This window comes from Cryobacterium sp. N22 (genome assembly GCF_002929555.1).
Taxonomy (GTDB): domain Bacteria; phylum Actinomycetota; class Actinomycetes; order Actinomycetales; family Microbacteriaceae; genus Cryobacterium.
Genome location: NZ_PJJP01000039.1, coordinates 172,131 through 229,104, shown reverse-complemented (window position 1 = coordinate 229,104; position 56,974 = coordinate 172,131). Strand labels below are relative to the sequence as shown.

The 56,974-nt window shown below is 67.4% G+C and carries 52 protein-coding genes and 7 tRNA genes (1 of these 59 running past the window's edge); 46 read left to right on the top strand and 13 right to left on the bottom strand.

The annotated features are described in order from the left end of the window. A protein-coding gene (locus tag CXY76_RS16500; RefSeq protein ID WP_104166448.1) for a S9 family peptidase crosses the window boundary here: on the top strand, positions 1 to 573 show its final stretch. Its footprint begins 663 nt before the window's first position; only the last 573 of its 1,236 coding nucleotides appear in the window; its start codon lies beyond the left edge, outside the window; its stop codon occupies positions 571 to 573. Here the strand turns inward: CXY76_RS16500 and CXY76_RS16495 are convergent. Both CXY76_RS16495 and CXY76_RS16490 read right to left on the bottom strand, forming a co-directional pair. After that, entirely contained in the window at positions 570 to 1,016 is a 447-nt protein-coding gene (locus CXY76_RS16495) for a SufE family protein (RefSeq protein WP_104166446.1), read from the bottom strand. The genes CXY76_RS16500 and CXY76_RS16495 overlap by 4 nt on opposite strands. Next, positions 1,013 to 1,915 (bottom strand): sulfurtransferase, encoded by a 903-nt coding sequence (locus tag CXY76_RS16490; protein WP_104166444.1) that lies wholly within the window; start codon positions 1,913 to 1,915, stop codon positions 1,013 to 1,015. The genes CXY76_RS16495 and CXY76_RS16490 overlap by 4 nt, the downstream gene beginning before the upstream one ends. 164 nt (positions 1,916 to 2,079) lie before the next feature. Here CXY76_RS16490 and zapE point away from each other — a divergent pair, with 164 nt between their 5' ends. The 7 genes from zapE to CXY76_RS16455 all read left to right on the top strand — a co-directional run bounded on the left by zapE (position 2,080) and on the right by CXY76_RS16455 (position 10,597). Continuing rightward, positions 2,080 to 3,126: a cell division protein ZapE gene (gene zapE / locus CXY76_RS16485; RefSeq protein ID WP_104166442.1), complete on the top strand. Its 1,047-nt coding sequence runs from the start codon at positions 2,080 to 2,082 to the stop codon at positions 3,124 to 3,126. Positions 3,127 to 3,309: 183 nt separating this feature from the next. Then, positions 3,310 to 4,530: an ammonium transporter gene (locus CXY76_RS16480; protein ID WP_104166440.1), complete on the top strand. Its 1,221-nt coding sequence runs from the start codon at positions 3,310 to 3,312 to the stop codon at positions 4,528 to 4,530. A 52-nt stretch (positions 4,531 to 4,582) separates the two neighbouring features. After that, positions 4,583 to 5,089, top strand: coding sequence for a type II toxin-antitoxin system PemK/MazF family toxin (locus tag CXY76_RS16475; RefSeq protein WP_104166438.1), 507 nt, complete (start codon positions 4,583 to 4,585; stop codon positions 5,087 to 5,089). Positions 5,090 to 5,459: 370 nt separating this feature from the next. After that, positions 5,460 to 8,087 (top strand): LuxR C-terminal-related transcriptional regulator, encoded by a 2,628-nt coding sequence (locus CXY76_RS16470; protein WP_158253926.1) that lies wholly within the window; start codon positions 5,460 to 5,462, stop codon positions 8,085 to 8,087. Between the two features lie 115 nt (positions 8,088 to 8,202). Next, a complete protein-coding gene (locus tag CXY76_RS16465; RefSeq protein ID WP_104166434.1) occupies positions 8,203 to 8,625 on the top strand; it encodes a DUF6325 family protein in 423 nt (140 codons plus the stop codon). Positions 8,626 to 8,702: 77 nt separating this feature from the next. Further along, a complete protein-coding gene (locus CXY76_RS19295) occupies positions 8,703 to 9,029 on the top strand; it encodes an SHOCT domain-containing protein (protein ID WP_146073475.1) in 327 nt (108 codons plus the stop codon). A 122-nt stretch (positions 9,030 to 9,151) separates the two neighbouring features. Then, on the top strand, positions 9,152 to 10,597 hold the full coding sequence (locus CXY76_RS16455; protein ID WP_104166430.1) for a flotillin family protein: 1,446 nt from the start codon (positions 9,152 to 9,154) through the stop codon (positions 10,595 to 10,597). A 116-nt stretch (positions 10,598 to 10,713) separates the two neighbouring features. Here the strand turns inward: CXY76_RS16455 and CXY76_RS16450 are convergent, their stop codons facing one another. The 4 genes from CXY76_RS16450 to CXY76_RS16435 all read right to left on the bottom strand — a co-directional run bounded on the left by CXY76_RS16450 (position 10,714) and on the right by CXY76_RS16435 (position 14,584). Beyond that, positions 10,714 to 11,358, bottom strand: a complete 645-nt coding sequence (locus CXY76_RS16450) for a bifunctional 2-polyprenyl-6-hydroxyphenol methylase/3-demethylubiquinol 3-O-methyltransferase UbiG (RefSeq protein WP_104166428.1) — start codon at positions 11,356 to 11,358, stop codon at positions 10,714 to 10,716. Then, positions 11,355 to 12,551, bottom strand: coding sequence for an NAD(P)/FAD-dependent oxidoreductase (locus tag CXY76_RS16445; protein ID WP_104166426.1), 1,197 nt, complete (start codon positions 12,549 to 12,551; stop codon positions 11,355 to 11,357). Before CXY76_RS16445 ends, CXY76_RS16450 begins: the two co-directional genes overlap by 4 nt. Before the next feature lie 97 nt (positions 12,552 to 12,648). Beyond that, positions 12,649 to 14,193, bottom strand: a complete 1,545-nt coding sequence (locus tag CXY76_RS16440; protein WP_104166424.1) for an HNH endonuclease signature motif containing protein — start codon at positions 14,191 to 14,193, stop codon at positions 12,649 to 12,651. Positions 14,194 to 14,293: 100 nt separating this feature from the next. Then, positions 14,294 to 14,584 carry an antibiotic biosynthesis monooxygenase gene (locus CXY76_RS16435; RefSeq protein WP_104166422.1) on the bottom strand — a complete coding sequence of 97 codons (291 nt, stop codon included), beginning with the start codon at positions 14,582 to 14,584 and terminating at the stop codon, positions 14,294 to 14,296. Positions 14,585 to 14,638: 54 nt separating this feature from the next. On the opposite strand from CXY76_RS16435, the gene CXY76_RS16430 reads away from it, so the two are divergent. Beyond that, complete coding sequence (locus tag CXY76_RS16430; RefSeq protein ID WP_104166420.1) at positions 14,639 to 15,586, top strand: fructose-bisphosphatase class II family protein; 948 nt, start codon at positions 14,639 to 14,641, stop codon at positions 15,584 to 15,586. A gap of 96 nt (positions 15,587 to 15,682) precedes the next feature. Here the strand turns inward: CXY76_RS16430 and CXY76_RS16425 are convergent. Beyond that, positions 15,683 to 15,758 (bottom strand) — tRNA-Val (locus CXY76_RS16425). A 159-nt stretch (positions 15,759 to 15,917) separates the two neighbouring features. Between CXY76_RS16425 and CXY76_RS16420 the strand changes: the two genes are divergently transcribed. The 19 genes from CXY76_RS16420 (at position 15,918) to CXY76_RS16330 (ending at position 30,722) form a co-directional block, all read left to right on the top strand. Next, a tRNA-Gly gene (locus CXY76_RS16420) sits at positions 15,918 to 15,989 on the top strand. A gap of 76 nt (positions 15,990 to 16,065) precedes the next feature. Beyond that, a tRNA-Cys gene (locus CXY76_RS16415) sits at positions 16,066 to 16,139 on the top strand. 33 nt (positions 16,140 to 16,172) lie between these two features. Beyond that, positions 16,173 to 16,244, top strand: a tRNA-Val gene (locus tag CXY76_RS16410). 219 nt (positions 16,245 to 16,463) lie between these two features. Continuing rightward, positions 16,464 to 16,535 (top strand) — tRNA-Gly (locus CXY76_RS16405). 57 nt (positions 16,536 to 16,592) lie between these two features. Continuing rightward, positions 16,593 to 16,666: transfer RNA gene (locus CXY76_RS16400), tRNA-Cys, on the top strand. A gap of 25 nt (positions 16,667 to 16,691) precedes the next feature. Continuing rightward, positions 16,692 to 16,766 (top strand) — tRNA-Val (locus CXY76_RS16395). Positions 16,767 to 16,915: 149 nt separating this feature from the next. Continuing rightward, entirely contained in the window at positions 16,916 to 18,937 is a 2,022-nt protein-coding gene (gene thrS, locus CXY76_RS16390) for a threonine--tRNA ligase (protein WP_199190340.1), read from the top strand. A gap of 2 nt (positions 18,938 to 18,939) precedes the next feature. Further along, complete coding sequence (locus tag CXY76_RS16385) at positions 18,940 to 19,575, top strand: HIT domain-containing protein (RefSeq protein ID WP_104166416.1); 636 nt, start codon at positions 18,940 to 18,942, stop codon at positions 19,573 to 19,575. Between the two features lie 116 nt (positions 19,576 to 19,691). Beyond that, positions 19,692 to 20,612, top strand: a complete 921-nt coding sequence (pdxS, locus tag CXY76_RS16380) for a pyridoxal 5'-phosphate synthase lyase subunit PdxS (RefSeq protein WP_104166414.1) — start codon at positions 19,692 to 19,694, stop codon at positions 20,610 to 20,612. A gap of 10 nt (positions 20,613 to 20,622) precedes the next feature. After that, entirely contained in the window at positions 20,623 to 21,216 is a 594-nt protein-coding gene (pdxT, locus tag CXY76_RS16375) for a pyridoxal 5'-phosphate synthase glutaminase subunit PdxT (RefSeq protein WP_104166412.1), read from the top strand. Positions 21,217 to 21,256: 40 nt separating this feature from the next. Further along, complete coding sequence (locus tag CXY76_RS16370; RefSeq protein WP_104166410.1) at positions 21,257 to 21,796, top strand: DUF1697 domain-containing protein; 540 nt, start codon at positions 21,257 to 21,259, stop codon at positions 21,794 to 21,796. Positions 21,797 to 21,902: 106 nt separating this feature from the next. Then, entirely contained in the window at positions 21,903 to 22,667 is a 765-nt protein-coding gene (locus CXY76_RS16365) for a YebC/PmpR family DNA-binding transcriptional regulator (RefSeq protein WP_104166408.1), read from the top strand. A gap of 7 nt (positions 22,668 to 22,674) precedes the next feature. After that, on the top strand, positions 22,675 to 23,328 hold the full coding sequence (gene ruvC / locus CXY76_RS16360; protein ID WP_104166406.1) for a crossover junction endodeoxyribonuclease RuvC: 654 nt from the start codon (positions 22,675 to 22,677) through the stop codon (positions 23,326 to 23,328). Beyond that, positions 23,325 to 23,972, top strand: a complete 648-nt coding sequence (gene ruvA / locus CXY76_RS16355; RefSeq protein WP_104166404.1) for a Holliday junction branch migration protein RuvA — start codon at positions 23,325 to 23,327, stop codon at positions 23,970 to 23,972. Before ruvC ends, ruvA begins: the two co-directional genes overlap by 4 nt. Continuing rightward, positions 23,972 to 25,006, top strand: a complete 1,035-nt coding sequence (gene ruvB / locus CXY76_RS16350; protein WP_104166402.1) for a Holliday junction branch migration DNA helicase RuvB — start codon at positions 23,972 to 23,974, stop codon at positions 25,004 to 25,006. Before ruvA ends, ruvB begins: the two co-directional genes overlap by 1 nt. Positions 25,007 to 25,129: 123 nt before the next feature. Beyond that, positions 25,130 to 25,531: a preprotein translocase subunit YajC gene (gene yajC / locus CXY76_RS16345; RefSeq protein WP_233199959.1), complete on the top strand. Its 402-nt coding sequence runs from the start codon at positions 25,130 to 25,132 to the stop codon at positions 25,529 to 25,531. Between the two features lie 65 nt (positions 25,532 to 25,596). Then, on the top strand, positions 25,597 to 27,339 hold the full coding sequence (secD, locus tag CXY76_RS16340) for a protein translocase subunit SecD (RefSeq protein ID WP_104166398.1): 1,743 nt from the start codon (positions 25,597 to 25,599) through the stop codon (positions 27,337 to 27,339). Further along, on the top strand, positions 27,339 to 28,373 hold the full coding sequence (gene secF, locus CXY76_RS16335) for a protein translocase subunit SecF (RefSeq protein ID WP_104166396.1): 1,035 nt from the start codon (positions 27,339 to 27,341) through the stop codon (positions 28,371 to 28,373). The genes secD and secF overlap by 1 nt, the downstream gene beginning before the upstream one ends. A gap of 96 nt (positions 28,374 to 28,469) precedes the next feature. After that, positions 28,470 to 30,722 carry a bifunctional (p)ppGpp synthetase/guanosine-3',5'-bis(diphosphate) 3'-pyrophosphohydrolase gene (locus CXY76_RS16330; protein ID WP_104166394.1) on the top strand — a complete coding sequence of 751 codons (2,253 nt, stop codon included), beginning with the start codon at positions 28,470 to 28,472 and terminating at the stop codon, positions 30,720 to 30,722. 3 nt (positions 30,723 to 30,725) lie between these two features. Here CXY76_RS16330 and CXY76_RS16325 read toward each other — a convergent pair whose 3' ends face one another. From CXY76_RS16325 to CXY76_RS16315, 3 genes are all read right to left on the bottom strand, one after another. Then, on the bottom strand, positions 30,726 to 31,295 hold the full coding sequence (locus CXY76_RS16325; protein ID WP_104166392.1) for a hypothetical protein: 570 nt from the start codon (positions 31,293 to 31,295) through the stop codon (positions 30,726 to 30,728). Positions 31,296 to 31,403: 108 nt separating this feature from the next. Continuing rightward, a complete protein-coding gene (locus tag CXY76_RS16320; RefSeq protein WP_104166390.1) occupies positions 31,404 to 32,636 on the bottom strand; it encodes a DUF349 domain-containing protein in 1,233 nt (410 codons plus the stop codon). 176 nt (positions 32,637 to 32,812) lie between these two features. After that, positions 32,813 to 33,613: a peptidylprolyl isomerase gene (locus CXY76_RS16315; protein ID WP_104166388.1), complete on the bottom strand. Its 801-nt coding sequence runs from the start codon at positions 33,611 to 33,613 to the stop codon at positions 32,813 to 32,815. Between the two features lie 132 nt (positions 33,614 to 33,745). Here CXY76_RS16315 and CXY76_RS16310 point away from each other — a divergent pair, with 132 nt between their 5' ends. The 13 genes from CXY76_RS16310 (at position 33,746) to CXY76_RS19455 (ending at position 48,454) form a co-directional block, all read left to right on the top strand. Beyond that, positions 33,746 to 35,083: a replication-associated recombination protein A gene (locus CXY76_RS16310; protein WP_104166386.1), complete on the top strand. Its 1,338-nt coding sequence runs from the start codon at positions 33,746 to 33,748 to the stop codon at positions 35,081 to 35,083. Positions 35,084 to 35,299: 216 nt separating this feature from the next. Next, positions 35,300 to 35,929, top strand: coding sequence for a 30S ribosomal protein S4 (gene rpsD, locus CXY76_RS16305; RefSeq protein ID WP_088456307.1), 630 nt, complete (start codon positions 35,300 to 35,302; stop codon positions 35,927 to 35,929). A 130-nt stretch (positions 35,930 to 36,059) separates the two neighbouring features. Further along, on the top strand, positions 36,060 to 36,425 hold the full coding sequence (locus tag CXY76_RS16300; RefSeq protein WP_104166384.1) for a DUF948 domain-containing protein: 366 nt from the start codon (positions 36,060 to 36,062) through the stop codon (positions 36,423 to 36,425). 102 nt (positions 36,426 to 36,527) lie between these two features. Continuing rightward, the gene (locus tag CXY76_RS16295; protein ID WP_088456305.1) at positions 36,528 to 36,749 is read left to right on the top strand and encodes a hypothetical protein; all 222 of its coding nucleotides are present in this window, start codon (positions 36,528 to 36,530) and stop codon (positions 36,747 to 36,749) included. Between the two features lie 64 nt (positions 36,750 to 36,813). Beyond that, positions 36,814 to 39,468 carry an alanine--tRNA ligase gene (alaS, locus tag CXY76_RS16290; RefSeq protein WP_104166382.1) on the top strand — a complete coding sequence of 885 codons (2,655 nt, stop codon included), beginning with the start codon at positions 36,814 to 36,816 and terminating at the stop codon, positions 39,466 to 39,468. A 3-nt stretch (positions 39,469 to 39,471) separates the two neighbouring features. Continuing rightward, positions 39,472 to 39,939, top strand: a complete 468-nt coding sequence (gene ruvX, locus CXY76_RS16285) for a Holliday junction resolvase RuvX (RefSeq protein ID WP_199190339.1) — start codon at positions 39,472 to 39,474, stop codon at positions 39,937 to 39,939. Positions 39,940 to 39,941: 2 nt separating this feature from the next. After that, positions 39,942 to 41,393, top strand: coding sequence for an endolytic transglycosylase MltG (gene mltG, locus CXY76_RS16280; protein WP_233199957.1), 1,452 nt, complete (start codon positions 39,942 to 39,944; stop codon positions 41,391 to 41,393). Continuing rightward, on the top strand, positions 41,386 to 42,336 hold the full coding sequence (locus CXY76_RS16275; RefSeq protein WP_104166380.1) for a shikimate dehydrogenase: 951 nt from the start codon (positions 41,386 to 41,388) through the stop codon (positions 42,334 to 42,336). Before mltG ends, CXY76_RS16275 begins: the two co-directional genes overlap by 8 nt. Before the next feature lie 5 nt (positions 42,337 to 42,341). Beyond that, on the top strand, positions 42,342 to 43,550 hold the full coding sequence (aroC, locus tag CXY76_RS16270; RefSeq protein ID WP_104166378.1) for a chorismate synthase: 1,209 nt from the start codon (positions 42,342 to 42,344) through the stop codon (positions 43,548 to 43,550). A 1-nt stretch (position 43,551) separates the two neighbouring features. Next, entirely contained in the window at positions 43,552 to 44,178 is a 627-nt protein-coding gene (locus tag CXY76_RS16265; protein WP_369826166.1) for a shikimate kinase, read from the top strand. Positions 44,179 to 44,183: 5 nt separating this feature from the next. Next, positions 44,184 to 45,272 carry a 3-dehydroquinate synthase gene (gene aroB / locus CXY76_RS16260; RefSeq protein ID WP_104167327.1) on the top strand — a complete coding sequence of 363 codons (1,089 nt, stop codon included), beginning with the start codon at positions 44,184 to 44,186 and terminating at the stop codon, positions 45,270 to 45,272. A gap of 156 nt (positions 45,273 to 45,428) precedes the next feature. Continuing rightward, positions 45,429 to 46,967, top strand: a complete 1,539-nt coding sequence (locus CXY76_RS16255; protein WP_233199955.1) for a M1 family metallopeptidase — start codon at positions 45,429 to 45,431, stop codon at positions 46,965 to 46,967. Between the two features lie 161 nt (positions 46,968 to 47,128). Next, positions 47,129 to 48,454, top strand: coding sequence for a transcriptional regulator (locus CXY76_RS19455; RefSeq protein WP_104166376.1), 1,326 nt, complete (start codon positions 47,129 to 47,131; stop codon positions 48,452 to 48,454). A 15-nt stretch (positions 48,455 to 48,469) separates the two neighbouring features. Here CXY76_RS19455 and CXY76_RS16245 read toward each other — a convergent pair whose 3' ends face one another. Further along, positions 48,470 to 49,144 (bottom strand): DUF6518 family protein, encoded by a 675-nt coding sequence (locus CXY76_RS16245; protein ID WP_104166374.1) that lies wholly within the window; start codon positions 49,142 to 49,144, stop codon positions 48,470 to 48,472. Positions 49,145 to 49,339: 195 nt separating this feature from the next. On the opposite strand from CXY76_RS16245, the gene CXY76_RS16240 reads away from it, so the two are divergent. Both CXY76_RS16240 and CXY76_RS16235 read left to right on the top strand, forming a co-directional pair. Beyond that, positions 49,340 to 50,863 (top strand): aldehyde dehydrogenase family protein, encoded by a 1,524-nt coding sequence (locus CXY76_RS16240; RefSeq protein WP_088456300.1) that lies wholly within the window; start codon positions 49,340 to 49,342, stop codon positions 50,861 to 50,863. Positions 50,864 to 50,962: 99 nt separating this feature from the next. Further along, positions 50,963 to 51,409 (top strand): DUF779 domain-containing protein, encoded by a 447-nt coding sequence (locus CXY76_RS16235; RefSeq protein WP_104166372.1) that lies wholly within the window; start codon positions 50,963 to 50,965, stop codon positions 51,407 to 51,409. Between the two features lie 56 nt (positions 51,410 to 51,465). Here CXY76_RS16235 and CXY76_RS16230 read toward each other — a convergent pair whose 3' ends face one another. Then, entirely contained in the window at positions 51,466 to 52,152 is a 687-nt protein-coding gene (locus CXY76_RS16230; RefSeq protein ID WP_104166370.1) for a hypothetical protein, read from the bottom strand. Between the two features lie 33 nt (positions 52,153 to 52,185). After that, positions 52,186 to 52,977: a GntR family transcriptional regulator gene (locus CXY76_RS16225; RefSeq protein WP_158253925.1), complete on the bottom strand. Its 792-nt coding sequence runs from the start codon at positions 52,975 to 52,977 to the stop codon at positions 52,186 to 52,188. Positions 52,978 to 53,108: 131 nt separating this feature from the next. Between CXY76_RS16225 and deoD the strand changes: the two genes are divergently transcribed. The 3 genes from deoD (at position 53,109) to murJ (ending at position 56,968) form a co-directional block, all read left to right on the top strand. Further along, complete coding sequence (deoD, locus tag CXY76_RS16220; protein WP_104166366.1) at positions 53,109 to 53,825, top strand: purine-nucleoside phosphorylase; 717 nt, start codon at positions 53,109 to 53,111, stop codon at positions 53,823 to 53,825. Then, positions 53,825 to 55,213, top strand: coding sequence for an MFS transporter (locus tag CXY76_RS16215; protein ID WP_104166364.1), 1,389 nt, complete (start codon positions 53,825 to 53,827; stop codon positions 55,211 to 55,213). The genes deoD and CXY76_RS16215 overlap by 1 nt, the downstream gene beginning before the upstream one ends. Positions 55,214 to 55,348: 135 nt before the next feature. After that, complete coding sequence (gene murJ / locus CXY76_RS16210; protein WP_104166362.1) at positions 55,349 to 56,968, top strand: murein biosynthesis integral membrane protein MurJ; 1,620 nt, start codon at positions 55,349 to 55,351, stop codon at positions 56,966 to 56,968. Positions 56,969 to 56,974 lie beyond the last annotated feature (6 nt).

Below are 56,974 nucleotides of genomic sequence, written 5' to 3'. Positions count from 1 at the left end.
GAGTGGCGTGACGTGGAGGCCGCCATCGACTTCGCCGTGGGCCACGGAGCCACCCAGATCGTGCTGATGGGCTGGTCGATGGGCGGCGCGATCGCCCTGCAAGCGGCGACCCGCGCGAGGCACGACGGCCGGCTCACCGGCATCGTGCTCGATTCGCCGGTGATCGACTGGGCGGATGTCGTGGCCTACCAGGCGCTCACCCTCCGTCTTCCGCGGGCGGTGGTGCGCGGCGCCCTGGTGGTGATGGGGCGCCCGTGGGGACGGATGGTGACGGGGCTGCATCTGCCCATCGACTTCCCCCGATTGGACTTCGTGTCCCGGGCGAACGACCTGAGTCTGCCGATTCTGATCCTGCACAGCGACGACGACGGCTACGTGCCGTCGGCGCCGTCTCGTGCCCTCGCCGAGCGGCGACCCGACATCGTCACCCTGGTGCCGTTCGAGGTGGCCAGGCACACCAAACTGTGGAACTACGATCCGGCCGCCTGGAACGCGGCCATCCTCGGCTGGCTCGGCACTCTCGGGTCGGCACACCCAGCCGTGACGGCGGCCGGGGACACCCAGAACAGCTAGCCCAGGGCGGCCTGTCGTTCGCGCAGCTGGCGCTTGGTGCGACCCAGCATGGCGGTCATGCCGCGCAGCCGTAGCGGTGAGACGGCCTGGGTGAGGCCGATCGACTGCGGGTAGTCATCCGGAACGGCCAGGACGTCTTCGACGCTGAGGCCGTCAAGGCCCTGGGCGAGGATCGAGGCGAAGCCCCGGGTGGTGGGCGACTCCGCCGGCGCCGTGGCGTACAGGTGCACGGAACGGTCGTCGTCAATCTCGACGAAGATGAACACCGGCGACTGGCATTCCACGACGCGTTCAAAGAGGTCGGGGTGGTCCCGGTACTTCTCAGGAAGCTCCGGGAGCTCGTTGGAGAACTCGAGCAACAGCATCAGGCGATCCGGCTGTTCGAGCGCCAGGAAGTCTTCGCGGATCTCGGCGAGCTGGCCGGGAAGGTCGACGGTGCTCATCGGGGCGCCGGGGCGGTGCCGGGTGCGGTGCCCTGCACGATCGGGACCCGCACCGCGCTGCCCCACTCGGTCCACGAGCCGTCGTAGTTTCGCACGTTCTCGAGTCCGAGCAGGTAGGTCAGCACGAACCAGGTGTGGCTGGACCGCTCGCCGATGCGGCAGTAGGCGATCACGGGGTCGTCGCCGGTGAGCCCGGCCTCATCGCGGTAGATGGTCTCGAGCTCGGCACGGTGCCGGAAGGTGGCGTCCTCGGCCGCGGCACGGGCCCACGGCACCGACACCGCCGAGGGGATGTGGCCGGCCCGCAGGGATCCCTCCTCGGGGTAGGCGGGCGCTGTGGTGCGTTCGCCGCTGTACTCCTCCGACGAGCGCACGTCGATGAGCGGTTGGCCGAAGTGGGCGAGAACGTCGTCCTTGAACGCGCGGATGGGGGCGTCTGCCCGCTCGACGACGGGGTACTCGGCCGGTTCCGCGGACTCGCGGTCTGTGGTCAGTTCGCGGCCCTCGGCGATCCACTTCGCGCGGCCGCCGTCGAGCAGGCGAACGTCGTCGTGGCCGAACAGTGTGAACACCCAGAGCGCGTATGCCGCCCACCAGTTGCTCTTGTCTCCGTAGATCACCACGGTGCTGTCGCGGCTGATGCCCTTGCGGCCCAGCAGGGCGGCGAAGCCGGCTCCGTCGATGTAGTCGCGTTCGACGGGGTCGTTGAGGTCGGTGTGCCAGTCGATCTTGACGGACCCGGGGATGTGGCCGGTCTCGTACAGGATCACATCTTCGTCGGACTCGACGACGACCAGGCCGGGGTCGCCGAGGTGGGCCTGCAACCAGTCGGTGCTGACCAGGCGTTCGGGATGCGCGTACGCCGCGAACGTGGCCGATGGATCTGTTTCGACTGTCATGGTTTCCTCCGGGAGGGCTCGTGAACCTGGACGACGGCGCGGCCCTGGTGTGCGTGCATTTAGGCTGGTGAACAACCTGCGCGCAGGTCTCCAAGGTACAAGGCAGAACCCCGCACCGAAATTCCACCAGGATGGCGGGGACAGACAGGAACCGGATGTCAAACATGGTCAGTGCGACCCGAAAGCTGCCCCTTCGACTCGTCGACAGGTCGCCAGACATCACCGGTGCGGAGATCGTCTCCGAACTCGTGCCGCCACCGCAATTCGAACACGCCTCGTTCGAGTCCTACCGGCCCGACCTCGACTATCCGTCCCAGCTCGAGGCCGTGGAACGGCTGAACGCCTTCGCAGCGTGGCGGGCCCGGCCGGGCGGGTTCTTCTCCCGTACCCGCAAGACCAAGGCCGAGTTTCCCGGCATCTACCTCGACGGCGGCTTCGGCGTGGGCAAGACCCACCTGCTGGCGGCGCTCTGGCACGGCGCACCCGGTCCCAAGTACTTCGGCACCTTCATCGAGTACACCGCGCTGGTCGGCGCCCTGGGGTACGCCGAGACCGTGACCCAGCTCTCCGGCGCGAAGCTCATCTGCATCGACGAGTTCGAGCTCGACGATCCGGGCGACACCATGCTGATGACGCGGCTGCTGGGCGAGCTGATCGCCTCAGGCACCCGGGTGGCCGCCACCTCCAACACCCCGCCGAACTCGCTCGGCGAAGGCCGGTTCGCGGCGGCTGACTTCCTGCGGGAGATCCAGGCCATGTCCGCGAACTTCGAGACCGTGCGCATCGACGGACTCGACTACCGCCGCCGGGACGCGTCCGGGCACGCCGAGGCCGTTCTGCCGGAGGAATTCGACCGCCTGAATGAGGCCCTCGTGGAGCGCGGCTCCACGGTGACCTGTGACGACTTCGGGGCTCTGATGCGGCATCTCAGCACCGTGCATCCGTCGAAGTACATCAAGATGATCGCCGACATCGACGTGATCGCCCTGCGCAACGTCTACCTGCTCACCGACCAGACCGATGCGCTGCGCCTCGTGGCCTTCATCGACCGGGTCTACGACGCCGAGATCCCGATCATCGCCAGCGGCCTGCCGCTGCATGACGTCTTCGACGCCGAGATGATGGAAGGCGGCTACCGCAAGAAGTACCAGCGTTCCCAATCCCGGATGGTGGCGCTGACCACCGGTGAGCTGCCGCCGCACGCCGAATGAGCGGCCCCCCACGAAACACGCTCTTAACGTTCTCGCCGATTGCGTAACCTACCCGAAACACGACGGTACGCCTCTTGAAACGTCTGGGTCGGAGACTGAGTGGCGTACCCGGGGACTGCCCAGCACACTCGACCTGCGGCTTCGAGGTACGCCCAGCTAACTCGAGAGGTGTGAGGACAATCTATGGACACGGGAAGCATTGCATGGGGGTTGACGGCCACCGCACTGGTGCTGTTCATGACTCCGGGAGTCGCGTTCTTCTACGGCGGCCTGGTCAAGGCCAAGAGTGTCGTCAGCATGATGATGATGAGCTTCGGCGCACTGGGACTGATCACGGTCCTCTGGATCCTGTACGGATTCAACATGAGCGCAGTCGACGGGCCGACCCAGTTCGCCGGTAACCCGTTCTCTGACTTCGGACTCGGTTCACTCGCCACCGGCGAGACCGGCAACCTCGATCTCCTCGGCGCCACTTACGGTGCGACCTTCGCGATCATCACCGTCGCCCTGATCTCCGGTGCCGTCGCCGACCGGGCCAAGTTCGGTTCCTGGATGATTTTTGCCGGAATCTGGGCCACCCTGGTCTACTTCCCCGTCGCAGCCTGGGTCTGGGGCGGCGGCTGGATCATGAGCCTCGGCGAGACCCTCGGCCTTCCCGGTGTCATCGACTACGCCGGCGGTACCGCCGTGCACATCAACGCCGGCGCCGCAGCCCTCGCGCTCGCCCTCGTCCTGGGCAAGCGCATCGGCTTCCAGAAGGGCATCACCAAGCCGCACAATGTGCCTCTGGTGCTCCTCGGTGCCTCCATTCTGTGGTTCGGCTGGTTCGGCTTCAACGCCGGTGCCGAGTGGCTGAACGGCCTCGCCAACGTCGGCCTGATCGTGGTCAACACCCTCGGCGCGACCGCCGCCGCCATCCTCGGCTGGCTGATCGTCGAGAAGATCAAGGACGGCAAGGCCACCTCGGTCGGCGCCGCATCCGGTGCTGTCGCCGGCCTCGTCGCCATCACGCCCGCCTGCGCGAACCTCGAACCCGGTTGGGCGCTGCTTCTCGGTGTCGTTGCCGGTGCCGTGTGCGCCATGGCCATCGAGATGAAGTTCAAGTTCGGCTTCGACGACTCGCTCGACGTCGTGGGCATCCACCTCGTCGGTGGCCTCATCGGCACCCTGTACCTGGGCTTCTTCGCGATCGGCACCGGCCTCTTCGTCGGTGGCGACCTCGGTCAGCTCACCGTCCAGGCCATCGCGGCCTTCGCGGTGCTCATCTACTCGTTCGTCGTCGCCTTCCTGCTGGGTCTTGCCATCGAGAAGACGATCGGCTTCCGCGTCAAGAACGAAGACGAAGTCGCCGGCATCGACACGTCGGTGCACGGAGAAGAGGGCTACGCCCTCGCCAACGTCTAGCGCTCAGAGAACAGGGCACTAAGGAAACAGGGCGGTGGGGTAGTGTTCGGGTGTGTTCCGCACCCGGCGCCTCCTCACCGCCCTTCGTTCTGCCCTTTTCGGCACCAGGACCGCCGGAGCGCCGCGCCCAGGAACCGCACCCGGCCAGTCAGGCCCCGACGCCACGGTCGAGCTGGATCCCGCGACGGTGCGATCTGCGGGTTGGGGCTACGCGCCCGAAGTCGACGGCGCACTGGACCCCGGGGAGATCGTCTGGACCTGGGTTCCCTACGAGGAACGGGACGGCAGGGGCAAGGACCGGCCGGTGGTCATCGTTGCGACGCTGGCCAACGGCACCATGCTGGCTGTGCAGCTGTCGAGCACCGACCGCTCCGGGAACGAGGACTACCTGCCGCTCGGCGAGGGTCCGTGGGATCCTGCCCGGCGGCCGAGCTGGGCGGGGCTGGCCCGGGTGTTCCAGGTTCGTCAGGGCGGCGTGCGCCGTGAAGGAGCCGTCGTGGATGCCGCACGGTACCGGCTGATCGAACGGGCCTTGCGGGCCCGGTACGGCTGGCGCTGAGCGCGCTCGCTGTTACACCGGGAAGTGGGGGCCGCCCCTTGACCAGGCCCGGCCACCGCGGCATTATCACCTCACTGGCGGTGACCCGAACACCGCGAGAACTCCGTCAAGGTCCCGGTCAGCCGGGGCCTTGACGGGGTAACCCGGTCACACCCAGCTGCGGCGCCAGTATCCCTGTCGGTGCGGCTGACGTTGTGGCGGACGTTGCGCGATGGATGCAAATCGAGGACGTTTCCCGATGGCCCCCCCACTCACTCCGGTCCCGCCTCTCACTCCGGCAACGGCGCTCGCTCCTGGAGCGCCGCTCACACCGGCAGTTCCGGTGGGGTCGGTCGCTTCAACGCCGCCCCCGCCCCCGCCCCTGGACCTCGTGACACCGGAGGCTTTCCCGCTTCCCGCCGGCCTCGCTTCCGAACCGGCGTGGTATCTGCACCGTCCACGGCTGGATGCCCTGCTCGAGCGGCTGACCGGGCCGGACGCCCGGGTCCTCGTGCTCTGGGACTCGGCGGGCTCGGGAAAGACCACGCTGATGGCGGGGTGGGCGCGGCGGCTCCGGGCTGAGAACCAGACCGTGCGGTGGTTCGGCGGCGCCGACCTCCGCAACGCCAGGGACCCCGACGAGATCCGGCAGCGACTGGTGGCGGGCGGAGACGGGACTGACGCCGGCGGACCGGAACCCGGGTTCGTGTTCGTGTTCGTCGACGACCTGCACCTGGCCGAGCGACCGTCGGCTTCGGACCGAACGAACCTTTCCGGCATCCTCGAGGCGCTGGTCGACATTCCGCCGGGCGTCCGCATCGTCGTGTCCGGCCGCCACCGGCCCGTGGCGGGCACGGCGCCGCTGGAAGCAGCCGGTGTTCTCATCGAGTGCGCCGTCGATACCCTGGCGTTCACACTCGAGGAGACCTTTGAGCTCGCTGCCCAGCACCACATCGACCTGTCCGCCGACGATGGCGCTGTCCTGCGGCGCCGTACCGGCGGCTGGGCGACGGGCCTTGCGCTTGCTCTGACCTGGCGAGAATCGGAGGGAGCCGCGCTGGACCTGAGGCTCTTCGATGGCGACAACCCGGCGGTGGCGGACTATCTCGCGGCAGAGGTGGTCACCGGCCTGGACTCCGGCGATGGGGAGGTCCTGTTGTCGTCGGCCCTGAGCGAGGTGGTGCCTCTCGATTTGGCGGTGGCCGTGACGGAGCGCGCCGATGCGGGCGATGTGCTCGAGCGGTTGACCCGCCACAACACGCTGATCGGACGGGAGCCGGCGGCGGCGGGCGGGGCCGGCTACCGCTACCACCCGATCCTGCTCGCCTACCTGCAGGGAGAGGGACGCCGGTTGGACGCCGGCGCGGCGACGGCCAGGCATCTCCTGGCCTGTCGGTGGTACGCGGACCGGGCCTGCGGGCCGGCAGCGGTGGAGCAGTCGCTTCTGGTGCATGATCCTGAGCTCGTCGGCACCTTGCTCGACAGGTTCGGCCTCGGTCTGGTCCTGTCCGGTGCGACGGATCTGGTGGGTCGCGCCCTGGACGAGATCGAGGGTCGCGTGGAAACCACCGCGACCCTGTGCCTGCGGCTGCTACTCGAGCCCCCATACGTCCCGGCCCGGCGCCGGGTGCAGCAACTCCTGGTGGCCGCCGACGCGGCCGCCCAGGGCCTCCCCGGGCAGGCCCGCACCGACGCGAGTTCGACTCGATGGGCGTTCGTCGTCGAAATCCTGCACGCGTTCCACGCCACCGAGCGCTCCGACATCGAAAACCGCCTGGCAGCCCTGCAGGGTAGTGCGCCAGCGGCCGCGCGGCAGGTCCTGGCCGTCGACCTGTTGGCTGCGACGGCCCAGGGCCGCTGCCAGGACAGGCTCGGCGAGCCCGGCCCGGCGGAAGACATTCTCAGAGAGGTCGCGGACTCGGCCAGGGACGCCGGAATGGACTGGTTGTTCCTGCTGGCCAGTGACCTGGCGGCGACTGCGGCGGGACATGCCGGGAACTGGTTGCACGTGGCGATGTTGGAAGGCCAGATGGCCGCGACGGCGACCGGGCTGGGGGCCGCGGCGGGAGCCGGGCGATCTGTCGACCAGGCCACGGGCAGGGCACTGCTCTACGCGATGATTCGCCGGTACGAAGGCTGCCAACCGGTCGACCCGATAGTTCTCGAGGCTTTGGCGGCAAACGAGGAGAGGGGCTCCGACGCCGGCATCAGCGTACCCGCGGAAGTCCTGTTGCTCTTGAGCCAGCTGGACAACTCGGCTCGCTCACGCCAGGCCCTCGACAGTTTGATGCTCCTGATGCGTGAGGTGGGCTCAGAGCATCCACGCGCCCTGAGCCTGTGCTGCGTACCCCTGATCGAGCTGAGCGGCGCCCTGGACGGTCGGATGGAAACCCAGCTGGCTGTTCGCCTGATCGAACGGGCCCTGGGGGAGGACTCCCTCGAGTCTCTGCTGATCAGGTTCCTCCTCGTCCCACCCACCAGGGCCGGCCACCCCGCTGAGGAACGGCTCCGCGCAGCGGCTCTCGAGGAACGCACCGCCTGGCGCGGCGCAACCATCGTCAGCGCGTGGATCGCCCTGGCCCATGTGGCGGATGTGTCGGGCCGACACGTCGAGTCGGACGCTCGCCTGCTTCGAGCCCTGCGGCTCGCGAGCAGGATCGGCTGCGAACGGGCGTTCCTGGCTGTCGGCGGGCAGGGCACCGCGCTGATCCGCGGCCGCCTCGGCCGGCTCGGGGATCTCGACGATTTCGCCCGGCACGTTTTGCGCTCCGCTGACGAGCTGCACCTCCTCGAGCGCCCGCCCGCGCTGGACCACGGCCGGAGCAGTGCCGCGCTCACCCAACGAGAGCGGGAGATCCTGCGGGAGCTGCCGTTCCACCAGTCGGTGGCGGACATCGCGGGCAAGCGCAACGTCAGCCCCAACACGGTGAAGACGCACCTGCGCAACATCTACCAGAAGCTCGAGGCCACGAACCGTGCCGACGCGGTGGCGATCGCCCAGGATCGCGGCCTGCTCTAGCTGGCCAATCCAGATTCACCCTTTCCGGGTGACTCGACCCCGGGGGTGCGCGGCGACACTGAGCCCGAACCGGGTGGCAGTGAGCCTGCCCACACGTCAGATGAAGGGACAACCGATGGCGGATTTCACGTACGGACCTGTGGAGATACTCCTGATCTCCTTTGATGGCGACCGGCCCGGCGCCGCCCTGGGCGAGGCGCTGACGGACCTGATCGCCGAGAAGACCATCACCCTGCTCGACCTGATCTTCGTCTCCCGCAGTGCGGAGGGTGACCTGCGGATCGTCGAGGTGGAGGACCTGCCCGAGAAGGCGCAATTGCCGGACCTGGCACTGGGCGAACTCGGCCTCGCGGGCCTGGACGATGTCGAAGAACTCGCGGCGGAACTCCCGCCGGGCACCTCGGCGGCGGTCCTGGTCGTGGAACTGGCCTGGGCCCGGCACTTCGCCTCCGAATTGGCAGCATCGGGCGGAGCAGTGCTCCACCAGGAGCGGATTCCCGCCGCCGTCGTCAATGCGGTGCTCGACGCCGCGGGCTGACCGCGCCGGTACCCGGTCCGCCCACATCAACCCACAGCCATCGACCCAGTTCATCCACGAACAGTAAGGACCAGATCATGTCACCACTTCGAAGAGGACGTCCCGGGCTCCTGGGCATGGCCGCGCGAACAGCGGTCGTCGCCGGTACCGCAACGGCCGTGAGCGGCAATGTGCAGCGGCGGCAACAGGGCAGGGCCCAGGACGCCCAGGCCCAGGCCCAGGCCGATGCCGACGCCCAGGCCCAGGCCGAGTACGACGCCCAGCAGCAGCAGCAGGCGGCGGCGCCTCCGGCCTCCGGCGATTCCGCCTTGCTCGACCAGCTGAACCAGCTGTCCCAACTCCACAACGCGGGGGTGCTCAGCGACACGGAGTTCACGGCCGCGAAAGCAAAATTGCTGACCTGAGGAGACAATCAGCCCTTCTGACACCGCACGCCGGGGTGCGGGACCGCTAGCCTACGTGGAGGGAGCGGGGCCCTTCTGGCTGCGCGACGTCACGTTCGCCTGGTGCGGACCGGAAGGAACACATGTTTGAACTCCTCAGTCCGATTATCGGTATCGTCTTCCTCGTCGTTGTGGTGGGGGTGATCGTGCTCGTCTACGCCCGCTCGGTGTACAAGAACGCCGGGCCGGACGAAGCCCTCGTCATCACCGGCAAGAAGTCGAAGAAGACCATCGTCGACGGCGCCACCCTCGAGGAGTCCGGCCAGCGGGTCGTACACGGCCAGGGCGTGTTCATCACCCCGTTCTTCCAGAAGGCGTTCAAGATCAGCCTGCGCAGCCGGGCCATCGAGATCACGGCCGTCGCCCAGGACCGCAACGGCATCACGCTGACTGTTGAGGCGGTCGCGATCGTGAAGGTCGGCGACGACCCCACCGCCATCCGCGCCGCCGCCCAGCGCTTCACCGGCCAGGACAAGAACATCGACAACTTCGCGCAGGAAGTGCTCAGCGGTTCGTTGCGGTCGTCGATCGGCGCCACCGACGTGATGACCATCATCCAGAAGCGCGACGAGCTCGGCACGTCGGTGCTCGCCACCGCCCGGGAATCCCTCGCCAACCAGGGCGTCGATGTCGATTCGTTCGAGATCAAGGGCATCACCGACGCGAACGACTACATCCGCGACCTCGGCCGTGCCGAGCAGGCCAAGGTGCGCCGCCAGGCCGAGGTGGCCGAGCACCAGGCCAACCGGGAGGCGCAGGAGGCGTCGATCATCGCCGAGCAGGCCGTGGCCGAAGCCCAGAACACCCTGGCGCTGCGTAGGGCGGCCCTGCAGCTCGACACCGACAAGGCTGCCGCTGAGGCCGCCGCGGCCAAGCCGCTCGCCGAGGCGAAGGCTCAGCAGAACATCGTTCAGGAACAGGAGCTGACGGCCAAGCGTCGTGCCAGCCTGCGCAAGGCCGAGCTGGACTCCGAGGTCAACGCCGTGGCCGACGCCGACGCCTATCGTGTGCGGGTCTCCGCCGCTGCCGCAGCCGAAGCCCGCGTCGCGGCCGCCAATGCCGACCGCGACAGCCGCGTGGCGTCCGCTGAAGCCATCCGGGCGGAAGGCCAGGCCAACGCCGACGCCATCCTGGCCCGAGGTTCGGCCGAGGCCGAGGCCACCCGCCTCAGCGCCCAGGCCGTGGCAGAGCAGTCCGAGGCGCTCATCCAGTTGCGCCTTGTCGAGATGCTGCCGAAGATCGCGCACGAACTGGCTGCCCCGATGGGCAACATCGACCAGCTCACCGTGATTTCGACCGACGGTGCGAGCCAGCTCAGCAAGAACGTCGCCTCCGGCTTCACCGAGGTCGACGCCGTGCTCAACTCCACCATGGGCGTGGGCATCAAGGACCTGCTCGGCGGCCTGATCGGCGGAACCGCAGCCGGTACGGCATTGGCGAAGGCCCAGGCCGGCGACGGTTTTGTGCCCGCACAGGTCCCGGTCCCGGTAACTGCCGACACAGACGCCGTTCACAGCGACGCCGTCTAGCGCTACAGGGTCAGAACCTGGCCGACCCCGGCCGTCGCCCCGCCGCTGGTCGGCCGGGCGACGGCCTTTTTCGGCCGTCGGGACCTACCGGCCGCCTCTCATCGCCGGCACAGCGGCTACCGACGCCGGGCGCGCACCACCGCATCGGTGAGACTGACCACAGCACCGTCCGCATCCTTCGCCGCCCGCGGCCGGGATTCCGCGACCTCCACCTGCCACAGTGCCGGGTCGAGGCTCGCCGCCACCTCCGCGGCAGTGAAGAACATGTCGGCCGGGGGAGTGTGCCCCTGGTGCTGCCAGGCGGAGACGTCGTGCCCGACGATCAGCAGGGTGCCGCCTGCTGCCACCGCTGCCGCAAGGGCACGGAAGAGTGCCGTCCGCGGCCCGGACGGTAAGTGCATGAACTGGGCGCTGACCAGATCGAAGGTTCCGGCCGGGGGAGCCCAGACTGTGAAGTCGTGCTGCTCCCACCGGATCCGTTCGGCTATGGCAGCAGATTCGGTCGGGTCGGCGCCGGCTGTCCGGCTGCGGGCGGCGGCGTGTTCGAGCGCCACGGCCGAGAAGTCTGCGGCTGTGACATTCCAGCCCCTGGCCGCCAGCCAGATGGCGTCGGCGCCCTCACCGCAGCCGATGTCCAGGGCGGAGCCCGCCGGCAGAGCCAGGGTCTCGCCGACCAGGACCGGGTTGGGCGCACCGCTCCAGACGTCGTCGCCTGCACCGTAACGGTCATCCCAGTAGGCCTGGTCGAAGGAGTCGCTCATGAGGTCTGTCCGTGTGGGGTCTGAACTGTGTCGTCCGGAGTCTGCTGGGCCGGCGTGTGCTGGGGATCAAGCCCGTGCCGGCGATCGCCGAGCACCGAGCTGCTGTTGCGGGCCTCCTGGACGGCCGAGAACGGATGGCGGTAGGCGGCCACGGCGGTTTCCAATTCTTCCGCGATGAGGTCGGAGTTGATCATCGTGGCCACACCGAGCCCGGCGGCTGCAGACACGACAACCTGTGCCATAAGGTTGGTGGCGTTGCCGGCCGCCCAGACTCCGGGCACCACGACACCGCCGCTGAGTACCCGCCCGGTCTCGTCGCTGTCCAGGTGGGTGCCGACCCCCAGCGGATGCGGCGACGAGACCAGCCCCAGTCCGGCGAGGAAGGCGGTGCGGGCGGTGAATGTCGGGGCGACCACGAGGGCCTGCAGGGGAATCACGTGGCCGCCGGCCAGGCGAACCCCGGCCAGCGCGTCGTCCCGCACGTCGAGGCCCGCGACCGGGCCGATCACTACGCTGATCCCGCGGGCGGCGAGTTGCTCCCACTCGGCCTCGGTCGGTCCGTGCTGCTCCGAGATCCCCCCGTCGGCGTCGAGCATGTCGCCGTGCAGGAACAGAGTGATGTTGCGGCTCCACTGGCGAAAGAGCAGCGCCTGGTGAATCGACTTTGGTCCGGTGCCGAGGATGCCGATGGCCTGGTCCCTGACCTCCCAACCGTGGCAGTACGGGCAATGCAGCACGTCCCGGCCCCACCGGTCGCCGAGGCCGGGAACGTCGGGGAGTTCATCGACGAGCCCGGTCGCGACCAGGAGGCGGCGCCCGGACACTGTGCTGCCGTCATCGAGGGTCACCGTGAAGCCGTGCGCCGAGCGCCGGCTGTCGACGGCCCGGCCCGCCACGAAGTCCGCTCCGTAGGAGCGGGCTTCATCCTGGCCGAGGCGCACCAACTCGGCGGGGCGCAGGCCGTCACGAGTGAGGTAGCTGTGCACGCCGTCGGCGGGCGCATTGCGCGGCTGCCCGCTATCGACGACAACCACCGACCGTCGGGCCCGCCCGAGCACCACGGCGGCGCTGAGTCCCGCAGCACCGCCGCCGATGATGACGACGTCGTAGGGCTGTGGCTGGGTCTGGGTCTGGGTCTGTGGCTGCGAATGAGGAAGACGGGTGAGAGAGGAAGGCGTGCCGTGGCTGGTCATGTCACCATGCTGAAGCGCTTGCCGGATATTGACAAATAGAATTGCCGATTTAGCAAGGGCGTGCCGCTGCGCGTCGTTCCTGACGAGTGGGGGAGAGCTAGAAGGGCGGCGGATCGTCGGGCAGGTCGCTTGTCCGCGGCCGTGCCGGTGTCGCCGGTGGTTCGGGTGTGGGGGCCAGGGTGGGTGGTGGACCGAGGGTGGTTTCGGGGTAGGTGCGGTGGGTTTCCCCGGCCGGGGAGGTCCAGCGCAGGACCCCGCCGGGTTCTTGCGCCACGGCCCAGAGTGTTTGGTGTTTGAGTCGGTGGTGGGCGCGGCAGAGGTGGGCGAGGTTGTCGTAGTCGGTGGGTCCGCCGTGTTCTCGGGCGATGGTGTGGTCGATATCGCTGCGGGAGGCGGGCCGGGTGCAGCCCGGGAAGCGGCAGGTGCCGTCCCGCAGCGCAACCCAGCGGCGCAGGTCAGCGGGGGCTTTGTAGTGTTCTTTTCCGACCGAGAGCACGGCTCCGGTTTCGGGGTGGGTGAGTAGCCGGATGAAGCTGGGGCAGCCGGCGGCGATTTCCCGGGCGGTGTCGGCCGGGATGGGCCCGTACCCTTCCAGGAAACCGGGTGCTTCGCTTTTTCCCATCAGGGTGAAGACGGGGACGGTGACCATCACGCTGCCTCGGATGCCGCCGCCGGTGCCGGCGGGGGTGACGCCGTCCAGGACCAGGTCGGCCATCGCGTCGGCGCAGATCTGACCGATCGTGCGCCGGTCCGTCTCGGGAATCGACGCGTCCTGTCGCTCCTGGTTCTGGGCGGCCTCGGCGATGCTGGTCAGCCTGTCGCGTGCGGCCTGGGTCTGCACGGCGGTGCCGTACCAGGTCAGGGTGCCCATGCCATCGGCCCGGCCCTCCCACCACACCCCGCGCTCGGCCACAGCCGCGGTGGCCCGCTTCGTGATCGTCTCCGGGTGCGCGTGTTCCCGCATCCGCCGGGCCTTGACGGCGAGTTTGCCGACCGTGAGGTCTTTCGCCACGGGCAGCAGCTTGGCTTCGAACGCGGCCGCTTCCTCGAGCGGGATGAAGCTGAGCTGCTCCATCAACACCTGCCCGTGCCGGTAACTGATGTCGCCGGAACTCATCATCGTGAGGGTGGCTTTCATCGGGCCGGCGAACAGCGAGGATTCACCGATCAGGTTCTCCGCGGTGCGATCGGCCAGGCGCAGCGAGCAGGCGACCTCGGTGGTGATCGTGCGGCGGGCGATTTCCTGGTCTTCCCACGCCGCGATCGTCCGCGGGCTCGCGTCAGCGTCGGCGCGGACCGGGCCGAACACCGACGACTCCAGGGCGTAGCCGGGGTTGAGCAGTTTTGCGGTGGCCGGGTCGGAGCTCCACCGCTGCAGATCGGCCAGTGCACGAGCACGCTTAGCCTGTGCCTTGGCGATTTGACGGTGGGCTCTCTTCGCCTTCGCGACCTTCCGCGCCAGGGTGGCCTGGGCCTGCTCCTGCAGGGTGGGGCGGCGCCGGCGGGCTTGGGCGGCTGCGCCGGCATCGGGGGCCGCCTCAGAGTTGGGATTCGGGCCGGGATTGGGTCCGCCCGCGCTGCCGCGGGCGTCGTGACCCGGGTCCTCCGGGTCGGCCGGGAACTGCTCTGCAGGGCTGCTCATACCCCGATATTCTCACCGACCACAGACATTCCAGCCCCTGCAGAACCAGGTGTGGAAAGGTTCTCAAACGGGCCGCTTGTGGAGGAGCGGCCGACCCGGATCAGGGCACGGTGACGAAGTGCTGCACGTCGGGAAACGGTGAGTAAAACCCGTGCAGCAGCTGCTTCCAGTCGGCGTATTCACTGGAGCCCCTGAAGCCCACGGTGTGGTCCTCCAGCCGTTCCCAGTCAACGAGCAGCAGGAAGGACGACGGGTCCTCCAACGACCTGGACAGGCTGAGCCCACGGAATCCGGGCATCGACTCGATGAGCGGCCGGGCGCTCCCGAAGGCGGCCAGGAAGGCGTCTTCGAAGCCGGGACGCACGGGCAGGATGGCGTGTTCTCTGATCACCCGTCGACACTATCCCGGCTGGCGGGCCCGGCCCGGCGGGTACCATCGACTCCCATGAGCAGCAACACGACGGCCGACGCCGCCCTACCGAGCACAAACCCGAGCACAAACCCGAGCACGGGCGCAAGCACCAGCACCAGTACGGTTCTCGGCGGTGAGCACTATTCGGCCGAGCTCGTCGACGCGGTGCGTGCGGCGACGGTCGCGGCAGCACTGGCTGCCGGCGCATGGTTTGGGCGCGGTGACAAGAACGCGGCGGATGCGGCGGCAGTCGCCGCCATGCGGGCCGAACTGCTGCCGGCGCCGTTCGCCGGGTACGTGGTGATCGGCGAGGGCGAGAAGGACGAGGCCCCGATGCTGGCCAACGGCGAGGAGCTCGGCTCCGGCCGGGGACCGGCCTGCGACATCGCCGTTGACCCGCTCGACGGCACACGGCTCGTGCAGGAAGGCCTACCTGGATCCGTGTGTGTCATCGCACTCGCCCCACGCGGCACTCTGTTCGATCCCCGGGACGTCTTCTACATGGACAAGCTCATCTCCTCCGCGCCGGCCCGCGGTGTTCTCGACCTCCGGGCCACCCCGAGCGAGAACGTGAGCCGGCTGGCCGAAGCGCTCGGGAAGCCGGTGAACGAGATCACCGTGGCCGTGCTCGACAAGCCGCGGCACGCGAGTCTGGTGGCCGAGCTGCTCGCAGTCGGTGCACGGGTCGTGCTGGCGGGGGAGGGGGACGTGTCCGTCGCGATCGACGCGGCCACACCGGGCGGACGTATCGATCTGGCCATGGGTATCGGTGGAACCCCGGAGGGAGTACTCACCGCCTGTGCGATTCGGGCGTTGGATGGATTCATGGAGGGCAGGCTCGCTCCGCAAAGCGATGACCAACTGCGCCTCGCATTGGCCGCCGGGCACGACCTCGACAGGGTGTTGACGCTCGACGACCTCGTGGCCAGTGACAGGGTGCTGTTCGCCTCGACGCCGGTCGTTGCCCGGCAAGACGGTTAGGCCGGCGACGGAGCGCGACGCGGGCGGCCACACCGCCAGTGCGGTGCGCCCAGGAGGTTAAACACAACGGCCCCCGGAGTAAACCGGGGGCCTTTCTGGTGGGCGATGCGGGACTCGAACCCACGACCTCTTCCGTGTGAAGGAAGCGCGCTACCAACTGCGCCAATCGCCCGAACCACACTCGAAAACCTCTCGACTGCGACATCTGATACTAGACCAGACCGGGCCCTGAGCGCACATCGAGACGCCGCGACACGCGGCAATCGCTCGGTTTGAATTTGTCTCGCACTATCGGCTAGAGTCTTCAACGCACGCAGAAATGCGAGCAGTTGCGGATGTGGCGCAGTGGTAGCGCATCACCTTGCCAAGGTGAGGGTCGCGAGTTCGAATCTCGTCATCCGCTCAAAAGCGAATCGGTCGAAAGGCCGATTCTCTTTGGTAGTGAACCCAGCACGGTTGTTTTACACGGCATCAAGTACGGTGGATTGGCCGAGAGGCGAGGCAGCGGCCTGCAAAGCCGTATACACGGGTTCGAATCCCGTATCCACCTCCAGCCAGATCAGTGCACATGCACTGTGAAGGATCTGGGCGATTGGCGCAGCGGTAGCGCGCTTCCCTGACACGGAAGAGGTCACTGGTTCGATCCCAGTATCGCCCACAGGTAGCACCAGCCAGAGCTTCACCGGCAACAATCAAAACCCCCGATAAAATCGGGGGTTTTTTTGTTTTGTACGTGTTTTTTCCGCGTATTTCCCCGCGTGATTCCGCGGCCCGACGGTCGAATTCGACCGGGTCGGGCGCCCATCGGCCCGTCATGTGCACACGGGGTCCCCAGGATCGAGTAGAGTCTTCCAAGCACGCAGAAATGCGAGCAGTTGCGGATGTGGCGCAGTGGTAGCGCATCACCTTGCCAAGGTGAGGGTCGCGAGTTCGAATCTCGTCATCCGCTCGAAGTTAGTCGGCCGAAAGGCCGATTTTCTTTGGGTGTACAGGTATTACAGAACACGGTGGATTGGCCGAGAGGCGAGGCAACGGCCTGCAAAGCCGTCTACACGGGTTCGAATCCCGTATCCACCTCCAGCCCGCGAGCACCATCCGCGGTCCTGGGCGATTGGCGCAGCGGTAGCGCGCTTCCCTGACACGGAAGAGGTCACTGGTTCGATCCCAGTATCGCCCACCATTTTTTTGGCAGCCGAGACCATCCACCGGATGCGTGCGCGTCGCCAACGGCCTCCAGGTCCACGGACCAGCCCTGATCAGCCACCCCGTCATCGGGTGCACTGGCGCCCGCTAAAGTTGAAGCGTTCGCAACTCAAGGGAGTAATACACGTGGTTGACGGTTTTGAGCTTTTCACCGACCGATCCGTTGTCGCCATGCGCGTCAACGGCGAGCTCAGGGACCTCGCCACTCCGGTGACAGAGACGGATGACGTCACCCCGGTGACCATCGACTCGCCCGACGGCCTCAACATCCTGCGCCACTCGGCTGCGCACGTTCTCGCGCAGGCCGTGCAGACCGTGAACCCCGCGGCGCGCCTGGGCATCGGCCCGCCCGTCACCGACGGCTTCTACTACGACTTCGACGTGGCCGAACCCTTCACCCCCGAGGACATCAAGTCGCTCGAGAAGGCCATGGACCGCATCATCCGTCAGGGCCAGCGCTTCGTGCGCCGCGTCGTGACCGATGACGAAGCCCGCGCCGAACTCGCGGCGGAGCCGTACAAGCTGGAACTGATCGGCCTCAAGGGCGGGGTGGCGGAGACCGCCGACGATGAGTCCGTCGAGGTCGGCGGCGCCGAACTGACCATCTACGACAACGTCGACCCGAAGACGGGCGAGACGGTGTGGAAGGACCTCTGCCGCGGCCCGCACCTGCCCAACACCCGCATGATCGGGAACGGCTACTCGCTCACCCGCCTCGCCGCCGCCTACTGGCGCGGCTCGGAGAAGAACCCGCAGCTGCAGCGCATCTACGGCACGGCGTGGCCCACCAAGGACGAACTGCGCGCATACAAGGCTCGCCTCGAGGAGGCCGCCAAGCGCGACCACCGCAAGCTCGGCCAGGAACTGGACCTGTTCTCCTTCCCCGAGGAGATCGGCTCAGGCCTCGCGGTCTTCCATCCCAAGGGCGGCATCATCCGTTCGGAGATCGAGAACTACATGCGCGAGCGCCTGCTCGCCAACGGTTACGACCTCGTCAACACCCCGCACATCACCAAGGGTCACCTGTTCGAGACCAGCCAACACCTGAACTGGTACCGCGAGGGCATGTTCCCGCCCATGCACCTCGACGAAGAGGTTGATGCCGAGGGCCACGTCACGCGCCAGGGCCAGGACTACTACCTCAAGCCCATGAACTGCCCGATGCACAACCTCATCTTCAAGGCCCGCGGCCGCAGCTACCGCGAGCTCCCGCTGCGCCTGGCGGAGTTCGGCACCGTCTACCGCTACGAGAAGAGCGGCACCCTGCAGGGTCTCACTCGTGTGCGCGGCCTCACCCAGGACGACGCGCACATCTATGTCACACAGGACCAGGTTCGGGCCGAGGTCGCCAGCCAGCTCGAGTTCGTCTTCGAGACCCTCCGTGGGTATGGGCTCACCGATTTCTACCTCGAGCTGTCGACCCGCGACCCCAAGAAGTCCGTCGGCACGGACGAGCAGTGGGAAGCGGCGACCGACACCCTGCGCCAGGTGGGACAGGACTCGGGCCTCGAACTCGTGGCCGACCCCGGTGGAGCGGCCTTCTACGGCCCCAAGATCTCCGTGCAGGCTCGTGACGCCATCGGGCGCACCTGGCAGCTGTCCACTGTGCAGCTCGACTTCAACCAGCCGGAGCTGTTCGACCTGGAGTACACCGCTCCGGACGGCACCCGCCAACAGCCGGTGATGATCCACCGCGCGCTGCTCGGTTCGATCGAGCGCTTCTTCGCGATCCTGCTTGAGCACTACGCCGGCGCCTTCCCGGTCTGGCTCTCTCCGGTGCAGGTCATCGGCATCCCCGTCTCCGAGCAGTACGAGGACTACCTGTGGGAGGTCCTGAGCACGCTCAAGACCGCGGGTGTGCGAGTGGAACTCGACTCGTCCAGCGACCGGATGCAGAAGAAGATCCGCAACGCCACGCTGCAGAGGATCCCGTTCCAGCTCATCGTGGGCGAAGAAGACCAAGCCAACGGCGCGGTCAGCTTCCGCTTCCGTGACGGCACCCAGGAGAACGGCGTTCCTGTCGAGGACGCCATCCGCCGGATCATCGCGTCCATCACAACCCGTGCGCAGGTTCTCGGAGCCACCGACTTCGCCCCGGAAGGCGCACCTGTCGCCCTGGCCGTAGCGGCCGGCGCGGACCAGGCCTGACAATGACAGACGCCACTCCGGCAGGTCCCGAGAAAGACGCGCCGCGAGACACCCCCTGGGACCGTCTGTCCGGCAGCCCGCAGGACTTCGCTGAGGGAGTCCAGGTGGAGAATTCCGGCGACTTCGCCGCCGTCCCGGATGCCTTCCAGCGGCTGTGGACGCCGCACCGGATGGTCTACATCCAGGACGGCCAGCAGCCGCATCCCGACGACTGCCCGTTCTGCATCGCCCCGTCGATGGACGACGAGAAGGCTCTCATCGTGGCCCGCGGCAGGTACGCCTACGTGCTGCTGAACCTGTTCCCGTACAACAGCGGCCACCTGCTGGTGTGCCCATATCGGCATGTTGCGACGTATGACGAAGCCACCCCGGAGGAAGTCGCCGAGATCGGTAGCCTGACCCAGGTGGCCATGCGGGTGCTCAAGGCCACGTCGGGCTGCGACGGGTTCAACCTCGGAATGAACCAGGGCCGCATCGCGGGCGCCGGGATCGCCGAGCACCTGCACCAGCACATCGTTCCACGGTGGGCGCTCGACTCGAACTTCTTCCCGATCATCGCCGGCACCAAGGCGATCCCGAAGCTGCTCGGCGAGGTGCGCCGCGAGGTCGCGGAGGGTTGGCCGGTCTCCACCGTCTAACCCCCGTTTCTCACCTCGCTGTCACGGATTGCAACACCACCCGTCTCTTCAGTTCTCATCACCCGTGCCCCTCGCCCCGACCAGCGGCACCAGACGCAAGGAATAGAATCGTAGCTATGACTGACACCACTTCCACTGAGCAGGTCGACAGCGCCGCACAGTTCGGCTCGAGCCGCGTCAAGCGCGGACTCGCCGAGATGCTGAAGGGCGGCGTCATCATGGACGTCGTCAACGCCGAGCAGGCCCGTATCGCCGAAGACGCCGGCGCCGTCGCCGTCATGGCGCTCGAGCGCGTCCCGGCGGACATTCGCTCCCAGGGTGGTGTCGCCCGCATGAGCGACCCCGACCTGATCGACAGCATCAAGGCTGAGGTCTCCATCCCGGTCATGGCGAAGGCCCGCATCGGCCACTTCGTCGAGGCGCAGGTGCTGCAGGCCCTCGAGGTCGACTACATCGACGAGTCCGAGGTGCTCAGCCCCGCCGACTACGTCAACCACATCGACAAGTGGAACTTCACGATTCCCTTCGTCTGCGGTGCCACCAACCTGGGCGAGGCTCTGCGTCGCATCACCGAGGGCGCCGCGATGATCCGCTCCAAGGGCGAGGCCGGCACCGGCGACGTCTCTGAGGCCACCAAGCACATCCGCACCATCAAGGGCGAGATCGCCCGTTTGTCCTCCCTCACCAAGGACGAGCTGTACGTGGCCGCCAAGGAACTGCAGGCGCCGTACGAACTGGTCGCCGAGATCGCCGCGACCGGCAAGCTGCCCGTCGTGCTGTTCACCGCCGGCGGCGTGGCCACCCCGGCCGACGCGGCCATGATGATGCAGCTCGGCGCCGACGGCGTCTTCGTGGGCTCTGGCATCTTCAAGTCCGGCAACCCGCAGGAACGCGCCAACGCCATCGTCAAGGCCGTCGCGTTCTACGACGACGCCAAGATCATCGCGGATGTCTCGCGGGGCCTCGGCGAAGCGATGGTCGGCATCAACGTGTCCGACCTCGCCGCCCCGCACCGCCTCTCCGAGCGCGGCTGGTAACACCCGCTTCATGAGCGTTGGAGTACTCGCCCTTCAGGGCGACTTTCGCGAGCACGCCGACGTACTGCGCTCGCTCGGCAGTGAGGTCACCCTCGTGCGCCGCCCGGAGGAACTGGCCAGTGTCACCGGCCTGGTGATCCCGGGCGGCGAGTCCAGCGTGATGGACAAGCTGACCCGCATGTTCGGCCTGGCCGACCCCCTGCGAGCGGCCGTCGAACGTGGGATGCCGGTCTACGGCACCTGCGCGGGCCTGATCATGCTGGCCGACACCGTGCTGGACGGCATATCGGGCCAGCAGAGCATCGGCGGCCTGGACATCAGCGTGCGCCGCAACGCTTTCGGTTCGCAGACCGCGTCGTTCGAGACCGACCTCGACGTGCCGGCGCTCGGCAACGCTCCCGTGCACGCCGTCTTCATCCGCGCCCCGGTCGTCGAAAGCGTCGGCCCGCGCGCCACGGCGTTGGCCACGATCGCCGACGGTCGCTGTGTCGCCGTCGAGCAGGGCAACCTGCTCGGCACGTCGTTCCACCCCGAGATCACGGGGGAGTACCGCTTCCACGAATATTTCCTGCAGAAGGTGCAGACGGCCGGTTTCGGCGCCTAGCCCGGCTCCGCCACAATAGGCGCATGACCCGGTACAGCGCATGACCAGATACGTCGCCCTGCTGCGCGGCATCAACGTCGGCGGCATCAACATCAAGATGTCGGCCCTGGCCGACACCGTCCGCGCGCTCGGCCACACCGGCGTGCACACGGTTCTGGCCAGTGGCAACGTCGTCTTCGACAGCGACGAAGCGGATGCGGAAGTGCTCAAGTCCGGTCTCGAACAGGCCCTCTCGGCATCCTTCGGCTACGACGCCTGGGTGGTGCTGCTCACCAGCGCCGAACTCGCGGGAGCTGTAGCCGCCTATCCGTTCGACGACCGGGACGGCTGGCACTCCTACATCCTGTTCGGCTCGAACCCGGCTCTGCTCGATGAGCTGCTCCAGGCCGCTCCGAACCTCGATCCCGCAGACGAGAGGGTTCAGCCTGGTGAGCGCCTGCTCTACTGGCAGGTGCGCAGGGAGGTGGGCATCAAGAGTCAGTTCAGCACCCTCAGCGCCAAGACACGTTTCAAATCGAGCACCACGAACCGCAACCTGCGCACGCTGCACAAGATCCTCGCCGTAGGGCGCCCGAGCTAGACTGGGAGCGCACCGAGCGGTCACCCGATCGCGGTGCCAGCAGACGACGCGCCAAGCGCGTCGCACGAGCAATCGACAATACGATTTAGCGACAATCGGGAGATTCATGTCCGGGCATTCCAAGTGGGCGACCACCAAGCACCAGAAGGCCGTCACCGACTCGCGTCGGGCGAAGGCGTTCGCCAAGCTGATCAAGAACATCGAGGTCGCTGCCCGCATGGGCGGCGCCGACCTCTCGGGTAACCCGACCCTCGTCGACGCCATCCAGAAGGCGAAGAAGACCTCGGTCCCCAACGACAACATCGACCGTGCCGTCAAGCGCGGCGCCGGCCTTTCCGGTGAGGCCGTCGACTACACCACGATCATGTACGAGGGCTACGCCGCCAACGGTGTCGCCATCATGATCGAGTGCCTCACCGACAACAAGAACCGTGCCGCGGCCGAGGTGCGCACCACGGTCAGCCGCAACGGCGGCAACATGGCCGACCCGGGCAGCGTCGCCTACAACTTCCACCGCAAGGGCATCGTCGTGGTACCCAAGGGCAACGACGTCACCGAAGACGACGTTCTCGCTGCGGTGCTCGACGCCGGAGCCGAGGAAGTCGTCGACGACGGAGACAAGTTCGAGGTCTTCAGCGAGGCCCACGACCTGGTCGCCACCCGCACCGCCCTGCAGACCGCCGGAATCGACTACGACTCCGCCGACATCGCGTTCGTCCCGCAGCTCAAGATCGAGGTCGACGCCGAGACCGCCCGGAAGGTGTTCCGGCTCATCGACGCCCTCGAAGAACTCGACGACGTGCAGAACATCTACAGCAACTACGACGTCTCGACCGAAGTTCAGGCCGAGCTCGAAGCAGACAGCGAATAGCAAACCGATGACGGTCAGGGTGCTGGGCATCGACCCGGGCCTGACCCGCTGCGGCGTCGGGATCGTCGACGTCGCAGCGAACCGTTCGGCGACCCTGGTCGACGTTCAGGTGCTGCGCAGTTCACCCGACCTGCCCCTCGAGCGCCGGCTGTTGCTGATCAGCGAGGGCCTCGAAGAGCTCCTCGACCGGCACCAGCCGCACTTTGTGGCCATCGAACGGGTCTTCGCGCAACAGAACGTGAGCACCGTGATGGGAACCGCGCAGATCAGCGGGGTTGCCCTCATGCTCGCCGCCAAGCGCGGCCTGACGGTGACGCTGCACACCCCGAGCGAGGTCAAGGCCGCGATCACGGGTTATGGGGCCGCGGACAAGAAGCAGGTCGGCACCATGGTCGCCCGGGTGCTGGGACTGGCCGAGATCCCGAAACCGGCGGACGCCGCCGACGCCCTCGCGCTGGCCATCTGCCACGCCTGGCGCACCGGCGCCGCAGGCGGGGTGCTCCCCACCAGCGGTGCGGTCGCAGCGGGCAACCGGTCCACCCCCGCACTCAGTCCCGGTGCGCTCACCCCGGCGCAGAAGGCCTGGCGCGACGCCGAGCGCGGCAACGCGCCGGGGTCGGCGGCTGCAGTGTCGGCGGCGCACCGTAGGCTGGCTAAGTGATCTCTTCAGTGCGTGGCCCAGTCCTTTCAGCCCTGGGCTCAACCGTCGTGATCGAGGTCGGCGGAGTCGGACTCGCCCTGCAGGTCACGCCGTCGACGGCCCTGGCGGCAAGGGTCGGCACCGAAACCCGCCTCGCCACCACCCTGATCGTTCGCGAAGACTCGCTGACCCTCTACGGCTTTCCCACCGCCGAAGAGCTCGCCGTGTTCGAGCTCCTCGTCGGCGTCACAGGCGTCGGTCCCAAGTCCGCGCTCGGCGTGCTCGCCGTCCTCAGTCCCAACCAGATCGCCCTCGCCGTCAACGCCGAGGACGATGCGGTGTTCCGCAAGGTCAGCGGGATCGGACCGAAGACCGCCAAACTCATTGTGCTGTCCCTGGTCGGCAAGGTCGCGCTCACCAGCGCCGCCGCCCCCGGACGCGCCGGCGTCGCCACGGCCACCGTGAGTGCCAGCGTGCAGGCCGCCCTGATCGGCCTCGGCTGGTCTGAGCGGGTCGCCGCCCAGGCCGTTGAGGAGATCCTGGCCGGCAGCACCGCCGAGTTCGACGCCGAAGAAGCCGGGGTGGGAGCCGTGCTGCGCCTGGCTCTGGCCCGGCTCGGCCCGGCGCAGCATGCCGGCGCCGCCAACGCGGCGGAGCGTCGCTGATGGCCCAGGATCCCGGCGTCGACCTGACCAACCCGGCGCTCGAGGGCGACGCGGAGCTGGCCTTCGAGGGCGCACTGCGTCCTCAGAGCCTCACCGAGTTCGTCGGCCAGCAGAAGGTGCGCGGCCAACTGCAGCTGCTGCTGACCGCGGCGGCCATGCAACAACGCACCCCAGACCACATCCTGCTGGCCGGCCCGCCCGGCCTGGGCAAGACGACCCTGGCCATGATCATCGCCTACGAGGGCAACCGGCCGCTGCGCATGTCCAGCGGACCCGCCATCCAGCACGCCGGCGACCTGGCCGCCGTACTCTCCTCCCTCGTACCCGGCGAGGTGCTCTTCATCGACGAGATCCACCGGATGGCCCGCTCTGCCGAAGAGATGCTCTACCTGGCGATGGAAGACTTCCGCATCGACATCATGGTCGGCAAGGGCGCCGGTGCCACGTCGGTGCCGCTCGACCTGGCCCCGTTCACCCTGGTCGGGGCCACGACACGCTCGGGAATGCTGCCGAACCCGCTGCGGGACAGGTTCGGCTTCACGGCCCACCTTGAGTTCTACGCCGACGCGGAGCTCGAACTGGTGCTGGTGCGCGCCGCACGCCTACTCGGGCTGGTCATCGACCGGGAGGCCATCGCCGAGATCGCCGGCCGGTGCCGGGGGACCCCGCGAATCGCCAACCGGCTGTTGCGCCGCGTGCGCGACTACGCGCTCGTTCACGGCGGAGACGCGGACCTGACGGCCGTTCACGCGGCGCTGGAACTGTACGACGTCGACCCGATCGGGCTGGACAGGCTCGACCGCGAGGTCATGAACATCGTCCTCACCCGTTTTGGGGGTGGGCCGGTTGGGCTGAACACACTGGCCGTCTCGGTGGGGGAGGAGCCCGAAACCATCGAATCGGTCGTCGAGCCCTTCCTGGTGCGGATAGGCTTCCTCACGCGTACCCCGCGTGGGCGGGTTGCCACTGCCGCAGCGTGGCGGCACTTCGGCTTGAGTAATCCTCAGGCTGCGCTCACCTTGGATGTTCTATAATTCAAGCTGGTCAGGCACACACCTTCGACCGGCTCACCCCAGCCACGCTCACAAAAAACTTCGTCGCGACACCACGCTCGCACGGGAAGGTTTCACAGTTCTATGGATCCGTTGACTCTTGTCATGCTCGCCGTCTTGGCGCTGCTCGTGTTCTTCATGTTTCGCAACGGCCGCAAGCGCCAGAAGGACACCCTGGCCCTGCAGTCGAAGATGGTGGCCGGCGCAGACGTGATGACCAACTTCGGCCTTTACGGCACCATCGTGGCGATCGATGAGGAAGAGAACAAGGTCGCCCTCGAGATCGCACCCGGCACCATCGTGCAGATCCACCGCCAGACGATCGCTCGCGTCGTCGAGCCCACCGTTGCCGGCGACGACATCGTCCTCGACAAGACCGCTGACACCGACGCCGGCACACCGACCGTCATCGGCGAACCCGAGTACGGCCAGCGCACCGAATTCGAGCCGACGACCGATGAGGTCGCGCCCGACACCGACACCGAACCCAAAAAGGGCGACGCGTAACACACCCACTCCGGTTACGCGGTTTCGGTCGCGTGACACGAGCAACAGAAAGCTGAGTTCAATAGGTGGCTAAGTCGTCTCCGACCAAGAAGGCCTGGCGCTCCCTGACCTGGCTTGGCGTGATCATCGTCGGTCTCATCGCACTGAACGGAGCCGGCGTCCTCAGCGGCGGCGGGTCGTGGACGCCGAAGCTGGCTCTCGACCTCGAGGGCGGCACCCAGATCATCCTGGCGCCCAAGCTCGAGTCCGGTCAGACGGTCTCGAACGAACAGCTCAACCAGGCCGTGTCGATCATCCGTCAGCGCATCGACTCCGCCGGTGTTTCCGAGTCGGAGATCAACACCCAGGGTGGACAGAACATCGTCGTCTCCATCCCCGGAACGCCGGATGACGCCACCCTGAACCGCATCGAATCCTCGGCCAAGCTCGAGTTCCGACCGGTCCTGGTCGCCTCAGCCCCCACCGAAGCCAGCGTGGGCGCCGACGGTGCCACCGACGCAGCCACCGATGCGGCCACCGCACCGGAGACGGATGCCGCGGCAGACCCTGCCGCTGAGACCCCGGCCGTCGCGCCCACCGACGCGAGTGACCTGAACAACATCACCCCCGACCTGCAGGCGCAGTTCGATTCGTTCCAGTGCAGCGACATCGACACCAGCAATGTGGCGCCGGCCGATCAGCCGCTGATCACCTGCGAGAGCGATGGCTCGATCAAGTACATCCTCGGCCCGGTCGAGGTGAGCGGCGAGAACATCTCCGACGCCACCAACGGGCAGGTCACCACGCAGAGCGGTGCAACCACCGGCGAATGGGCCGTCAACATCGTCTTCGACCGCACCGGCACAAAGTCGTTCGCCGATGTGACCACCCGCCTGAGCGGCCTCGAGGGCGCGCAGAACCAGTTCGCCATCGTGCTGGACGGCAGCGTCATCTCCGCTCCGCGCACCCTCGCCGTGATCACGGACGGCAAGCCCCAGATCACCGGATCGTTCGACCAGGAAACCTCCAAGGCCCTCGCCGACCAGCTCAAGTTCGGTGCCCTGCCGATCAGCTTCACCGTGCAGAGCCAGGACACCATCTCGGCAACCCTCGGTTCGACCCAGCTGCAGAGCGGGCTGATCGCCGGCCTGATCGGCCTGATCCTCGTCGTGCTCTACTCCCTCGTCCAGTACCGCCTCCTCGGGCTGGTCACTGTCGCGTCGCTCATCGTGGCGGGCGTGATCACCTACCTGCTGATCACCCTGCTGTCCTGGCGGGAGGGCTACCGGCTGTCGCTGGCCGGTGTGGCCGGCCTCATCGTGGCCATCGGTATCACCGCTGACTCGTTCATCGTCTACTTCGAGCGGGTGCGCGACGAGCTGCGCGACGGCAGGGGACTGGTGTCGTCGGTCGAATCCGGCTGGCGCCGCGCGATCCGCACCATCATCGCCTCCGACACCGTCAACTTCCTCGCCGCCGCGGTGTTGTTCATCCTGGCCGTCGGCAACGTGCGCGGTTTCGCCCTGACCCTGGGACTGACCACCCTGGTGGACCTCCTGGTCGTGGCGATGTTCACCCACCCGATGCTGCAGCTGCTCGCCCGCACCAAGTTCTTCGGCGAGGGACACAAGCTCAGCGGGCTCGACCCGCGGGCCCTCGGTGCCGTCTACCGCGGCCGCGCCCGGTTCCAGCCCTCCGCTGAAGTGGCGTCACGCAAGCCCGCGTCCTCCAGCAAGGAGGCCGCAAAGCGCCAGACCATCGCCGAACGCAAGGCGGCTGAACTCGTCGGTTCCGGCTCCAGTAAGTCGACCGACGGGAAGGATTCCTAATGGCCAGCTTCAACCAGTTCGGCAATGATCTGCACACCGGCAAGCTGTCCTACAACATCGTCGGACGTCGCAAGCTCTGGTACACGGTCGCCGCGGTCATGATCCTGATCGCGATCCTCGGCCCGGTGCTGCGCGGCGGTTTCACGTTCGGCATCGAGTTCACCGGTGGCTCCGAGTTCGTGTTGTCCGAGATCTCCACCGAAGACCAGGATGCGGCGGCCACAGCGGTCACCGGGGTGGTGCCCGAAGCCGTCCCGAAGGTGTCCGTCGTCGGCAGTGACAGCATCCGCGTGCAGACTGACCAGCTCAGCGACACTGAGAGCCGGGAAGTCCGCGCCGCTCTCGCTTCCGCCTACAGCGTCGACGCCGCCCAGGTGACGTCCTCGTTCATCGGCCCGTCCTGGGGCCAGGACATCACTGGATCCGCCATCCGCGCCCTGCTCACCTTCCTGGTCCTCGCCGGCGCGGTGATGGCGCTGTACTTCCGCACCTGGAAGATGGCAGCGGCCGCCATGGTCGCGCTGCTGCACGACCTCGTCATCACCGCCGGTTTCTACGGCATCACCGGCTTCGAGATCACCCCGGCTGCCGTGATCGGCTTCCTCACGATCCTGGGGTACTCGCTCTACGACACCGTGGTGGTCTTCGACAAGATCCGCGAGAACACCAGTGAAGACGGACCCGAATCTCGGCGCACGTTCGCCGACTCGGTCAACCTCGCAGTCAACCAGACCCTGGTGCGCTCGATCAACACGTCGATCGTCGCCGTCCTCCCGGTCGCCTCGATCCTCGTGATCGGTGCGTTCGTGCTGGGTGCGGGAACCCTGCAGGACATCTCCCTGGCCCTGCTGATCGGAATGATCGTGGGTACGTACTCCACGATCTTCATCGCCGCTCCGCTTTACGCTCAGCTGCGTGAGAACGAGCCGGAGATCCGCAAGCGCGACAAGAAGGCCCTGGCCCTGCGGGCCAAGGCCACCGGTACCTCGTCGGTCGCCGGCACGGATGCGACCCGCGCGGACGTTCCCGCGTGAGCCGGATTGCCCGCCGGGAATACACGACAGCATCCCTCGGTTTACCGTTTATCCGTTAGTACAGGGATAATTGGCGCCAGGGAGTGAGGTAACGAGATGACAGAGACCACCACGCCATCCGCCGCGTCACTGCGTCGTCTGGTGCCCCGTATTTTCTCCAGGGCGCAGCCCGTCGGCGCCGTCGACACACTGCTGAAGACGGTGCGCACGCACCACCCCAAGGTGGACCTGTCCATCATCGAGCGGGCCTACGCGGCCGCGGAGCGGGCCCACGAGGGCCAGAAACGTCGCAGCGGCGAGCCGTACATCACCCATCCCGTCGCGGTCGCCCAGATCCTGGCCGACCTCGGGATCGGTCCCAAGACCGTGGCCGCGGCTCTGCTGCACGACACCGTCGAGGACACCGACTACACCCTGGATGCGTTGCGGGCGGACTTCGGCGACGAGATCACGATGCTCGTGGACGGCGTCACCAAGCTCGACAAGGTGAAGTACGGCGACAGCACCCAGGCCGAGACCGTTCGCAAGATGATCGTCGCGATGTCCAAGGACATCCGGGTGCTCATCATCAAACTGGCCGACCGGCTGCACAACGCCCGCACCTGGGGCTTCGTGCCGGCCGAGTCCGCGACGCGTAAGGCCACCGAGACCCTCGAGATCTACGCCCCGTTGGCCCACCGCCTGGGAATCCAGACCATCAAGTGGGAGCTCGAGGACCTCTCCTTCGGGGTGCTCTACCCGAAGCTGTACGCCGAGATCGAAAGCCTCGTCAAGCAGCGCACCCCGCAGCGCGAAGAATTCGTGCAGTACGTCATCGATGCGATCAACGACGATCTCAAGGCCGCGCGAATCCGCGGCAAGGTGGCCGGACGGCCCAAGCAGTATTACTCGATCTACCAGAAGATGGTGGTGCGCGGCCGCGAGTTCGATGAGATCTACGACCTCGTCGGTATTCGGGTTCTGGTGAACTCGGTGCGGGACTGTTATGCGGTCCTCGGTGCCATCCACGCGCGCTGGACACCTCTGCCCGGCCGGTTCAAGGACTACATCGCCACCCCCAAATTCAATCTGTACCAGTCCCTGCACACCACGGTGCTCGGCCCGAGCGGACGCCCGGTCGAGATCCAGATCCGTACCCAGGAGATGCACGAGCGTGCCGAGTACGGCGTCGCGTCGCACTGGAAGTACAAGGAGCAGGTCAACGGAAAGAGCTCCGGCCCCGGCCCGCAGAGCGACACCGACATGGCCTGGCTGGCGCATATCTCCGACTGGCAGGCCGAAACGGCCGACCCCAACGAGTTCCTCGACTCCCTGCGCTACGAGATCGGCGCCAAGGAGGTCTACGTCTTCACGCCCAAGGGGCGCGTGATCGGCCTGCCCGCCGACGCCACCCCGGTGGACTTCGCCTACGCCGTGCACACCGAGGTAGGCCACCGCACCATGGGCGCCAAGGTCAACGGACGGCTCGTACCGCTGGAGAGCTCGCTCAGCACCGGCGATGTCGTGGAGGTCTTCACCTCCAAGAACCCGGACTCGGGTCCCAGCCAGGACTGGCTGAACTTCGTCAAGAGCCCCCGCGCGCGCAACAAGATTCGCCAGTGGTTCACCAAGGAACGCCGCGACGAGGCCATCGAACAGGGCCGCGACGCCATCGCCAGGGCCATGCGCAAGCAGAACCTGCCGCTGCAGAAGCTGATGAACCAGGACTCGTTCGCCGAGGTCGCCGCCGTGATGCGCTACGAAGACGTCTCGGCGCTCTACGCCGCCGTCGGCGAAGGCCACGTGTCGACGCAGTCGGTGCTGGAGAAGGTCGTCGCCACGCTGCAGAGCGTGGAAGAGAGCGACGCGACGGACCTGCCGTTCACCCCGAACGGCCGCACCCAGACGCTGCGCAACAACGACTCCGGGATCCTGGTGCGCGGCGCTCCCGACATCCTCGTCAAGCTGGCGCGCTGCTGCACCCCGGTGCCCGGCGACAAGATCGTGGGATTCATCACCCGCGGCTCCGGTGTGTCCGTGCACCAATCCGACTGCCACAACGTGCAGGAGCTGCTCAAGGAACCCGAGCGGATGATCGACGTCGACTGGGCGCCGACGTCGAAGAGCCTGTTCCTCGTTCAGATCCAGATCGAGGCCCTCGACCGTTCCGGCCTGCTCTCGGATGTCACCCGGGTGCTGTCGGAACACCACGTCAACATCCTCTCGGCGACGGTGCACACCTCCAGCGACCGGCTGGCCATCAGCCGGTTCGTGTTCGAGATGGGCGACACCACCCACCTCGACCGGGTGCTGAACGCCGTGCGCCGCATCGACGCCGTGTACGACGTCTACAGGGTCAGCGACGGCTGAAGCTCAGTGACGGCTGAGGTTCAGCCGGCGCGCGTCCTCTAGCTGGGCCGCCGCCATCCGGCTGAAGGGCATTCCCCGCTGAACTGCCAGCGCCTGCTCGTCGACGTGCGGACCGTTCGGTCCGTCGTAGGCCAGCAGTGCCGCCAGCAGCGCGGTCTCTGCCGGACACCCGGGTGAGCGGCCCCAGCGGGCGAGGTCGATCGCGGTGCGCAGGGGAGTGGTGACGAGTTGGCGCCCCAACACCCTTGCGTCGTCGCGGCCGAGTCGTACCTCGCGCAGCTGTGTCGTCGATTCGCTGGGTTTGCGGGTGCGCGCGGTCACATCGATGCAGAACTGATGGTGGTCGGGTTCGGCGGCGAGGCCATAGATCCAGGCGGCGCTCATCCGCTCGGCGGCGGCACGGCTCGGCGAGATCGAGGCAAGCGCAGCGGCCCGGGTCTCCGGGCCGTCGTGGGCGTCGACGGGACACCAGGCGCCGGCCACCGGAAAGAGCTCGCCGTCGAGGCGAGCACAGTTCAGTTCGGCCAACGGCAGGTCGGCCGGGGTGAGCGCGGCAGGGAGAAGGGGAGTCATGGTTCCAGCCTGCCCAGACGCAGGCAGACGCCGAAACGGGACCGGGAATCTGTGGACAGATTCCCGATCCCGTTTGGGTGTGCAGTTCTCGCTGCGCGGTAAGACTCGCTACTGGCCGATGGCCTTCAGCCAGGCCTTGCGGGTCTCGAGCGCCTCGGTGGCGTCCTTGATCTTGCGGGCGTCCTTGGTCTCCTGCGCGGCGGCCAGTTCGGTCTCGAGCTTGGCGATCGCGTCGTGCAGCTGACCGGCGAGGCCTTCGGCGCGGGCCTTGGTCTCGGGGTTGTTGCGCTTCCAGTGGTCGTCGTCGAGCTTGCGTACGGCCGCTTCGACCTTGCGCATGCGCTCTTCGACGGGCTTGACCTGGTCGCGGGGGACCTTGCCTGCGGCGTCCCAGCGGCGCTGCACCGAACTGAGCAGCTCGCGGGCCTTGACCCGGTCGGTCTCGGTGAGCAGGGTCTCGGCCTCGGTGAGCAGTTCGAGCTTGACGACCAGGTTGGCGGAGAATTCTTCGTTGTCCTGCGCGTCGATCTCGGACTTCACCGAGTAGAGCACATCGCCGGCGGCCTTGAACTTGGCCCACATGGCGTCGTCCTGCTTCTTGCCGGAGCGGCCGGCGGCCTTCCAGTCCTCGAGCAGGTTGCGGTAGGCGGGGATGCCGTCGGCACCCTGGGGTGCCAGCGCCTCGGCCTTTTCGATGAGCTGCTGCTTGCGGTTGCGCACATCCTTGTGGGCGCTGTCGAGCTCGGCAAAGAACGCCTTGCGGTTCTGCTCGATGGTGGTTCGGGCGGCACGGAATCGCTTCCAGAGCTCGTTCGCTTCACCCTTGGGGATGCGCGGGGCGTCGTGCTGGTGGGCCTGCCACTTGGCGAACAGCGCGTCGAGCGCTGCGCTGGTCTGCTTCCACTGCGTCTTGGCCGGGTCCTCGGCGGCGAGGCGTTCGGCCTCTTCGACGATGGCTGCCCGCTCGGCGAGGGCCGCGGCGCCGGCGGCCTTGGCCTCGACACCCTGCTGCTCGGTGAGCTCGGTGACCGTGCCGCCCAAAGCGCCGAGGCGCTCAGCGAGGGCGGCGAGGTTGCCGACGGCGTTTGCCGTAGCAACAGACTTCGACAGGTTCGCGACCGACTTGGCGATATCCGCGGCCGGCGCACCTCCCTTCGCGCGCTGTTCGAGCAGGGTGACCTGTCCGTTCAGCTCCACGTACTTCCGTTCGAAGTAGGCGAGTGCCTCTTCCGGTGTCGCGTCGGGATACTGGCCGACGGCACGTTCGCCGTCTGCTTCGCGCACGTAAACCGTGCCGGTTTCGTCTACGCGACCCCATGGTTGCTGATCTGTCGTAGTCAAGAGCCTCACCTTAATGATCTGGTTGATTCCCCGTGCAATGAGTACTGCAGCGGGCGAATCCCTGAACGAGCCAGTACTGGCACAAGCCAATACGCGCACAAGCTTATTGCAAGCCTGCCCGTCGTTCGGCGGAAACGACCGAACTGGTGCTTCCGAGCTGCTTTTCTCCCGCAGTCCTACTGCACGGTGAAGGAGTTGATGGTGGTCGGAACCACGGGAGCGCCGTCGGCTGAGCCGTCCGCGACTCCGGCCGCGGCGATCTGGCTGACGAGTTGGTCCAGTCCGCTGGTGACGGTGCCGATGACCGTGTACCCGGAACCGTCCGCTCCAGCGGGAATCATGGTGTCGCCGTAGACGATGAAGAACTGGCTGCCCATGCTGTACGGATCGCTGGACCGTGCCATCGCGATGGTGCCTGCCGGGTAGACGTTGTCGGCCGGAGCATTCTCGACCGGGCCGTAATAGTAGTTGGGTCCGCCGGTTCCGTCGCCGGTGGGGTCACCGCACTGCAACACCGAAAAGTCCTCGCCCGTGGTGAGGCGGTGGCAGGTGACGTCATCGTAGAAACCGGATCCGGCGAGGCTGATGGTCGAGGAGACCGCCTGCGGGGCCGCCGCGCCGTCGAGGGAGACGCCGAGGGCAATGTCGTTGAGGGTGAGCGTGCCGGTCCAGGTGCGTCCCTCGGCCAGATCGCTCGGGGGTACCTCACCCGCGTTCGCGCCGGGGGTCGGAGTCACCGAATCGGAGGGCTCGGCCGTGGGCGTCGCCTCGGCGCTGGGTTCCGGAGTGCCGGGGCCACCGCCGAAGTAGAACAGCTGGGCGCCAACGAGCACGACGAGGGCGACAACGAGCACGCTGCCGGCCACGATGTTGTCACGCACGCGCCGCTTGACCTGGTGCTCGTTCACGGCCTTGCGGGCCTGGTAGGCGCGAGCGCGGCCGCGGGCTTCGCGTTCCTGCTTGGTGTTCGGTGCCACGGGAATCCTCCAGGTGCCGCCTGCGGCGGGAAATCGGGCTTGTCGGGCAACACGGCCCGGGTCACTGTGAACTCTACGCATGCGGGGGCGGCGGAGAAAATTGGTGTCGGCGGCACAAACTACGCTGGAAGCATGTCTTCCGTCCAACCAGGCCTCCGCACCGGCGCGACGCCGCTCGCGGTGCGCATGCGCCCCAAGAGCCTGGCCGAGGTCGCCGGCCAGCGTCACCTGCTGACCCCGGGGTCGCCGCTGGTCAGCCTGGCCAACGATAAGACGGGGGAGCAGGGGTCCGTTTCCGTCATCCTGTGGGGCCCGCCGGGAACCGGCAAGACCACCCTGGCCCAGACCATCGCGCACAGCTCGGGACGCCGGTTCGTTGAGCTCTCCGCCGTCTCCGCCGGCGTGCGCGACGTGCGCCAGGTGATGGAGGAGGCCCGCACCAGCCGCGACCTCTACGGCCTGTCAACGGTGCTGTTCCTCGACGAGATCCACCGGTTTAGCAAGGCCCAGCAGGATGCCCTGCTGCCCGGGGTGGAAAACGGCATCATCATCCTCGTGGCCGCCACGACCGAGAATCCGTCGTTCTCGGTCATCTCGCCGCTGCTGTCCCGGTCTCTGCTGCTCACCCTGGAGATCCTCAGCGACGACGACCTGGGTACCGTCGTGGACCGCGCCGTCACCGACCTGCGCGGCCTGGCCGACAGGTTCGTGCTCGATCCGGAGGCCCGCGGGGCCATCATCCGGCTCGCCTCCGGCGACGCCCGCCGGGCGCTCACGGCGCTCGAGGCCGCATCGGTGTCCGCCGCGACCACGGAAACCGTGGACGGCGACAAGCCCGTCATCACGACCGAGATCGTGTCGCTCGCTGTAGACCGGGCGCTGCTGCGGTACGACCGCAACGGGGACGAGCACTACGACGTGATCAGCGCCTTCATCAAGTCGGTGCGCGGTTCCGACGTCGATGCGTCCCTGCACTACCTGGCCCGGATGATCGAGGCCGGCGAGGACCCCCGTTTCATCTGCCGTCGGATCATCGTGCTCGCCTCCGAAGACATCGGCATGGCCGACCCGCAGTCCCTGGTGATCGCGATAGCCGCCGCCGACGCCGTGCAGTACATCGGCATGCCGGAAGGGCGCATCCCCCTGGCCCAGGCCGTGGTGCACCTGGCCTGCGCGCCCAAGTCCAATGCCGCCTATATGGCGCTGGACGCCGCGATCGCCGACGTGCGCAACGGCAACACCGGCCGGGTGCCCAAGCACCTGCGTGACGCGCACTATCCCGGGGCCAAGCGCCTCGGCCACGGCAAGGGCTACAAGTACCCGCACGACGATGCGCTCGGCGTGCTCCAACAGGACTACCTGCCCACCGAGTTGCGCCGGAAGCAGTACTACTCACCGACCGAACACGGCAACGAACGCGACGTCTCCGCGCGCCTGGCCAAGCTGCGCAAGATCATCCGCGGGCAGTAGGCCCATGCGCCCCGTGTGCTAGCCTTGACCTCGCCTACAACTGGTTTCGTCATGCGGCTGCGTACGACACCGAAGTTGGAGTGGATTCGCCCTGTAGCCGGGCGGCCCGTGGCAACCACCCCTCTGATCTCCCATGACGCTTGTGCTGTTCCCGATTCCCATCGGTGAACGCCTGCGCCCTGGTATCCATTTTTCAGATCCATCCGAAAGGACACTGTGTCTACCAAGTCACGTACCCGTAGCAAGACCCGCCTCTCGCGGGCACTGGGCATCGCCCTGACCCCGAAGGCCGCCAAGTACCTCGAGAAGCGTCCCTACGCTCCGGGCGAGCACGGCCGCACCAAGCGCAAGACCGATTCGGACTACGCCGTGCGTCTGCGCGAAAAGCAGCGCTTACGTGCCCAGTACGGCATCCGCGAAGCCCAGCTCAAGATCGCCTTCGAAGAAGCGCGTCGCCGCCAGGGCCTGACCGGTGAAAACCTCGTCGAGATCCTCGAGACCCGTCTCGACGCCCTTCTCGTGCGTTCGGCCATCGCCCGCACCACCGCCCAGGCCCGTCAGATGGTTGTGCACCGCCACATCCTCGTCGACGGCCAGCTGGTCGACCGTCCCTCCTTCCGCGTGAAGCCGGGTCAGCTCATCCACGTCAAGGCCAAGAGCGAGGGCACCGAGCCCTTCCAGGTTGCCGCGGCCGGCGGTCACGTCGACCTGCTGCCCAAGCTCCCGCCGTACCTCGAGGTCGAACTCGACAAGCTGCAGGCCCGCCTCGTTCGCGCCCCGAAGCGCATCGAGATCCCCGTGACCTGTGAAGTTCAGCTCGTCGTCGAGTACTACGCAGCACGCTAGTCGCCTCCGGCGCGGCCTGCCGCACCGGAACTGAACTACGCTTGAGGGCGGATCACCTAGGTGATCCGCCCTTTTGCGTTCTATCGTGTTCTGCCCCCGTGCAGTGAGATTCGAAATGGATGGTGCCGAAATGACTGGTGGAGATATCGCCGGCCTGATTGCCGCAGGCGTGTTCGCCGTTCTGGTGGTGTTCCTCGCCATCCCGTTGATCAAGCTGGGCCGGGTGTTCGACGAGACCACCCTCGCCATCCGTGACCTCAGCCACAACGTCACCCCGTTACTCGAGGAGACGACGAGCACCGTCGCCCAGACCAACCACCAGCTGGCCACAATCGACACGATCACCACGAATGTGGCCGAGGTCACCGGAAACGTGTCCGCCATGGTCGCACTGTTCGCGGCAACCGTCGGCGGCCCGCTGATCAAGCTCGCGGGATTCTCCGCCGGTGTGCGGGCGGCCTTCCTGGCGTCCAAGCCCCGTCGCGGCGCGAAGTAAGTCCACTACGCTGGAAAGCAGACTGTCAGGACCCCGGCCCGCTGGACCAGCGGGCGCCTCGGCCCCCAGTCACCCATTCCTCAAACTCAGGGAGCACATGCCATGAAGAATTTCATCTGGTTAGTCGTCGGCGTCGGAATCGGATTCGTTGCCGCCCACGAGGTGAACAAGACCCAGCAGGGCAAGCGGTTCTTCACCGACCTCGACGCCAAGACCCGCGAATTCGGCGAGGCCATCTCCGAGGGCTACCGCAAGCGCGAAGCCGAACTGCACGCCGCGCTCGGCGAGGCAGAAGAGACCATCGAAGAGCTGTCCAAGCCCTAAATCACTTCCTTCCCACCGCAATTCCCCCGGTCGGATTTTTCGATCCTGTAACAGTACGGACCCCATGCAGACTGCCGACATTCGCGGGCGCTGGCTCGACTTCTTCGCCGACCGTGGACACACCGTTGTCCCGTCGGCGTCGCTCGTGAGCGATGACCCCTCCCTCCTCTTCACCGTGGCCGGCATGGTGCCGTTCGTGCCCTACCTCACCGGTCTGGTGCCCGCCCCATATCCCCGGGCCACCAGTGTGCAGAAGTGCATCCGCACCAACGACATCGAAGAGGTCGGCAAGACGCCACGGCACGGCACCTTCTTCCAGATGAGCGGCAACTTCTCCTTCGGCGACTACTTCAAGGAACAGGCGATCAGCTACGCCTGGGAGCTGCTCACCAGTAGCGAGGCCGACGGCGGCTACGGTTTCGCCGAGAAGGACCTCTGGGTCACGGTTTACGAGAACGACGACGAGGCCTTCGGCTACTGGCGGGCGCTCGGCCTGCCCGAGCACCGCATCCAGCGCCTCGGCATGGACACCAACTACTGGTCCACCGGCCAGCCCGGCCCGGCCGGCCCGTGCAGCGAGATCTTCTTCGACCGCGGCCCCGCCTTCGGCATCGACGGCGGCCCGGCCACCGACGACGACCGCTACGTGGAGATCTGGAACCTCGTCTTCATGCAGTACCTCCGCGGCGAGGGCACCGGCAAGAACGACTTCCAGATCCTCGGCGACCTGCCCAAGAAGAACATCGACACCGGCATGGGCCTGGAGCGCGTCGCGTTCCTCAAGCAGGGCGTGCAGAACATGTACGAGATCGACCAGGTGCGCCCGGTCCTCGACCGTGCCGCGGCCCTCTCCGGCCGCCGCTACGGCGCCGACCACGACGACGATGTGCGGATGCGCATCGTCGCCGACCACGTGCGCTCCTCCCTGATGCTGATGAGCGACGGGGTGATGCCGTCCAACGAGGGCCGCGGCTACATCCTGCGCCGTCTGATGCGCCGGAGCGTGCGCGCGATGCGGCTGCTCGGCGTGGATGCCGCCTCGTTCACCGAGCTGTTCCCGGCTTCCCGCGACGCCATGAGCGCCGCGTACCCCGAGGTCGCCACCGACTTCGACCGCATCAGCCAGGCCGCGTACGCCGAGGAAGAGACGTTCCTGCGCACCCTCGCCAGCGGCTCGAGCGTGCTCGACCTGGCCGTGGCCAAGACCAAGGGCGCCCAGAAGGCCGAGTTGCCGGGCGACACCGCGTTCCTGCTGCACGACACGTACGGCTTCCCCATCGAGATCACCCTCGAAATGGCCGAGGAGGCCGGTCTCAGCGTCAACCGTGAGGCCTTCGACACCCTGATGGCCAAGCAGCGCGCGATGGCCAAGGCCGACGCCAAGGCCAAGAAGACCCACCTGGCCGACCTCTCCGTGTACAGCGCCTTCCGCGCGCACGGCGAGACCGTGTTCACCGGCTACGACATGCTGCAGACCGAGTCCAGCATCCTGGGCCTGATCGTCGACGGCGCCTCGGTGAACCGTGCGGTGGCCGGCGACATCGCCGAGGTCATCCTCGCCGAGACCGCCCTGTACGCCGAGTCCGGCGGCCAGGAGGCCGACGCCGGCCTCATCGTGGGCCCCGGTTACGAACTCGAGGTTCTCGACGTGCAGAAGCCCGTCAAGGGTCTGATCAGCCACAAGGTGCAGGTCACCAGCGGCGAGGTGGGCGTGGGCGACCCCGCCACCAGCGTCGTCGATCCCGACTGGCGCCGCGGCGCCCGCCAGGCGCACTCCGGCACCCACATCCTGCACGCGGCCCTGCGCCAGGTGCTCGGCCCGAACGCGCACCAGTCCGGCTCCTACAACAAGGCCGGCTTCTTCCGCCTGGACTTCTCCTGGAACCAGGCGCTGTCGCCGGCGACGCGCAGCGAGATCGAGGAGATCTCCAACAACGCCATCCGCGACAACCTCGAGGTGAGCACCCGCGAACTGCCGCTGGCCGAGGCCAAGGCGCTCGGCGCGATGGCGCTGTTCGGCGAGAAGTACGGCGAGACCGTGCGCGTGGTCGACATCGGCGGCCCGTGGTCGCGCGAACTCTGCGCGGGCACCCACGTGGCCTCCAGCGCCGAGATCGGCATGATCAACCTCGTCAGCGAGGCTTCGGTGGGCTCGACCAACCGCCGCGTCGAATCCCTCGTCGGGCTCGAGGCGTTCCGCGACCTCGCCGCCGAGCGGGCCATCGTGTCCCAGCTCACCAGCAACCTCAAGACGCCGCGCGAGCAGCTTCCCGCCAAGATCATGGACCTCATGCAGAGCCTGAAGGCGGCCGAGAAGAAGATCGCGTCGTTCGAGGCTCGCGCTTTGAGCGACCGGGTTCCCGCCCTTGTCGCCCAGGCCGGCCGGATCGGCGACCTCACTGTGGTGGCCGAGGACCTCGGCACCCTGAACTCCGCCGACGACGTGCGGATGCTGGTGACCGGCACCCGGGAACGGCTGGGCAACGACCCCTCCGTCGTCGCCCTCGCGGCGACCGTGGGCGACAAGCCCGTCGTGATCGTGGCGACCAACGCCGCGGCTCGGGACGCCGGGCAGAAGGCCGGCGCGCTGGCCAAGCAGCTCGCGGGCATCCTCGGCGGTGGCGGCGGCGGCAAGGACGACCTGGCCCAGGGCGGCGGCACGAAGGTGGACCTGATCCCCGAGGCGCTCAGCACCCTGCGTACGCTCGTAGCCCGCTAGCCCATGCGACCCGGTGTGCGTGTGGGAATCGATGTCGGCACCGTGCGGATCGGCGTTGCCCGCAGCGATTTCCACGGCATGCTCGCCACCCCGGTGGAGACCGTGCCCAGGGACAAGGGCGCGGCTGACCTCACCAGGATCGCCGCGATCGTCACCGAACTGGATGCCGTCGAGGTGGTCGTGGGGCTGCCCCTGGCGCTGTCGGGGCGGCACACCGCCTCGACGGAGGACGCCGTGACGTTCGCCGAGACCCTCGCCGCGACTGTTGCGGTGCCGGTGCGCCTCGTCGACGAGCGGTTGTCGACGGTATCGGCTCAGGCCGCCCTGCGCAGCGTCGGTCGCAGCACCCGCACGCAGCGTCCAGTGGTCGATCAGGTGGCCGCGACTATTATTTTGCAGCATGCTCTCGATACCGAACGTGCCTCGGGCAAACCGGCCGGCACGTCCGTCGATCTGACCGGAAGGCCGTAACCGTGGCGAAAAGTCCGCCGGAAATTCCCGACCCGAACCTTTCGGGCGGCACTGGCGACACGCCGCTGCCCTCGCGCCGGGCCCTGCGGGAAGCCCAGGCGGCCAGGGACGCCCAGGCGGCGCAGCAGACTGCGGGCCCGGCAGCGCCTGAACCGGCGCAGCCCGACGCGGACGAGCAGCCAGCCGCCGGGCAGCCCGCCGCCGAGCAGCCCGCGACCGCCGGCTACCACAATCCCTTCGCGGGGCTCGGCTTCGGCACCGAACCCGAGCCGGCATCCGGCGGTCAGCTCACGGGTGCCGCCGACGTCCCGGCGCAGGCCGGACGGCCCACCTCCCGCGCGAATCGACGTGCCCGGCTCGCCGACCACCCGACCCTGGTGGAGAAGAAGTCCCGCAAGGGCGGCTGGGGCTGCCTGGTCGTCATCCTCATCGTCCTCGGGCTGATGGGCGCCGCAGCCCTGGCCCTGCAGGGGCCGATCAGCCAGCTTGTCGCCGCCACGCAGGGACCGGAGGACTACGAGGGTTCCGGCAGCGGCGAGGTGCTCGTGATGATCCACGACGGCGACACCGGTTCCGATATCGCCAACACCCTGGTGGACCAGGACGTGGTGAAGAGCTTTGAAGCGTTCTACGACCTGCTCCTGGCCCAGGCGACCGACCCGGTCTTCCAGCCCGGCGCCTACCAGCTGGCCTCGCAGATGAGCGCCCAGGCCGCGCTCGAGGCCCTGCAGGATCCTGACACCCGCCAGGATCTCACCGTGGTGATCCCCGAGGGCACCGCTGCCGTGGACGTGTTGACCTCGATCTCGGAGGGTACCGATATCCCCCTCGAGGACCTGCAGGCCGCGGCCGCCGACCTGTCCGGCTTCGGGCTTCCCGCCGAGGCCACCAGCCTCGAGGGTTTCCTGTTCCCGGCCACCTACACGTTCCAGCCCGCGACGAGCGCCCACGACGCCATCAAGACCCTCGTCGACCGCCAGTTCGAGGCCCTCGACGCTGCCGGGGTCGCGCCCGCCGATCGGTGGACGACCATCGTGATGGCGTCGCTGATCCAGCGTGAGGCCGGACTGCGGGACGACTACCCCAAGGTGGCCCGGGTGTTCTACAACCGGCTCGACCCTGCACAGTGGGAGTCCGGACTGCTGCAGTCCGATGCCACCGTCGCCTACGGCACCGGCAACACTCACCTGGTCACGACGACCGACGCTGAGCGGGAGGATGTCAACAACGCCTACAACACCTACGTGCACCCTGGTCTGCCCGTCGGTCCGATCAGTAACCCGGGCGACATCGCCATCGACGCCGCCCTGCACCCCGCGGAGGGATCCTGGCTATTCTTCGTGACGTGGAACCTGGATACCGGAGATACCATCTTCTCAACGACGGCCGACGAGCACGACGCCGGTGTCGCCAAGTGGCTGGACTGGATGGATGAACACCCCGAATATGGCTGATCCGACAGAATCTGCAGTCAGCGCGGCGCCGCGGCGCCGGGTGGCGGTGCTCGGTTCGCCGATCGCGCACTCGCTGTCGCCGGCCCTGCACACGGCCGCGTACCGGGTACTCGGTCTGAACTGGGAGTACACGGCGGTGCAGATCGGCGAGGGTGAACTGGACGGCTTCCTGGACGGCCTCACCCCCGAGTGGCTGGGGCTGTCGTTGACCATGCCGCTCAAGCACGAGGTCCAGCCGCGCCTGGACATCCTGGACCGTGTCGCGACCCTGACCGGTGCCGTGAACACTGTGCGGTTCGGCGATTCCCCGGTGGGGGAGAGCGATGACAGCACGGCGGCGACCGCGCCGCGGCCGTTCTCCGGCTACAACACCGACGTGCCCGGGCTCGTGCGTGCCCTGGCTGAGGCCGGCATCGACCGGGCCACCCACGTCACCCTGCTCGGTGCCGGCGCGACGGCCGCATCCGCCCTCGTCACCGCGGCCGAACTCGGCGCCGAGACCGTGCAGATCATCGCCCGCACGCCGGGCCGGGCCGACCCGCTCCTGGACCTGGGTCGCAGACTCGGACTCGTCGTCACGGTATCCGGCTTGCCGGACATGGCCGCAGCCGACCGCGTCAGTGACCTCGTGATCAGCACCATGCCCGGCGACGCCGCCCTGCAGTACGAGTTCCCGGCCGCGCTGCGAGCGGATACCCTGCTCTTCGACGTGGGCTACGCCCCCTGGCCCACCGCGCTGGCCCGTTCCTGGGCGGCCGCCGGCGGCCGTGCCCTGTCCGGCCGCACGATGCTGCTGCACCAGGCCGTGGTGCAGATCCGAATCTTCCTGGCCAACGACCCCTTCCTGCCGCTTCCCGACGAAGAGGAGGTGCTGGAGGCCATGCGCGCCGCGCTCGACGCCCCCGCCGGCGGGACGGCACCCGGCCGCGCTGTGGAAGGATAGGAACCATGCTTCGTTGGCTCACCGCCGGAGAGTCCCACGGCCCCGAACTCCTCGCCATTGTCGAGGGTTTGCCCGCTGGGATCCCGGTCACACTAGATGCGATCCGCCTCGACCTTGCGCGCCGCAAACTCGGCTACGGCCGAGGTGCGCGCATGAAGTTCGAACAGGACGAACTGAACATCTCCGGCGGCGTCCGCCACGGCCTCACCCTCGGCGGCCCCGTGGCGCTGCGGATCGGGAACACCGAATGGCCCAAGTGGGCCGACGTGATGAGCCCTGAACCCGTGGACCCCGCCCTGCTCGCCCGCGGCCGGGGCGCACCCCTGGTGCGCCCCCGACCCGGCCACGCCGACCTGGTCGGCATGCAGAAGTACGACTTCGACGAGGCCCGCCCGGTGCTCGAGCGCGCCAGCGCCCGGGAGACCGCCGCCCGCGTTGCCCTCGGCGCCGTCGCCCGTGCCTTCCTCGCCGGCCTCGGCATCGAACTGGTCAGCCACACCCTCTCGATCGGCCCGGTCCGCGTGCCGGAGGGATCGCCGCTGCCGCGCCCCGGGGACGTCGACGCCCTCGACGCCGACCCCCTGCGCTGCTTCGACGTCGCCACCAGCGCGCTCATGGTCGCCGAGGTGGATGCCGCGCACAAGGACGGCGACACCCTCGGCGGCATCGTCGAGGTCCTCGCCTACAACCTCCCGCCCGGTCTGGGTTCGTTCGTGCACTGGGACCGCCGGCTCGACTCCCAGCTGGCTGCCGCGTTGATGGGCATCCAGGCGATCAAGGGCGTCGAGGTCGGCGACGGCTTCCTCACCACCACCCGGCGCGGCTCGGACGCACACGACGAACTCGTTCAGGTCGATGACCAGATCGTGCGCGTCAGCGACAAGGCCGGCGGCACGGAGGGCGGTATGAGCACCGGAACCGTGCTGCGCGTGCGGGCCGGAATGAAGCCCATCGCCACGATCCCGCGGGCGCTCCGCACCGTGGACATCACCACGAGCGAAGCCGCACCCGCCCACCACCAGCGCTCCGATGTCTGTGCGGTGCCGGCCGCCGGCGTCGTCGCCGAGGCCATGGTGGCCCTGGTGCTGGCCAATTCGGTGTTGGAGAAGTTCGGCGGCGACTCGCTGGGCGAAACCAAGCGCAACCTGGACTCCTACCTCGCCAACATCCCGGCCAACCTGCGCACCGGGGCGTCCAGCGACGCCACGCTCTAGCGTGCTGTTCCTGAGCCCGGACGCCTCCCGTCCCGCCGACGGCTGGCCGGCCGCACCCGGACCGGCCCGCGACCTCCACGACCAGGTGTCACCGGAGGGCGCGGAGCCGCACCGGGACGCGGATTCCCCGGTGTACCCGCTGGTGTTCATCGGGCCGATGGCGTCGGGCAAGTCCAAGATCGGACGCCGGGTCGCGCGCACCCTGCGGGTGCCGTTCCTGGACACCGACAAACTCATCGTCACCGAACACGGCCCGATCACCGAGATCTTCGCCACACACGGCGAGGACCATTTCCGGGCCCTGGAACGTGTGGCCGTCGCCGACGCGCTGCGGGCGAAGCGGGCGGTGGTCTCGCTCGGTGGGGGAGCGGTGCTCGACCCGGCCACCCGGGCGGACCTGCGACACACCACCGTCATCTCCTTGAGCACCACCGCTGAGGCCGTGCGCAACCGCACCAGGAACGCCAAGCGTCCGCTCCTGGCCGACGGACCGGACGCCTGGCAGCGCATCTACGACGAGCGCCGGCCGCTGTACGAGGCGCTGGCCAGCATCCACTTCGATACGTCGACCAGGCCGGTCGACGCCATCGCCGCCGACATCGTGAAATGGGTAAGAGAACAATCGTGACCGACATGCAGCCCGAACAGACCGGCACCACCACCATCACCGTCAGTGGTGTCGACAGCTACCCGGTCCTCATCGGGCGGGGCATCGTCGCCGATGTCGCCGAGCAGCTCGGTGACACCGTGAAGAAGGTGCTCATTGTGCACACCTCGCACCTCGGCGCCCGCGCCGTGGCCTTGCGGGAGAGCCTGCTGGATCGCTACGAGGTTCTCATCGCCGAGGTTCCCGACGCCGAGCCCGCCAAGCGGGTGGAGGTTGCCGCGTTCTGCTGGCAGGTGATGGGACAGGCCGACTTCACCCGCACCGACGCCGTGATCGGCTTCGGCGGCGGCGCCGTGACCGACCTCGCCGGCTTCGTGGCCGCCACCTGGCTGCGCGGGGTCAAGCTCGTGCAGATCCCCACCAGCGTGCTCGGCATGGTCGACGCCGCCGTCGGCGGCAAGAACGGCATCAACACCGCTGAGGGCAAGAACCTCGTCGGCACCTTCTACGCGCCGGCCGCCGTGATCTGCGACCTCGAGATCCTCGCCGACCTGCCCCGCAACGAAATCCTCGCCGGCTTCGCCGAGATCGTGAAGGCCGGTTTCATCCAGATCCCGGAGATCCTCGACATCGTCGAGGCGGACGTCGCCGCGGTCACCGACCCGACAACGCCCGAGTTCCGCCGGGTGCTCGAACTCTCCATCGCCATGAAGGCCCGCGTCGTCGGTGCGGACTTCAAGGAGGCGGGCCTGCGCGAGATCCTCAACTACGGGCACACCCTCGGCCACGCCGTCGAGCACGCCGAACGCTATGGCTGGCGGCACGGCGCCGCCGTCGCCGTGGGCATGATGTTCGCCGCCGAGCTCGCCAGGCTCAGTGGCCGGCTCTCCGACGAGGCCGTGGACCGGCACCGCCGCATCCTGGAGTCGCTCACTCTGCCGACGACCTACCCGGTGGGCCGCTGGCCTACCCTGCTGGCGACGATGCAGCGCGACAAGAAGACCCGCAGCGGAATGTTGCGCTTCATCGTTCTCGACGACATCGGCAAGCCCACGGTGCTCGAGGGTCCGGATGCGTCGCTGCTGTTCGCGGCGTACCAGGAAATCGGCTCCTAGCGCGTCTCCTTGTCGTCCGAGGGCCTTCCTGTTTCCGGCAAGCAGCACTACGGTGTGAATTCCCTGCACCGAACTCCTCGCGATCTGACCTGACCAGGTCCGTGCCGTGTTCAGCGGGTCTCTATTCGTCGTCACTCCCGATGAAGGGAATGTCCGTTGAAGTCATTGAAGAAGCTCAAGACTGCCGCCGTTGCGGGGCTGTCGGTGTTCGCCCTGGTCGCGCCGGCAACGGTCGAGATCAGCTCGACCAGCGAGACGGCGTCCAGTACGACGACGCAGGTCCCCTCCGGGAAGGGCGGGCCGCGCTACACGCCCGGCGCTCCGGGAAGCGGCGACGCGTACTTCCCTTACGCCGGCAACGGCGGGTACGACGTCCAGGACTACGACCTCGCCCTCCGTTACGAGCCACCGGCCGATCCCGCGGTGCTCACCGGCCGCCTCAGCGGCGTCGCGACCATCACACTCCGCGCGACGCAGGATCTCGAGTCGCTCAACTTCGACCTGCGCGGCCTGGACGTCGCATCCGTGCGGGTGGACGGCAAGGCCGCGGCACACGGGAAGTCACACGGCGGAAACAACGCCGAGTGGTCACAGCAGCAGGACGACGTGAATCGCATCTGGGAACTCACCGTCGGGCTGCGGCCGAAGCTTAAAGCAGGGCAGACGACGACCATCGTGATCGAGTACGGCGGTGCCACCGGGCAGCCCCTGGACACCACCGGTGCCCTCTACGGGTGGGTGACTACTGCTGATGGCGCGATGGTGGTCAACGAGCCCGACGGCGCGGCAACCTGGTATCCGGTCAACGACGACCCGCAGGACAAGGCGACGTACACGTTCCGCCTCACGGTGCCGGCCGGCAAGACAGCGGTGGCGAACGGGCTGCCGGACGGAAAACCCAAGACCAGGGCGGGCTGGACGACGTGGACCTGGCGGGCCTCGGACCCGATGGCCAGCTACCTGTCGACGGCGAGCGTCGGCGACTACGCCCTCTCCCGCGACGTCGGTCCTGGTGGTCTGCCGATCATCAACGCCATCGACGATGGCGTAACGGGGGAGGGACTCGCCGAAACGACGGCGTCCCTCGCACTGCAACCCCAGATGATCACGTTCCTCGAGGACCAGTTCGGGCGGTACCCGTTCGAGTCGTTCGGCGCGATCGTCGATGACGACTCGGTCGAGTATGCCCTGGAGACCCAGACCCGTCCGGTGTACTCCGGGGTCGCGGACGAATTCACGGTCGTGCACGAGTTGGGGCACCAATGGTTCGGCAACGCGGTGTCCCCGGCCGATTGGAAGGACATCTGGCTGAACGAAGGCTGGGCGACCTATGTCGAGTGGTTATGGGGCGAGCACCAGGGCACTGCGGACGTTGCCGAACAGTTCGCCGACACGGTGGCAGAGCTGGACACCGACAACGGCTGGACGCTCAACATCGCAGACCCGGGTCGCGACCAGCTGTTCGACAGCCCGGTCTACCAGCGGGGAGCGGCCGCCTTGCACGCGCTGCGTGCGGAGATCGGCGACGACGCATTCTTCGCCGGCGCCCGCCTGTGGCTGACCCGGTACAACGACTCGACGGCCACCACCGAGGACTTCGAAGCCGTGATGGAAGAGAGCTCGGGCCAACAGCTCGACACCTTCTTCGACGACTGGCTGCGCGAAGGTGACCGACCGGTCATGCCGTCCCCCTGAGCGTCCGCGGACCCGGATCACCGCGCCGAGCCGGCACAGTTCCAGCCGACTGTGCCTAGAATGAAGCACCCGACCGGCCGCGAAGCGCAGGTCGCCTACGACCAGCGTTGATCGGAGGTGTTGTGAGCAGCCCGTGGACGATAACTCCTGCCGATTCTCCATTGGGGACGTTCTCCCGGCAGGAACGCCTGCACGAGGCCGCCATCGGGGACCGAACCGACCTGGGCTCCGGTGCCGTACAGGCCGGCGTGCGCCGACTGGTGCGGGAATCCTGGCAGCGGTCGCTCTCGCTGCGCCTGGACCCGTTGACGGCGCAGGCCGCACCGACGCTGAGCGCCGATGAACTCGGCCGACTGCGCGCCCGGAACCCGCTCGCCGCGGTGCTGCCGGTGATCAACACGCTGCTGGTGCGGCACGCCGCCGAATTCGGGCTGATCGTGGCGGTGGCCGATGAGACCGGCAGGCTGCTCTGGATCGACGGTGACAGCTCGGTGCGTACCCGAGCCGAAGACATGCACTTCGTGGTCGGCGCCGACTGGTCGGAGGCCAGGGTCGGCACGAGCGCGCCCGGCACCGCGTTGGCGCTCGACCACGGCATCCAGATCCAACGCGCCGAACACTTCAGCCAGCTGGCCCACCCGTTCAGCTGTACCGCCGTGCCTATCCACGACCCGGTCACCGGGGCGCTGCTCGGCGTCATCGACATCACGGGGGGAGACGCCGCCGTGGCCCCGCAGACCCTGCCGCTTGTGGAGGCCGCCGTCGCCGCACTCGAGGCCGAGCTGCGCATCCAGAGCCTCAGTGCACCGCGGCCGGCACCGGCACGACCCTCGGGCTTCACCGCGCCCGGGATTCTGCTGAGCGTACTCGGCACCGAACACGGCGCCCTGCACGGCGCCCAGAGCGCCGGCCAACACAGCGCCGGCCAACACAGCGTCGACCAGCACCGCGTCGACCTCAGCCCCCGGCACGCCGAGATCCTGCTCCTGCTCGCCTGGCACCGGCAGGGCCTGTCCGCCGACAGGCTCGCCGGCCTCCTCAGCGCCGAGCAGCCGCACGCCGTCGAGAACCTGCGCGCCGAGATGGTGCGGCTACGCCGGGTGCTGGCGGTCAGCCATCCGCAGTTGCGGGTCGGCTCCCGCCCGTACCGCCTGGAGACCAGCGTCGACACTGACGCCGGCCGGGTCCTTCGCCTCCTCGCCCGCGGCGCACACCGGATGGCCCTGGCCGCGTACCGCGGAACCGTGCTGCCAGGCTCAGCGGCGCCCGGCATCACGGAGATCCGCGCCGAGGTGAGCCAGCGCCTGCGCCAGACCCTGCTCAGCGATGCCTCGGTGGAGGTGCTGCTCGACTACGCCCGCACCGAGGAGGCCGCCTGGGACTCCGAGGTATGGCGGGCCTGCCTTCAGCTGCTGCCTGCCCGGTCGCCGCAGCGAGCCGCCGTGGTGGCGAACCTCGCCCGCATCGAGGCCGAGCTCAGCGCGTAGCCGCCCGGGCAGCCGTCAATTCAGGACGAACACGAGCACACTCACGAAGCCGAGAGTCCCCAGCAGGCACACGCTGCCCACCAACGAGATGTCGCGGGGCGTGAGCCGGCCGTGCAGGATCGCCGCGAGCAGAAAGCCGACGGCCAGCACGATCTCGAGCGTCCAGTAGACCGGACTCGTGGTGTCTGCGACGGTGTTGAGCGCCCAGATCCCCTCGCCCAGGAGAACAGCGCTCAGCGGCGTGACCGCCAGGGCGCGCCACTCCGGAGGGGCGTGGCGCACCAGGCCGGCGGCGACGCCCAGAAGCGGTCCGGCGACGAGGCCCACGAGAGTCCAGATCGAGGTGAACGGATCGCCGTCGTCGAACCCTCGCCACTCGGACACGACGCTGTAGGACTCGACGAGAAGCTGGAAGACCACGATGCCGATGACGCCCGCGAGCAGCGGCCGGGCGCGGCTGAGCCAGACGATCAGGAAACTGAACATCGTCCAGCCGCCGGCCGAGTTGCTGAGCGAATTGATCCAGGGCGGCAGGTACTGCTGGGCGAAACTGGTCAGCCCGCCGATCAGCACCGCTCCGCCGACCGCCACGACGGTCGCCCGCAGCGCCGACGACCGGGTCTCGGCGTGCCACCAGCCGCTGCGCGCGGGCGCCGGCTCGACGAACCGCGAACTCTCCAGGGTTTCCATGTGGTCAACGCTAGGCAGAGCGGGCCGGCCGGACATCCTCCCAGAGGGTGACCGGCGCATACCGGAGGATGACCTCGGCCGCCGTGCCGAACCGGGCACCCACCGCAACGTTTCGCAACCTCTGCGTTCGTAGGCTCACCCCATGGACCGCGACGACGCGGACGCCATCGACAGAGCCGTCGAACAAGGAGTGAAATGACCGTTTACGCCGCCCCCGGCACGCCGGATGCGAAAGTCACCTTCAAGCCCCGCTACGAGAACTGGATCGGAGGCGAATGGGTTCCGCCGGTGAAAGGCCAGTACTTCGAAGACATCTCCCCGGTCAACGGTAAACCGTTCACCGAAGTCGCCCGCAGCACCCACGAAGACATCGACCTGGCCCTCGACGCCGCCCACAAGGCCGCACCGGCCTGGGGCAAGACCACCGCCACTCACCGTGCAGCGGTGCTCAACAAGATCGCGGATGTCATCGACGCGAACCGCGAACTGCTCGCTGTCGCCGAGACCTGGGACAACGGCAAGCCCATCCGGGAACCGCTGAACGCCGACCTGCCGCTGGCCGCCGACCACTTCAGGTACTTCGCCTCCGCCATCCGCGCCCAGGACGGCGACCATGCCGAGCTCGACAACGACACGATGTCGTACCAGTTCCACGAGCCGCTGGGCGTGGTCGGCCAGATCATCCCCTGGAACTTCCCGATCCTGATGGCGGTCTGGAAGCTCGCGCCGGCCCTCGCCGCTGGGAACGCGGTCGTGCTCAAGCCCGCGGAGCAGACCCCCGCGTCGATCCTGGTGCTGATCGAACTGATCGGCGACATCCTGCCGCCCGGGGTGCTCAACATTGTCAACGGCTTCGGCATCGAAGCGGGCAAACCGCTCGCCTCCTCGAACCGTATCCGCAAGATCGCGTTCACGGGCGAGACCACCACCGGCCGGTTGATCTTGCAGTACGCCAGCGCCAACATCATCCCGTCAACCGTGGAGCTGGGCGGCAAGAGCGCCAACATCTTCTTCGACGACGTGGCGCAGAAGGACGACAGCTACTACGACAAGGCGCAGGAAGGCTTCGTGCTCTTCGCCTTCAACCAGGGCGAGGTGTGCACCTGCCCCAGCCGGGCACTGCTGCACAAGCCCATCTACGACAGCTTCCTCGGCGGCGCCATCGAGCGCACCAAGCTGGCCAAACAGGGTAATCCGCTCGACACCGACACCCAGGTGGGCGCGCAGGCCAGCAACGACCAGCTGGAGAAGATCCTTTCCTACATCGACATCGGCAAGAAGGAGGGCGCCAAGCTGCTGCTCGGCGGCGAACAGGCCGACCTGGGCGGCGACCTCAGCGGTGGCTACTACGTGCAGCCGACCATCTTCGAGGGCCAGAACAAGATGCGCATCTTCCAGGAGGAGATCTTCGGCCCCGTCGTCGCGGTGACCAGCTTCGACGACTACGACGACGCCATCTCGATCGCCAACGACACCCTCTACGGCCTCGGCGCCGGGGTGTGGTCGCGGAACGGCACCACGGCGTACCGCGCGGGCCGGGACCTGCACGCCGGACGCGTGTGGGTGAACAATTACCACAACTACCCGGCTGGAGCCGCTTTCGGTGGCTATAAGAGCTCGGGTATCGGTCGGGAGAACAACAAGCTGGCTCTCGGCCACTACCAGCAGACGAAGAACCTGCTGGTGTCCTACTCCGAAGACGCCCTGGGCTTCTTCTAAACGCGAATCGGCGGTGCCGGTCGGGGCGACAACCCGAAGGTTGCCCCGGCCGGCAGCGCCTCCCGATTCCCGCTTCACCCGATTCCGTTGGAGGAACCCATGACCGACCTGATCACACCAGCACCGGATGCGCTTGTTGCGGCCGCGGTCGAAGCGTCCATCACCATCCCGGGGGAGACCCGGTCGAGGGTCGCGCTGGCGCAGGCCACCGTCGACCTGTTGCGAAGCCTCTGGGAGGAGCACGGCCCGCTGATGTTCCACCAGTCCGGCGGCTGCTGCGACGGCAGTTCGCCGATGTGCTTCCCGGCGGGGGAGTTCATCACCTCCGACCAGGACGTGCTGCTCGGCCGGCTCGATATCGATGCGGTGGGGGAGCCTGAACAGGTGATCGACTTCTGGATCTCCGCCGAGCAGTTCGAGTACTGGAGCCATACCGCCCTGCTCATCGACACCGTCAAGGGTCGCGGCGGCGGCTTCTCCGCCGAGGCCCCACGCGGCGTGCGCTTCATCATCCGTTCGGAGCTGATGGATTCGTTCAGCGCGTAGGCGTACGGGGTCATCACGCCTCGCCCCATCGGTCTCGGTGTATTGCGTCGTCGCCGTTACCGTCCGAGACTCACGGCGCGGGTCTCGAAGGCGACGACGACGTACGCAAGGTGATCTCGAGCCACGACTGCAGTCAGGATGCGATCGCCCAGGTCAGCGCCGACCGCATAGACGTGGGGATCGGTGTCGATGCGGAGGCCCGGCACCTCGACGCCGTCGATCGAGATGCTGACGCGCTCGATGTGATGCTCGGCGACGGGCGAATCCAGCTGCCCGGGGAAGTCGCCAACGACGCGTTGGTCGCGGAATGTATTCGTCAGGATGTGGTTCGTGTGCAGAACCAGCACCGACTCGGGTGTTTGCCACTCCGGGTTGTGCACTCGCGTGGTCATCGCGGCCTCCCACACGGAGGGGTAGCGCATGAGTCGCCGGGCTTCCAACATCCAGTCGGGCAATGGTCTGGCCGGCTCCACCTCCAGCGACTCACGCTCCTGGCTCGTCAGGTCGGCCAGGTTGGCGGGATCGTCCCGATCCTCGGGGTTTCTCCAGAGCGTGTAGCTGATGGCCAGGGATTCAGGGGTGACCGGGCCGCCGTTCGTGGAGGAACTGACGGTTCCGACGCCGAGTTCGGACAGTGAAGGCTGTCTGAGAAACCCGACCACGGGCGTGCCGAAAGTCGCGACTGCGGCGTCGACGCTCGACGGTGGGGGAACGTCCATCGGGTCCACGTCTACGAAATGCATGACCCCAACCTAGTCAGCACCCGACGGGACGGTTCAGTTCGGGTTGTGTTGCATAACCGACAGCGACCCGTGACCGGGCGCGACGATACACTTGGCGGCGTACAGCGGCACTCCGCCGTGCGCCGCGGTCTGGGTCAGGATGAGGACCGCCGCTGACGGATCGATGTTCAATAGTTGCGCCCGCGTGGGGCCGGCCTCGGTTGCGACGATCTGGCACACGCCGTTAGTGAAGACGTGGCCCTTGGCCTGCATGGATGCGAGGAGTGTTCGTGGTTCGGCGGCCATCTCCACGAGTTCGGATGCGATCCGCTCGCTCACATCACTGAGGTAGCGCCCCGCAGGGAGATGTTCCTGAACTGTCGCAACGGGACGGCCGTCCTGCAGCAATATGCTCTCGCGGATCCAGGCGTTCGCAGCCGGGTCGAGCGCGAGCCGGCTGGACACGAAGTCGGTAACCCCTTCCAACTCAAAACGCACCGGCCGCACGGTTATCGTCATGTTCGGATCGGCGAGGGCGACCTCGAAGGGCCGCAGCTGCTCAAGCCCGCCGTGCGGGATGGAGTCTGTGACGAATCGCCCGACACCTCGACGGGTGACGAGCAACCCGTCTTCCTCGAGGAGCATCAGCGCCTCCCGCACCGGAGTGCGGCTGACGCCGAGCGTTGCCGAGAGCTCAATTTCCCGCGGCAGCATCTCGCCGAGTCGGAACACGCCAGAGCGGATCCCTTCAGCCAGCCGCGTGTAGACGGCGACGCGAATGGGCTGGCCGACGGCGAGTTGGAGCTGCTGTTGCAAGAACGTGTGGGAATCCAGACTGGTCGTCACGAGACCTCCTTGTGTGCCCGACGCTATCACGTTCGACATGTGCCCGCAGAGGTATAACCTCATACTGCAAGCCAGTAAATGCAATCTACTCAACGCAGTCCAGAAAAAGCAGTCCAGACAATGGAGTCCACATGAGTTCAACCACCGCCAGCACACCCCACATCGATCCGAAGGGGGTGGACATCGCCGAGACGATCCTGCTCCCCGGCGACCCGCTGCGAGCAAAATTCATCGCCGAGACCTACCTCGACGACATCCGTTGTTTCAACGAGGTTCGCAACATGCTGGGCTTCACCGGCACCTACCGGGGGCGCCCCGTATCCGTCATGGGCACGGGTATGGGTATTCCCTCCATCTCGCTCTACAGCTACGAGCTGATCCACCACTTCGGGGTCAAGAACCTGATTCGCGTGGGTAGCTGCGGCGCCATGCAGGAGAACATGGAGCTCTACGACGTGGTCATCGCTCAGGGCGCGTCGACCGACTCCAACTACCTTGACCAGTTCAACCTGCCCGGTCAGTGGGCGGCACTGTCGTCGTACCGGCTGCTGGAGCAGGCCAAGCGGGTCGCCGACGAGCGCGGTCAGCGCACCCACGTGGGCAACGTGCTCTCTTCCGACGTGTTCTACGGCGCCGACTCTGACGCCATGGGCAAGTGGATGAAGATGGGCATTCTGGCCGTTGAGATGGAGTCGGCGGGTCTGTTCGCCAACGCCGCGGCCGCGGGCGTCGATGCGCTTGCCCTGTTCACGGTCAGCGACCACATCGTCACTCACGCCAAGACCACCCCCGAGGAACGGCAGACCGCCTTCACCTCCATGATCGAGATCGCGCTGGAACTCGCCTGATGAGCACCGCAACCCACCCCTCGGTTCTCGCCCAGGCCGTCAAACCGAGCCGGGCCATCCCCATCCTTCTGATCCTCTTCGTCTTCTCTCTGGTGCTCGATAACGGCTTCAAGTTCCTGTCGCCGGCGTTGGCGGATAGTCTCAACCTTCCGGTCACCACCGTCAGCCTGCAGGCCACTCTGGCCGGCATCCTGATCGGCATCGGCGCCGTGGTCTACGCGGCGCTTGCCGACTCGATCAGCATCCGCAAACTCATCATCTTCGCGATCATCTTGATGACGGTTGGGTCGATCGTCGGCTTCGTTTTCCAGGGCAACTTCTCGATGATCCTGGTCGGCCGGCTGATTCAGAGCGCCGGCCTGGCGGCCGCCGAGACGCTCTACGTGATCTACGTGACCAAGCACTTCAGGGGCGACGAGCAGAAGAAGTATCTGGGCTTCAGCACCGCGGCCTTCCAGTTGTCCCTGCTGATCGGCACCGTCGGAAGTGGCTTCATCGCCACCTACATCGGCTGGGCTGCCTTCTTCCTGGTCGCACTGCTTTCGCTGCTGGCCATCCCGGTCGTGATGCGCACGGTGCCCAAGGAGGCGACGGGCGGCGGCCATGTGGACGTATTCGGCCTGTTCCTGATCGCGGTCTTCGCCACCGGCCTGATCATGTTCATGCAGAACTTCAACCTTTGGTACCTGTTACCGGTTGCTGCCGGGCTGGCTCTCTTCATCTGGCACATCCGCACCCACGACAACGCCGTGATCACCAGCGCGTTCTTCGCCAACGCTCAGTACTCACTCATGATCATCGTGGTGTTCATTACCTACTCCGTACAGCTGGGCTACACCTTCCTGTTCTCGTTCCTGATCTCCGACGTGTACGGCTACAACCTCGGCGAGGTCGCCCTGCTGCTCATCCCCGGCTACGTCGCCGCCGTGATTGTGGGCACGCTTACCGGCAAGATCGCTAAGTACCTTTCATCCAAGCAAGCCATCACCATCGCGTTGATCGTGATCGTCATCTCACTGCTGATCCCGGCTCTGCTGGTGGACAAGGGAGTCTGGATCTTCGTGATCTCGATGAGCCTGTTCCCGATGGCCTTTGCGCTGATGTACGGACCGCTCGTGTCGACCGCCATCGAGCGGGTGCCGGTCGCAAACTCCGGTATCGCCATTGGCTTCTACAACCTCACCATCAACATTGCCGTTCCGGTCGGCATCGCCTACACCGCAACGCTGATGAACCTGCAGCCCAACCTGTTGGGCGGCATCACCGACGGTGCCCAGGCGTCCTCCTACGGATCGGTGTTGTTGATTCTCACGGGAGTGGCTGCCCTCGGCCTGGTGCTGTACCGCGTCTTCATCATGGTCATCGAGCGCTCCCACAAGGACGCGTAGTGCAGGAGTAGCCCAGTCTCCAGCCTCCAGTCGGGTAAGAGCGCGATTGGTGGCTGGAGGCGGGGGAATCCTGCCTGGCCTGTGCCATTCTTGGCCAATGGGGGATTCTGTATCGGCTTGGTTTCAGATCACACTGTGTTCCGGGGCCTGTTTGTGAGCGTGCAGGGCTCGGTCGGGTCGATGATGGCCGCCACCCTGGTCTCCCGTGCGCTGGGTTTCCTGAAGGCCAGCCTCCTGGTGGCTGCCATCGGCGGCAGCAGCGCCGGCGTCGGCGGGCAAGCTTTCGAGAACGCCAACTCGGCTCCCACCTATCTCTTCGCCCTGATCGCCGGGGGCGTCCTCGGTGCTGTGCTCGTTCCGCAGATCGTCCGGAACCTGCACGACGGCGCCGTCGGTCAGGACAACACCGACCGGCTCCTGACCATCGTTCTGTTCGGCGGAGCCGTGGCCACGGTCGTACTCACTCTCTGCGCCCCGGGCATCGTCTGGATCTACGCCACAAACTGGTCACCGGAATGGCGAGGACTGGCAACGTCGATGGCGTACTGGTGCCTGCCGCAGATCTTCTTCCTGATTGCCTTCGCGGTCCTGTCACAGGTCCTCAACGCGCGGGGAGTGTACGGCGCGCCGGCGTGGGCGCCGGCGATCTCGAACCTGGTGGGGATCGGCGGGATCCTGGTGTTCCTCCACGTTTTGCCGTCCGGGTTGGGAGACGTGGGCGAATGGAGTCCGCTGATGATCGCGGTCCTCAGCGGCACCGCCACCCTGGCCATCGCCATCCAAAGCGTTCTTCTGGTTGTCCCCCTCCGCAAGATCGGGTTTCGGCTTCGCCTTCGGTGGGGATTCAGTGGTCTGGGGCAGATGTCGACCGTGGCCGGCTGGACGCTCCTCGGCGTGGTCGCCGGCCAAGTCACCTACCTGGTCACCGCCAACGTCGCCAACAGCGCCGGCGAGACACTCCATCGGCTGGGCATCGACGGGCCGAGCCTGAACTCGCTGTCGACCGCGTACCTCCTGATGCTCCTGCCGCATGGAATCCTCACGGTGTCCCTGACCACTGCCCTGTACACCCGGATGAGCGGGCATGCCGCGCGCCGCGACTTCTCTGAAACCGAATCTCTCTCGACCCTGGCCACGAAGCCTGTCGCCTATGTCTCGATTGCCGCCGCCGCGGTGTTCGCCGCGCTGGGACCGCTGATCACCGCGGCGCTCTTCGGCTACCCGATCATCGGGCAGGTGCTGCAGGTCCTGGCGATCGGGCTCGTCGGCTTCAGCCAGGCGTACGTGCTCAACCGAACCTCCTTCGCGCTCCAGGACGCCCGCGGCCCGTTCCTCACCCAGCTCGTCATCGCGGTGCTCTCTGCGGCGGGGGCCGCTGCATCCGCGCTGTTGCTGCCGCCGACTCTCGCCGTGATCGGTATCGCGGCCGGAATCTCTCTCGCCAACTTCGCCGGCTGGCTCACCGCACATTGGGCACTGCAACGAACGTTCCGCAGACTCGGCCACATACCGGTTCGCGGCCACCGCGCTGTTCTCGGCTACGTCCGGCTGCTCGGTGCGGGGCTTGCCAGCTTCACTGTCGGATGGATGGCGGTGACATACGTCGGTGCTCCGTCTGATCGAGGTGGCCAGGTCCTCCTCGTGGGCGCCGCCGGAGCAGCATCGATGGGGGTGTTCATCGTGGTCAGCTATGTGCTGGGCGACCGGACTCTGAGCGAACTGCGCCGCCCCACTGGGCGCCCGGGCGCACAGTGAGACGGT

Excerpts from the sequence above, each read along its gene's own strand:
- CXY76_RS16495 (WP_104166446.1), bottom strand. The coding sequence starts at position 1,016 with ATGAGCACCGTCGACCTTCCCGGCCAGCTCGCCGAGATCCGCGAAGAC.
- CXY76_RS16490 (WP_104166444.1), bottom strand. The coding sequence starts at position 1,915 with ATGACAGTCGAAACAGATCCATCGGCCACGTTCGCGGCGTACGCGCAT.
- zapE (WP_104166442.1), top strand. The coding sequence starts at position 2,080 with ATGGTCAGTGCGACCCGAAAGCTGCCCCTTCGACTCGTCGACAGGTCG.
- CXY76_RS16480 (WP_104166440.1), top strand. The coding sequence starts at position 3,310 with ATGGACACGGGAAGCATTGCATGGGGGTTGACGGCCACCGCACTGGTG.
- CXY76_RS16465 (WP_104166434.1), top strand. The coding sequence starts at position 8,203 with ATGGCGGATTTCACGTACGGACCTGTGGAGATACTCCTGATCTCCTTT.
- CXY76_RS19295 (WP_146073475.1), top strand. The coding sequence starts at position 8,703 with ATGTCACCACTTCGAAGAGGACGTCCCGGGCTCCTGGGCATGGCCGCG.
- CXY76_RS16455 (WP_104166430.1), top strand. The coding sequence starts at position 9,152 with ATGTTTGAACTCCTCAGTCCGATTATCGGTATCGTCTTCCTCGTCGTT.
- CXY76_RS16450 (WP_104166428.1), bottom strand. The coding sequence starts at position 11,358 with ATGAGCGACTCCTTCGACCAGGCCTACTGGGATGACCGTTACGGTGCA.
- CXY76_RS16445 (WP_104166426.1), bottom strand. The coding sequence starts at position 12,551 with ATGACCAGCCACGGCACGCCTTCCTCTCTCACCCGTCTTCCTCATTCG.
- CXY76_RS16440 (WP_104166424.1), bottom strand. The coding sequence starts at position 14,193 with ATGAGCAGCCCTGCAGAGCAGTTCCCGGCCGACCCGGAGGACCCGGGT.
- CXY76_RS16430 (WP_104166420.1), top strand. The coding sequence starts at position 14,639 with ATGAGCAGCAACACGACGGCCGACGCCGCCCTACCGAGCACAAACCCG.
- CXY76_RS16385 (WP_104166416.1), top strand. The coding sequence starts at position 18,940 with ATGACAGACGCCACTCCGGCAGGTCCCGAGAAAGACGCGCCGCGAGAC.
- pdxS (WP_104166414.1), top strand. The coding sequence starts at position 19,692 with ATGACTGACACCACTTCCACTGAGCAGGTCGACAGCGCCGCACAGTTC.
- pdxT (WP_104166412.1), top strand. The coding sequence starts at position 20,623 with ATGAGCGTTGGAGTACTCGCCCTTCAGGGCGACTTTCGCGAGCACGCC.
- CXY76_RS16370 (WP_104166410.1), top strand. The coding sequence starts at position 21,257 with ATGACCAGATACGTCGCCCTGCTGCGCGGCATCAACGTCGGCGGCATC.
- CXY76_RS16365 (WP_104166408.1), top strand. The coding sequence starts at position 21,903 with ATGTCCGGGCATTCCAAGTGGGCGACCACCAAGCACCAGAAGGCCGTC.
- ruvC (WP_104166406.1), top strand. The coding sequence starts at position 22,675 with ATGACGGTCAGGGTGCTGGGCATCGACCCGGGCCTGACCCGCTGCGGC.
- ruvB (WP_104166402.1), top strand. The coding sequence starts at position 23,972 with ATGGCCCAGGATCCCGGCGTCGACCTGACCAACCCGGCGCTCGAGGGC.
- yajC (WP_233199959.1), top strand. The coding sequence starts at position 25,130 with ATGCTCGCCGTCTTGGCGCTGCTCGTGTTCTTCATGTTTCGCAACGGC.
- secF (WP_104166396.1), top strand. The coding sequence starts at position 27,339 with ATGGCCAGCTTCAACCAGTTCGGCAATGATCTGCACACCGGCAAGCTG.
- CXY76_RS16330 (WP_104166394.1), top strand. The coding sequence starts at position 28,470 with ATGACAGAGACCACCACGCCATCCGCCGCGTCACTGCGTCGTCTGGTG.
- CXY76_RS16325 (WP_104166392.1), bottom strand. The coding sequence starts at position 31,295 with ATGACTCCCCTTCTCCCTGCCGCGCTCACCCCGGCCGACCTGCCGTTG.
- CXY76_RS16310 (WP_104166386.1), top strand. The coding sequence starts at position 33,746 with ATGTCTTCCGTCCAACCAGGCCTCCGCACCGGCGCGACGCCGCTCGCG.
- CXY76_RS16300 (WP_104166384.1), top strand. The coding sequence starts at position 36,060 with ATGACTGGTGGAGATATCGCCGGCCTGATTGCCGCAGGCGTGTTCGCC.
- CXY76_RS16295 (WP_088456305.1), top strand. The coding sequence starts at position 36,528 with ATGAAGAATTTCATCTGGTTAGTCGTCGGCGTCGGAATCGGATTCGTT.
- alaS (WP_104166382.1), top strand. The coding sequence starts at position 36,814 with ATGCAGACTGCCGACATTCGCGGGCGCTGGCTCGACTTCTTCGCCGAC.
- ruvX (WP_199190339.1), top strand. The coding sequence starts at position 39,472 with ATGCGACCCGGTGTGCGTGTGGGAATCGATGTCGGCACCGTGCGGATC.
- CXY76_RS16275 (WP_104166380.1), top strand. The coding sequence starts at position 41,386 with ATGGCTGATCCGACAGAATCTGCAGTCAGCGCGGCGCCGCGGCGCCGG.
- aroC (WP_104166378.1), top strand. The coding sequence starts at position 42,342 with ATGCTTCGTTGGCTCACCGCCGGAGAGTCCCACGGCCCCGAACTCCTC.
- aroB (WP_104167327.1), top strand. The coding sequence starts at position 44,184 with ATGCAGCCCGAACAGACCGGCACCACCACCATCACCGTCAGTGGTGTC.
- CXY76_RS16245 (WP_104166374.1), bottom strand. The coding sequence starts at position 49,144 with ATGGAAACCCTGGAGAGTTCGCGGTTCGTCGAGCCGGCGCCCGCGCGC.
- CXY76_RS16240 (WP_088456300.1), top strand. The coding sequence starts at position 49,340 with ATGACCGTTTACGCCGCCCCCGGCACGCCGGATGCGAAAGTCACCTTC.
- CXY76_RS16235 (WP_104166372.1), top strand. The coding sequence starts at position 50,963 with ATGACCGACCTGATCACACCAGCACCGGATGCGCTTGTTGCGGCCGCG.
- CXY76_RS16230 (WP_104166370.1), bottom strand. The coding sequence starts at position 52,152 with ATGCATTTCGTAGACGTGGACCCGATGGACGTTCCCCCACCGTCGAGC.
- deoD (WP_104166366.1), top strand. The coding sequence starts at position 53,109 with ATGAGTTCAACCACCGCCAGCACACCCCACATCGATCCGAAGGGGGTG.
- CXY76_RS16215 (WP_104166364.1), top strand. The coding sequence starts at position 53,825 with ATGAGCACCGCAACCCACCCCTCGGTTCTCGCCCAGGCCGTCAAACCG.